We start from the raw sequence: 57,247 nt of genomic DNA on the forward strand, positions 1-57,247 counted from the left end.
GGACCGGGGAGGGGATTAGATTCCCCTCGAGATGACCTCTTTGGTCTGGGTCGTCTCGTCGGCCTTGATCTCGCTGCTGCGGCCGAAGTTCTTCATCAGCATGCCGACGATCGATGTCTTGCCCTGGGTCTTGTTGTAGACGTCGAACGCGACGGCGATCAGGAGCACGAGGCCCTTGATGATCTGGGTGAGGTCGGCGCCGACGCCGAGCAGCTGCAGGCCGTTGTTCAGGACGGCCATGACCAGGCCGCCGATGATCGAGCCGATCACGGTGCCCACGCCGCCGGTGACCGCGGCGCCGCCGATGAAGACGGCCGCGATGGCGTCCAATTCCCAGCCGACGCCGTCGAACGGTCCCGAGGCGGTGGAGCGGCCGACGAAGATCATGCCGGCGAGGCCGGCCAGGAAGGACATGTTCATCATGACCAGGAAGTTGACCTTCTTGGACTGGACGCCGGAGAGCTCCGCAGCGTGCCGGTTGCCGCCGACCGCGTAGATATGGCGGCCGATGACGGTCTTGGAGGAGATGAAGCCGTAGACGATGATGAGGACGGCGAGGATCAGGCCCGGCACCGGGAAGGACGTGCCCGGACGGCCGGTGGCGAAGAGGTACGTCGCGTAGAGGATGGCGCCGCAGACCAGCACCAGTTTGAGAACCATGACCCAGGCTTCAGGGACCTCGGCGCCGAGCTTCTTGGCGTTGCGGCGGGACCGGATCTCGCTGAAGATTACGAACGCGACGGCGAGCAGGCCGATCAGCATGGTGGGGTTGTTGTAGCCGGTCTTCGGGCCGAGCTCGGCCAGGTAGCCGGAGCCGATGTACTGGAAATCCGCCGGGACCGGGATGGTGTTCGACTTGCCGACGAACTGGTTGGCGCCGCGGAAGATCAGCATGCCGGACAGCGTCACGATGAACGCGGGAATGCCGACGTAGGCCACCCAGAATCCCTGCCAGGCGCCGATCAGCACGCCGAGCCCCAGCCCCATCAGGACGCCGATGTACCAGGGCATGCCCCAGTCGCGGATGAAGAGTGACACGCAGACACCCACGAAGGCCGCAACGGAACCGACCGAGAGGTCGATGTGCCCGGCGATGATGACCAGCACCATGCCGATGGCGAGGATCAGGATGTAGGAGTTGCCGTTGAAGAGGTTGATGACGTTGCCCGATGTGAGCGTGCGGCCCTCCGTGAAAATCTCGAAGAACACGATCAGCGCAACCAGGGCGAAGATCATGCCGAATTGGCGGGTGTTGCCGCCAAAGAGCTTCTTGAGCGCGTTCATTGTTTCAGTCCTTGTGTCCGGGGTGTTCGGATTGTTCTGGTTTGTCCCAAAGGGTCAAGCGGTCTTGCGGGCGGACGTCATGAGTTTCATGAGGCTTTCCTGGCTGGCTTCGTCCTTGTTCAGCACGCCGGTGATGGCGCCTTCGAAAATCGTGTAGATCCGGTCCGAGAGGCCCAGCAGCTCGGGCAGCTCCGAGGAAATGACGATCACGGCCTTGCCCTCGTTGGCCAGCTTCTGGATGATGCCGTAGATCTCGTACTTGGCGCCGACATCGATCCCGCGGGTGGGCTCGTCCAGGATCAGCACGTCCGGGTCGGTGAACATCCATTTCGCCAGCACGACCTTCTGCTGGTTGCCGCCGGAGAGCTTCGCGACGCCTTCCTCCACGGAGGGCGTCTTGGTCCGCAGCGACTTCCGGTATTCCTCCGCGACGGCGTATTCCTTGTTGGCGTCCACCACGAAGTTCTTGCTGATCTTGCGCAGGTTTGCCGAGACTGTGGTGGCCTTGATGTCATCCAGCAGGTTCAGGCCCAGGGACTTGCGGTCCTCGGTGACGTAGCCGAGCCCGGCGTCGATCGCCTGGCGGACACTCTTGAGCTGCAGTTCCTTGCCGTCTTTGTAGACATGGCCCGAGATGAAGCGGCCATAGGAACGCCCGAACACGGACCGCGCCAGCTCGGTGCGTCCGGCGCCCATCAGGCCCGCGAAGCCGACGATCTCGCCCCGGCGGACGAAGAAGCTGGAGTTCTTGCAGACCAGGCGGTCCTGGATCTGCGGGTGCCCGACGTTCCAGTTCTTCACCTCGAAGAGGACCTCGCCGATCTTCGGCTCGTGGTCCGGGAACCGGGATTCCAGCGTCCGGCCCACCATGCCCTTGATGATGCGGTCCTCGTCGACGCCGTCGGCCTTGACGTTCAGGGTCTCGATCGACTTGCCGTCGCGGATGATCGTGATCTCATCCGCGATCTGTTCGATCTCGTTGAGCTTGTGCGAAATGATGATCGACGTGATTCCGCGGCCCTTGAGGCCCAGCATGAGGTCCAGCAGGTGCTGGGAGTCGGACTCGTTCAGCGCCGCCGTGGGCTCGTCGAGGATCAGGAGCTTGACCGACTTGTTCAGGGCCTTGGCGATCTCGACCAGCTGCTGCTTGCCGACGCCGATCTCCTTGATGGGGGTCTCCGGGTCCTCCCGCAGCCCCACCCGGGCCAGCAGTTCGGTGGACCGGGTCCGGGCTTGGGCCCAATCGATCACGCCGCGCTTGGTGGGCTCGTTGCCGAGGAAGATGTTCTCCATGATCGACAGTTCGGGGATGAGCGCGAGTTCCTGGTGGATGATCACGATTCCGGCGTGCTCGCTGGCCCGGATGTCCTTGAACTCCTGGACCTCGTTCTGGTAAACGATGTCGCCGCTGTAAGTGCCGTAGGGGTACACCCCCGAGAGCACCTTCATCAGGGTCGATTTCCCGGCGCCGTTCTCACCGCAGATGGCGTGGATCTCGCCGGCCTTCACCCGCAGGCTCACATCGGCCAAAGCTTTAACGCCGGGGAACTCCTTGGTGATGGAGCGCATCTCGAGGATTAGCGGATCACTGTGCGTGTTGAGGGACGTCATCTGCCCTTACGCCTCCAATGCATGACTTCGTTGTCCGCCCCTGCAAACCGCAGGGCCGTCTGATGGAAAAGTAAACTGGATCACAGCCCTTGTCGTCAAGTCTTTAACGCAACGGGCACATAACGAAATGGTTAGTTTCGCCGGATTCCGGCGTGCTGGAAGACCAAAGCCGTGGCTCCGAGGGCCTCGGCCCGGTCGCCCAGGGACGACATCGTGAGGGTGGTTGTCTCGCCGATGACCGGCACCGCGTGGCGGATCAGGCCGCGCCGGATCGGGTCCAGCAGCAGCTGGCCGAGGCCCGCCAAGGGGCCGCCGACCACAATGACTTCGGGGTTGATCAGGTTCGCCACGTTGCCCAGCGCGCGCCCGACGGCGAGTCCGGCGTCGTCCACGACACGGAGCGTGGCGGAGTCCTTCTCCAGGGCCTTGCGAACGATATCCCCGGGCGAGAGCGGCCGGTCCTCACCGCGGCTCAGGAGCTCGATCATGGTGGTGGTGGAGGCGATGGTTTCCAGGCAGCCGCGGTTCCCGCAGCGGCAGATCAGTCCGTGCTCGTGAATGGTGGCATGGCCGATTTCACCGGTGATGCCGACGTTGCCGTAGTACGGCACGCCGTTGAGGATCAGCCCCGCGCCAATGCCCGAGCCGATCTTGAGGAACATCAGGTTGCTGATGCCGCTGTGCGGCCCCCAGGTGACCTCGGACAGGGCGCCCAGATTGGCGTCGTTGTCCACGAAGACGGGGAGTTCCAGCGCTTCTTCGAGGCGTTTGAGGATGTTGATGCCCACCCATTCGGGCAGGATCGCGCCCTGCGCCACGGTGCCGGTGCGGCGGTCAATGGGGCCGGGAATTCCGACGCCGGCACCCACCAGGGCGCTGCGTTCCACCCCACTGTCCGCGAGCAGCCGGTCCAGCACGCCGACGGCGGCGTGGATGCCTTCCTCGGCGTGGTGGCCCAGGGGCAGCAGGACCGACTCTTCGGCGATCACGTGGTAGCTCAGTGATGCCAGCACGACGCGCAGGTGGCGCCGGCCGAAGTCGATCCCGACGGCGACGGCCCCGTTGCTGTTGAGCCGGACGTTCAGGGCGCGCCGCCCGGAACTGGTGATGGGTTCAGTCGAGGCCAGCCCGGCGTCCTGCATGATCTTGACGATGTTGGAGACCGTGGCTGTCGAAAGGCCGGTCTGGCGGGCCAGTTCCGCCTGCGTGGAAGGGCCCGCGAGGAGGCATTCGATGATCCGCTGCTGGTTCAGATGCCGGAGGGCGGACTGCGATCCGGGGTTCTTGGTTCGGCTCCTCGTTGAGCGCGTTGGTGAGGGCATGCTATGAAGCGTGACGCATTCGCGGCTTGCAGTCAAGAAGTTAACGCAATGGTAACGGCCGTGTCGATCGACTGCCGGGGAATGGACTGTCAGCACCCCTCGCCTCCGCGGCAAGGACGTTCTGCCCCGCTTGCCTGCTGCCCGGGTGGAAATGCACCACGCGCGGCGTTCCGGGACGCGGCTACTCTGGGTCGGGAGAGCCCGCCGCGACCCCGCGGAGGCGCCCGGGAAACGTGAGGTGGTAATGGTGCTGCTGGCCCTAATGCAGGCGAACTCCGCCGTGCTGGACATCGAGGCGAACTGCGCCGCGGTGGAGGATGCGGCGCGCAAAGCGTCCGCCGCGGGCGCGCAGTTGCTGGTGACCCCGGAGCTCTTCGCCGTGGGCTACGCTCCGCGGCGGCTGCGGGAGGCGTTCGATCCCGGCAGGTTGCCGGCGCTCCGGGAAGCCCTGGCGGGCATCGCCCGGCGCAACGCCATCGCCCTGGTCTACAGCCTGCCCGCGGTGACCCTGGCGGGCGAGTGGCATATTTCCGCCACGTTGATCGACGCGTCGGGCAACGAGCTGCTCAGTTACGACAAGGTGCATCTGTTCGGCCCGGACGAGCGGGCGGCGTTTGCGCCCGCCGCGGCTCCCCCCGGCGTCGTGGATTTCCACGGGCACAAAACGGCCCTGGCCATCTGCTACGACATCGAGTTTCCTGAGACGGCGCGGGCCGCCGCCCTGCGCGGCGCGGACCTGCTGCTGGTGCCGACGGCACTCGCCGGCGGCTTCGACGTCGTGCCGCAAGTGCTGATCCGGGCCCGGGCACTGGAGAACCAGCTGACGGTCGCCTACGCCAATCACACCGGCACGGAAGAAGACTGCGACTTCCGCGGCGGCAGCATCGTCGCGAGCCCAGACGGCACGGTCCTGGCCGCCGCCGGAGACGGGCCGGAACTGTTGTTTGCCGAACTGGGTGAGGCCCGGCGCGCCGCGGCGGACGGCGTCGAGGACGCCGTGGACTACCTGCGCGACCGCCGCCCGGAGATCTACCGCTCCTGGGGAGTCTGACCGGCGGTGCCCGGGGTGCCGGGCGGCTCAGGGCCGTCCTGGTACTGCAGGGCGATCCAGAGTTCCGCGCGCGCCTGGGCCTGGTTGAGGTCAAGGCCCAGCAGCTCAGCGATGATGCCGATCTGCCGGCGGACGCTGTTTCGATGCAGTCCCGTGGCCTTTGCCGTGGCGTCCCAGCTTCCGTTTTCGCCCAGCCAGGCCCGCAGGATGCCGAGCAGGCTGTCGCGGCGCTCCGGCTCGAGGGCGAGCAGGGGCGCCAGCAGGCGGCCCGCCAGCAGGGTGCCGGCAACCGGTCCCAGCAGGCCGGCCACCGACCACGTCACATCGTCCGCCCGGACGCTCCGGCGGCTCGTGAGAACGCGGTTGCGCAGCGAGGCGGCGCGCCGGTATGCGTCCGGCAGGCCCGCGAAGTCGGTGCCGCCGCCGATCACCAGGCGCCAGCCGAGCCGCTCCACTTCGGCGAGCAAGGCGTCGTCGACCCTTAACCGGGTGATCGCGGCAAAGCCGTACTCGGTGAGCTCCACCAGTTTGGTGTCGAACAGCCGCCGCCACTCCAGCAGCGACCGCACCGGAGACTCGCCCGGGCGGCCCGGTCCGCCCGTAGCGCCTGCAGTTTTGGGGTTGTCCGGGTCGGCGTCAATCCGGACACCCTGCACGACCCGCAGCTGGCCGGACCGGGTGGAGGAGATGCTTTGGGCCAGCAGGTCCTTGAACCCGTTGACATGCCGTGCGGATCCCGAGGCCACGCTCTCCGGGTGCAGCAGCAGCGCCGTGGCCAGCTGGCTCGGGGCCAGGGAGCCGCTGATGCGCTGGCGGAGCAGCAGTTCCAACAGCCCGACCGCGGTGGAGACAACACTGTTCTGGGCCGGAGTGAGCGGCGCGTCCGTGCCGAGGATGAGCGCGCCGAGGTTAGCGTCCCGGGTGCTGCGCAGCGGATACCCGAAGACGAGGGACGAGCCCGCGGCGTCGAACGAATCCATCTCCACCCGCGGACCGCTGCCGGCCAGCAGCCTGGCCAGCAGCGGCTGCAGGTCGGCGGAGTCAACTCCCGGCACAGTGCCGGCTCCGGCAGCGGCTCCGGCGGCCTGAGGGCCGGGGGAGGGGCCCGAACCGCGGGCGCGCACCCGCCCGTCGGCGCCGACCAGCACGGCCCAAACCGGGACGCGCTGGACCAGGGCCGCGAGGAGTTCGTGCTCGGGGCGCGCGGACAAGACCGCGCGCATGAGCTGCCGGCTGGTGTCGGCCAGCTGGCGGAAGGTTTTGGCGTTGTCCGACTCGAGGAGCCGGGAGAATTCCAGTCCCAACGCGGCGAACGGGAGGCTCTCCGGGATGGCGACCAGGGTCAGGTTGTGTTGCCGGCAGGCCCGCACCACGGCATCGGGCACGGCGTCGAAGTACGGTTCCAGGCCAAAGCCCAGGGCTCCTACGCGAGCCTGGACGAGGCGCTGAACGTAGGCGTCCACCGCCTCCTCGCTCCCTCCCTCGCCCACGAACGGCAGGCCGGCCGTGAGCAGGAACTCGCCGTCGAGCAGGTAGGGGGTGGGATCTTCCAGCTCACTCGGCTCCACCCAACGCAGGCGGTCCTGCCCGTTGCCGCCGTCGTGCACGACGCCCAGGTCCGGCAGCTGGCCCAGGAACTGCGCCAGCGTGACGAAGCCGAGCCTCTCGGGACCCTCAGCAGCCACGGCCGCGGCCCCAGTTCCGGCCGCCCGAACAACGGCGTCCAGGTGCATTAAGTCTCATGAGTGAAGACTATAGGTCATTTTGCACAACCTTGAGAGGTGGCTCACACGCCTAGGGTTGGTTCGGGAAACCGACCACTACTGAAGATAAGGACGTCAACGATGACTGTGCCAACTCTGATCGGCGAACGCCCGCCGGCGGAAGCCGGCCGTCCCGGGCTCGCCGCCCAGCTCCTGCGCCGCAAGCCGATCGGGCAACTGGTCCGCGAGGCCGAGACCGGACACGGCGGCACGCGGCTGGTCCGCAGCTTCGGCGTCCTGCAGCTGACCATGATCAGCGTCGGCGCCACCCTGGGTACCGGCATCCTGGTCATCCTGGGCCAATCGGTGCCGCTCGCCGGCCCGGCCATCTGGATCTCCTTCGCCATCGCCGGCTTCGCCGCCCTGCTCTCCGCCGTCTCCTACGCGGAGATGGCCGGACTGGTCCCAGCCGCCGGTTCCAGCTACTCCTACACCTACGCCACCATGGGCGAGGGCATGGCCTGGATCTGCGGCTGGTGCCTCGTGCTCGAATACGCCGTCTCCGTGGCCGCCGTCGCGGTCGGTGCGGGCCAGTACGTCAACGAGGCACTGGCGGTCTTCGGCCTGGAACTCCCGGACGCCATCTCGCAACCGCCGGGAGCCGGCGGCGTGCTGAACGTGCCCGCAATCGTGATTGTGGCCCTGGCCACGGTGCTGTTGGTCCGCGGCGCCAAGGAGAGCGCCTGGATCAACACGGCGATCGTCCTGGTCAAGGTCGGCATCCTGCTGTTCTTCTGCGCCGTGGCCTTCACCGCCTTCAACGGCGGACACTTCGAACCCCTCATGCCGATGGGCGCCGCCGGCGTCTCCGCCGCAGCCTCCCGGGTCTTCTTCTCCTACATCGGCTTCGATGCAGCCTCCACGGCCGGCGAGGAGGCCCGGAATCCCAAGCGTGACCTCCCGCGGGCCATCCTGCTCTCCATGCTGATCGTCACCAGCATCTATGTGCTTGTGGCCGTCGCCGCCATCGGCGCGCGCCCCTGGGGCTGGTTCGACGGCACCGAGGCGGCCCTCGTGAAGATCCTGGAGGAAATCACCGGCCAGCCGTGGGTTGGCGTGGTGTTCGCCGTCGGCGCCGTGCTCGCCATCGCCAGCATCGTGCTGACCGTCCTGTACGGGCAAACCCGGATCCTGCTTTCGATGTCGCGCGACGGCCTGGTTCCCAAGGTCTTCGGCCGGATCTCGGCCCGGACCGGCACGCCGGCTGCCGGAACCCTGATCGTGGGCACCGCCGTCGCACTGACCGCCGGCCTGGTGCCGCTTGGTGCCCTCGCGGACGCGACCAGCATCGGTACCCTGTTCGCCTTCGCCCTGGTCAACGTGGCAGTCATCTACCTGCGGCGGACCCGGCCCGAACTCACGCGCAGCTTCCGCGTCCCGCTCTTTCCGCTGACCCCGATTCTCGGCGCCCTCATGTGCGCTTACCTCATGGCCAACCTCGGCGCCGAGACCTGGGCGGTGTTCGGTGCCTGGATGCTCGTTGGCTGTGCCGCCTACTTCGGCTACGGCCGGAAGAACTCCAGGGTGGCTGCGCTGAGCCACGAGGAATACCTTGACCTATCAAGCCGCCACCCTGACAGCACCACCACACACCAGAAACTGAAGGCAGAGATCTCATGACCATCGCCACCGAACTTCCGGCTCCTCGGTCCGCTGCTGAAGCGGACGCGGCGCCCATCACCATGCTGAATCCGGACTTCCCGTTCAGCTACGACCACTACCTCGCCCACCCGGCGGGCCTGGGATCGGTGCCGCCCGAGCTTTACGGGACCGAGGTCGCCGTCGTCGGTGCCGGACTGTCCGGATTGGTGACCGCGTATGAACTCATGAAGTTGGGCCTGCGGCCGGTTGTCTACGAGGCCGACAGGATCGGCGGCCGGCTGCGGACCGCCAGCTTCCCGTCCGCGCCGGGGATCGTGGCGGACCTCGGCGGAATGCGTTTCCCGGAATCCGGCAAAGCCTTCTACCACTACGTGGACCTGCTCGGGCTGCCGACCCGGGCGTTCCCCAATCCACTGGCGCCGGCGACCTCCAGCACGGTGATCGAGCTCGCGGGCCAGAAATACTATGCCGAGACCGCAGCGGACCTCCCGCCGTTCTTCCGTGAGGTGGCGGACGCGTGGAAGGCTGCCGTGAACGACGGCGCCGGGTTCGCCGAGATGCAGGATGCCATCCGTGCCCGGGACACAGCCCGGATCAAAGAACTCTGGAACGCGCTGCTCCCGCAGCTGGACGAGCAGACTTTCTATGGGTTCATCGCCGGCAGCGACTCCTTCAAAGAAGCCGGATTCGCCCACCGCGAGGCCTTCGGGCAGGTGGGGTTCGGCACCGGCGGCTGGGACACCGACTTCCCCAACTCGATCCTCGAAATCCTTCGCGTGGTCTACACCGACGCCGATGACCGGCACCGGCTTATCGACGGCGGCGCGCAGCGGCTCCCCGAGGCACTGTGGGAGCACACGCCGTCGGGCATGGCCCACTGGCCGGACGGCACCTCGCTGGCCTCGCTGCACACAGGCGCACCGCGCGGCGCCGTCGACCGCATCGCCCGCGACGGCAGCGGCGACTTCCGGATCCGGGAACGCTGGGGACGCGAATCCGCCTACCCGGCAGTGGTGACCACCTGCCAGTCATGGCTGCTCTCGACCCGGATCCACACGGACGAGGACCTGTTCCCCGCCGAACTCTGGACAGCGATCGAGCGCTCCCACTACATGCAGTCCTCTAAGACCTTCGTCATGGTGGACCGGCCGTTCTGGAAGGACATCGACCCGGCAACCGGCCGCGAGGTCCTGTCCATGACGCTGACCGACCGGCTGAACCGGGCCACCTACCTACTGGACAACGGCCCGGACCAGCCCGCCGTGATCCTGCTGTCCTACACCTGGAACGATGACGCGCTGAAGTGGCTCTCACTCACCGCGGAGGAACGGGCGGAGCTTATGTTGCACTCGCTGCAGCAGATCTACCCCGGGGTGGACATCGCCGGCCACATCGTGGGCCAGCCGATCACCGTCTCGTGGGAGGCCGACCCCAACTTCATGGGCGCCTTCAAGGCCAACCTGCCGGGGCACTACCGCTACCAGCAGCGGCTCTTCACGCACTTCAAGCAGGACGGGCTGCCGGACGAGCAGCGCGGGATCTTCCTCGCCGGCGATGACGTCTCCTTCACCGCAGGCTGGGCCGAGGGAGCCGTCACCACCGGACTCAACGCGGTCTGGGGCGTGGTCAACCACCTCGGCGGCTCCACACCCGCCGGGAACCCCGGACCGGGCGAGCTGCTCGCCAAGCTCGGCCCGATCGACCTGGACTGAGCGGCGCCCGGCTCCGGCGCTGTGCAAGTCAGGCGCCCGTGCAAGTCAGGCTGTCCGGCTCAGGCACTGTGTTCCTCAGGCGCTGTGAAGTTCGCGGTGCGCGCGTGCCAGTTCCTGATAGTGGGCGGCGTTGTGCTGGACGCCGGCGAACTCCTCGTCGCTGAGCCCGCGCCGGACCTTGGCCGGAACTCCGGCCACCAGGGACCGGGGCGGGATGACCGTGCCCTCCAGCACCACGGCACCGGCGGCGATGAGGGACCCGGCGCCGATCACGGCCCCGTTGAGGATGGTGGCGCTCATGCCGATCAGGCAGTCGTCCTCGACGGTGCAGCCGTGGACCACGGCGCTGTGGCCGACGCTGACCCGCGCGCCCACGGTGCAGGGGAAGCCGGGGTCGGCGTGCAGCACCACATTGTCCTGCAGGTTGCTGCCGGCGCCGACGCTGATGGCGGCGGTATCGGCGCGAACGCTGACACCGTAGAAGGCGCTCGAGTTCTCGGCAAGGGTGGCGTTGCCAATCACCGAGGCGGTGGGCGCGACGAAGGCGGAGTCATGGACGGCCGGGGCGGTGCCGGCGAATGCGTAGAGGGGAGCCATGCCTCCAGCCTAGGACACGCCCCCGCCCCGTTGAGCTATCAGTTGTGGTCCCTCTGCCCACGGGTTGACCGCGGGTTAACCGCCGCAGCTGACAGCTCAACGGGAGGGAGAGGTCAGGCGGGGGAGCGGAGCACCGTAAAGCCCTCGCCGCGCCAGCCGCCCTCGCCCCGCCAGTCGCCCGCGCTGCGCGCGTCGGGGGCGGGGAGTACGACGGCGATCGGCGCGCCCGGTTCCGCCACCCGCCCGAGTTCGCGGACGACGTCGTCCCACTGCTCCGGGGCCCGGCCCGCCAGGGCGTCCACGGCCCACACCGAGGCAAACGCGGCATCGGCGAACGGCAGCGAGACCGGTCCGGCCACGGTGGCCTCGAGCCCGTGCGCCCGGGCGATGTGGATGTTCTCCTCTGACTGGTCGACGCCGGTGAAATGGATGCCGGACTGCACAAAGTGCAGCCCGTCGGCGCCCGGGCCACAATCGAGGCCAAGGACGCCGTGCCGGCCCTCGTTCTTCAACAGCGCGACAAATGATTCGAGCCGGTCCCTGCGGGAGGATTCCATAGCTCCAGTTAATGACCGCTTTTAGTTAAAGACAACCGTCCGGTTGCCGTCGAGCAGGACGCGGTGCTCGGCATGCCACTGCACGGCCTGGGCGAGGGTGCGGCCCTCCACGTCGCGGCCCATCTGGACGAACTGCTCCGCGGTGCGCCGGTGGTCCACGCGGATGACTTCCTGCTCGATGATGGGCCCCTCATCCAGAGCCGCAGTGACGTAGTGCGCCGTGGCGCCGATGAGCTTCACGCCGCGGGCATGCGCCTGGTGGTAGGGCTTTGCCCCCTTGAAGGAGGGCAGGAACGAGTGGTGGATGTTGATGGCCTTGCCCGTCAGCTCGGTGCAAAGCTCGTCCGAGATGATCTGCATGTACCGGGCCAGGACGGTGAGCTCGATGTCGTGTTCCTTCATCAGGACCCGGAGGGCGTCCTCGGCCTGGACCTTGGTGTCCGGGGTGACCGGGATGTGGTGGAACGGGATGCCGTAGAACTCCGCCAAACCCTCAAGGTCGCGGTGGTTGGACACGATGGCCGGAATGTCGATCGGCAGGGTCCCGGAGCGCTGCAGGAAGAGCAGGTCGTTCAGGCAGTGGGCGGAGGTGCTGGCCATCAGCAGGGTACGGACCTTCCGGCCCGCCGGGTTGAGGCTCCACTGCATCCCGAAGGCCTGCGCCACAGGTTCCAGCGCCGCCTGCAGCTCCACCTGGGCCGCCGCCGTCGTCGCCTCCACCCGCATGAAGAAGGTGCCCGTGCCCTGGCTGCCGTACTGCTGGGAGTCTGTAATATTGCAGCCCGCCACCAGGAGGGCTCCGGCGACGGCGTGCACGATGCCCGGCCGGTCAGGACAGGACAAGGTCAGGATGTAGGAGGCAGTCAGGTTCTCATCAGTCACGAGGAACAGCCTACCTGCGCTTCAAGGGCAGTTTTGAAAGGGTTTTGGTAGTGTTAACCCGTCGCAACTGGCGTTGGATGGCTAACCATCAGGGAGCGGCACTCACGAAGACCACGGATCGTACGCCTGGGCCGAGGGTCATGTCTTACCGGTCGGCAGCATCACCGCTGCCGCACCGTTGCTGGTGCCCGCACGGGGTGCCTGCCGCCGCTGTCGCGGCCCGCTGTCAAGGGGCCCGTAATCAAAGGGCGGTGCAACGGGCCAGCCGGTAGCCTGACCAATAGCCGTACCCGTTGCCAACCAGGAGTTCCTCGTGACTACTACCACCGCCACCTCAGCCGCCGTGAGCAACCAGCCGCTGGCCGAACTCGATCCTGAAATCGCCGCCGTCCTCGCCCAGGAACTTGGCCGCCAGCGCGGCACCCTGGAAATGATCGCTTCCGAGAACTTCGCCCCGCGCGCCGTGATGGAAGCCCAGGGCTCCGTCCTGACCAACAAGTACGCCGAGGGTTACCCGGGACGCCGCTACTACGGCGGGTGTGAATACGTCGACGTCGCCGAGCAGCTCGCGATCGACCGCGTCAAGGAACTGTTCGGCGCCGAATACGCCAACGTGCAGCCGCACTCCGGCGCGCAGGCCAACGCCGCCGCGCTCGCCGCCATGATCACCCCGGGCGACAAGATCCTGGGCCTGTCCCTTGCCCACGGCGGGCACCTCACCCACGGCATGAAGCTGAACTTCTCCGGGAAGCTCTACAACGTCGCCGCCTATCAGGTCGAGGAACATGACTTCCGGATCGACATGGACAAGCTGCGCGAGCAGGCCATCGCCGAGAAGCCGCAGGTGATCATCGCCGGCTGGTCCGCCTACCCGCGGCACCTCGATTTCGAGGCCTTCCGTTCGATCGCCGACGAGGTCGGTGCCCTGCTCTGGACCGACATGGCGCACTTCGCCGGCCTCGTCGCCGCCGGACTGCACCCGAGCCCGGTGCCGTACTCCGACGTCGTGACCTCCACCGTGCACAAGACGCTCTCCGGTCCGCGCTCCGGCGTCATCCTGGCCAAGCAGGAGTGGGCCAAGAAGCTTAACTCCGCCGTGTTCCCCGGCCAGCAGGGCGGCCCGCTCATGCACGTGATCGCCGCGAAGGCCGTGGCCTTCAAGATCGCCGGCACCGAGGAATTCAAGGAGCGCCAGGAACGTGTGCTCGAAGGCGCCAAGATCATCGCCGAGCGCCTCGGCCAGGCCGACGTCGCCGGTGCCGGCGTCTCGGTCCTGACCGGCGGCACCGACGTGCACCTGGTCCTGGTGGACCTGCGCAACTCCGCGCTGGACGGCCAGCAGGCCGAGGACCTCCTGCACTCGATCGGCATCACCGTCAACCGCAACGCCGTGCCGTTCGACCCCCGCCCGCCGATGGTCACCTCCGGCCTGCGCATCGGCACCCCGGCCCTGGCCACCCGCGGCTTCGGCGCCGAGGAATTCACCGAGGTGGCGGACATCATCGCCACGGCGCTGAAGTCCGGAGCTGCCACGGAGATCGAGTCCCTGCAGGCGCGCGTGGACAAGCTCGCCGCCGACTTCCCGCTATACCCGCAGCACGAGCAGTGGTAGGCCATGACTTCTACTGACACCGCAAAAGCAGCCGCAAAAACGGCTGACACTGCACAAATCCTTGACGGCAAGGCTACCGCCGCCGCGATCAAGGCCGAGCTGACCGAGCGGGTGGCCGTGCTCAAGGCCCAGGGCATCACCCCCGGGCTGGGCACCATCCTGGTGGGCTCCGATCCCGGCAGCACCTGGTACGTCGGCGGCAAACACAAGGACTGCGCCGAGGTGGGCATCACCTCCATCCGCCGCGACCTGCCGGAAGAGACCAGCCAGGACGAACTCCTCGCCGTGGTCCGCGAGCTCAACGAGAACCCGGAATGCACCGGCTACATCGTCCAGCTGCCCCTGCCCAAACACATCGACCAGGACGTCATCCTGGAGGCCATGGATCCCGAGAAGGACGCCGACGGCCTGCACCCGATGAACCTGGGCCGGCTCGTGGCCAACGTCAGCGGACCCATGAAGTCCCCGCTGCCGTGCACGCCCAAGGGCTGCGTGGAGCTGCTGACCCGGCACGGGATCGACCTCAACGGCAAGCGCGTCCTCGTGGTGGGCCGCGGCGTCACCATCGGCCGCCCCGTGGGTCTGCTGCTGACCCGCAAGGACGTCAATGCCACGGTCATCCTGGCGCACACCGGAACGGTGGACCTGCCGGCAGAGCTGCGGCAGGCCGACGTCGTGATCGCCGCCGCCGGGCAGCCGCACATGATCAAGGCCGGGGACCTCAAGCCCGGGGCGATCGTGCTCGACGTCGGTGTCAGCCGGGTCGATGACGGCAGCGGCAAGGCCGTGGTCACCGGAGACGTGGATCCCGCTGCGGCCGACGTCGCCGCCTGGCTCTCGCCGAACCCCGGGGGAGTGGGCCCGATGACCCGCGCCATGCTGCTCGCCAACGTAGTGGAAACCGCGGAACGCCAATGGGCAGAGAAAAACCGCTGAGCAGCGGAACGCCACGCGGGACTCGCCTAAGGCTCCCGCGGTGGCTCTAAAGAATCACGTGTGAGCAGCGCCTCCGACGCTGCTCCCCAGTACGTCATCACCGCCGAGAACCTCACCAAACGTTACGGCGACGTCACCGCCGTCGACGGCATCTCCTTCCGCGTCCCCGCCGGGGAAGCCTTCGGCCTGCTGGGCCCCAACGGCGCCGGCAAGTCCACCACGATGAAGATGATCGGCGGCGTCTCGCAGCGCACCTCCGGCAGCCTGGACATCATGGGCCTGGACCCCGAACAGCACGGGCCGGAGGTCCGCGCCCATCTGGGCGTCGTGCCGCAGCAGGACAACCTGGACGAGGAACTGAAAGTCCGGGACAACCTGCTGGTCTACGGCCGCTATTTCGGCCTGCCGATGAGCTACCTCAAGCCCAAGGCCGACGAGCTGCTGGAATTCGCCCAGCTCACCGACAAGGCCAACTCCAAAGTCGATGCCCTCTCCGGCGGCATGAAGCGGCGCCTGACGATCGCCCGCTCGCTCATCAACGAGCCCCGGATCCTGCTCCTGGACGAGCCCACGACGGGCCTTGACCCGCAGGCGCGGCACATCCTCTGGGACCGGCTGTTCCGGCTCAAGGAACAGGGCGTCACCCTGATCCTCACCACGCACTACATGGACGAGGCCGAACAGCTCTGCGACCGCCTGATCGTGGTGGACAAGGGCAAGATCATGGCCGAGGGATCGCCGGCCAGCCTGATCCGCGAATACTCCACCCGGGAGGTCCTGGAACTGCGCTTCGGCTCGGAGCGCAACGCGAGCGTCGGCGCGGAGCTCGGCGGCATCGGCGAACGGGTGGAAACCCTGCCGGACCGGGTGCTCATCTACGCCCACGACGGCGAGGCCGCCCTGGAGCAGGTCACCGCCCGGGGCCTGCGTCCGGTCACCTCACTGGTCCGCCGCTCCTCACTCGAAGACGTCTTCCTGCGCCTGACCGGCAGGAGCCTCGTTGACTAAGAAGGAACAGTTGACTCAGCCAATTCAGGCGGCGGGTCCGACGACGGCGGCGCCGGCCCTGCGCGCGCACTCGCCGGAAGTCTCGGCCGCCCGCGCCCGCCGCTGGGGCGCCTTCTTCTACGCCGAGCAGGTCCTCCGGGTCATGAAGGGCTACGGCTGGACCATCGTCATGTATGGCGTGGGCCAGCCAGTGGCCTACCTGTTCGCGATGGGCGTTGGCCTCGCCACGCTGGTCGAGGCCAACGGCGCCGGCGAGTTCGGCGGGGTCAGCTACCTGACGTTCATCGCGCCGGCCCTGCTGATCTCGTCGGCCGTTATGACGGCCGCCAACGAGTTCACGTTTCCCGTGATGGACGGCTTCAAGTGGCGGCGCGTCTACTACGGCCCGCACGCCTCGCCGCTGACTCCGGAACAGATCGCCGGCGGCCAGATCATCGCCGTCACCGTCCGCTTCCTGCTGCAGTCGGCCATCTACTTTGCCGTGGTTGCGCTGTTCGGCGCCGCGCCCGGCGCCTGGGGCTGGGTTTCGATCCTCATCGCCACGCTCGCCGGACTGTCCTTCGGCCTGCCGCTCATGGCCTACGCGGCCACCATCAAGGAAGACCGGGGCCAGTTCGCCATGGTCATGCGGTTCATCGTCATGCCGCTGTTCCTGTTCTCGGGCACGTTTTTCCCGCTGGACACGCTCCCGCTCGGGGTCCGCTGGATCGGCTGGATCTCACCGATCTGGCACGGAACGGAACTTGGCCGTGTGGTCACCTACGGGTACGAGGAAGAGCCGTGGCTCACCATCGTCCACGTCCTCTTCCTGCTGACCCTGGCGGCTGTCGGCTGGGTCCTGACCAAACGCCAGTTCGCCAAAAGGATGGCCTCATGAGCGTGCTGACCGGAAGTTTCAACGCAGGGGACCACAGTGTCACGGATGCCGCACGCCGCAGGCGCTTCGGGCCCATCTACTCCCGCAATGTCCGCGCCGTCGTCGCCCGCGGGCTCATGGCCACCAAGAGCAGCAACTGGATGGTCATGGTCTCCGGGTTCTTCGAACCCGTGCTGTACCTGATCTCCATGGGCGTGGGCCTGGGCGCAATTGTCGGTTCCGTCCAGGGCCCGGGCGGACAGGAGATCAGCTACGCCGCGTACATCGCGCCGGCGCTGCTGGCCGTGTCCGCCATGAACGGCGCCGTCTACGACTCGACGTGGAACGTCTTCTTCAAGATGAACTTCGCCAAGCTGTACCAGGGCATGCTCTACACCTCGCTGGGGCCGCTGGATGTCGCCATGGGCGAAATCTTCCTCGCCCTGCTGCGCGGGGCCATGTACGCCACCGGCTTCACGGCAGTGATGGGTCTGATGGGCCTCATCACCACACCGTGGGCCATCCTGATGATCCCGGCCTCGGTGCTGATCGCCTTCGGCTTCGCGAGCTTTGGCATGGGGATCACGAGCTTCATGAAGACATTCCAGCAAATGGACTGGATCAACTTCGTCATGCTGCCGATGTTCCTCTTCAGCGCCACGTTCTACCCGCTCAGCGTCTACCCGCAGGCCATCCAGTGGTTCATCCAGGCCATGCCGCTGTGGCACGGCGTGGAACTGCTGCGCCAGATCAGCGTGGGTGTGTTCACCCCGGCCACTGCCGTGCACATCGGCTACTACCTGGTCATGATTGCCCTCGGCGTCCTGCTCACCACGAGCCGCCTGCGCAAACTGTTCCTCAAGTAGCCGTCCCGCAATTAGTCGTCCCTGGAAAAGGAGAACCCATGATCGGACAATGGCAGGCCCTCGTCATCGACTGCGAGGACCCGGACACCCTGGCCAGCTTCTACCAGGAGCTGCTGGGTATGATCCGGGTGCAGGAGGAAGAGGAGTGGATTTCGATTGGCGACGCTGCCGATCGTCCCGCCGTCGCCTTCCAGCGCGTAGACCGGCTGGTCCGGCCGCAGTGGCCGGATCCCGAGCATCCCCAGCAAATGCACGTGGACGTGAAAGTCGGGGACCTCGACGCCGGAGAGGCGGAAGTCCTCCGGCTGGGCGCCACGCGCCAGACGGGCGGCGGCAAGACCTTCCGGGTCTACACGGACCCCAGCGGCCACCCGTTCTGCCTTGTCCTGACCTAAATGCCCGTCCTGAGCCAAATGCTGGTCCTGGGCCAAATGCCCGTCCTGACCTAGGCTCAACGCCGGGGCGGCGTTCGCCCGGGGTGGAAGCGCAGCGGGCGGCCGGCCCCGTTTGCGATAATGGGCTCATGCAATCTCTGGGTAGCTCCTCGTCCACGTCCAACGACACCACGGCCCGCGGCCGGTACTCCATGTTCCGCATCAGCGGGCCGGGGCTGCTGGTCTTCATCATCGCGTTCGTGGTGGCCGTGATCTTCGCAGCCAACCAGAACGACGTCGTGGGCTGGATCGTGGCGATCATCGCCGGCTTCTGGCTGGCGCTGGCCTCCTTCGTGGTGTTCAGCATCCAGAAGGCCGCCAAAAAGGCCGGGGCACGGCTGAACGAGGCCCAGAACGCGTTCAACGCCGCCGCCGGGCGGCCGCCGGCGACGGCCAGCGCGGACCACGGCGGCACCCGTGTGGTGAGCGAAAGCCGCGCAGCGGACAGCGTCCGGGACATGAAGCTGGACCACTCCTTCAAGATCGTCCAGGTCCAGGTCCGTGTGGTCGAGCAGGAGCGGGCGAAGGGCGAGGCGGCGGACCGCGACACGATCAGCCGTGCCCTGGAGACCATCGAGATCACCGCCACCAACGCGCGGGACATGATCAAATCCTCGGGCGGCGATGACGCTCCCGTCAGCGGAACCATCATCGACTAGAGTGGATCGGGTGAGCTCGGCATTGAAGAAGGACCACCTTCGCATCGCGTCAGTCAACGTCAACGGCCTTCGTGCCGCCTATAAGAAGGGCATGGCGGAGTGGCTTGAGCCGCGCGAGGTGGACATCTTGTGCCTCCAGGAGGTCCGCGCGCCGGACGCGATCGTCGAGGAACTGCTCGGCGAGGGCTGGTACATTCTCCACGCCGAGGCCGAGGCCAAGGGCCGGGCCGGCGTTGCCATTGCATCCAGGGAAGAGCCGCTGGCCACCCGGGTGGGGATCGGTGATGACTTCTTCGCCACGGCCGGACGCTGGGTTGAGGCGGACTACATCGTGCGGGACGCGGACGGGCAGGCCTCACAGCTGACCGTCGTGAGCGCCTACGTGCACTCGGGCGAGGCCGGCACCCCCAAGCAGGACGACAAATTCAGATTCCTCGACGTCATGGTCCAGCGGCTGCCCGAACTCGCCAAACACAGTGACCACGCTCTGGTGGTGGGCGACCTCAACGTCGGCCACACGGAGCTGGATATCAGGAACTGGAAGGGCAACGTCAAACGTGCCGGCTTCCTGCCGGAGGAGAGGGCGTATTTTGACCGCTTCTTCGGCGAGGAAATCGGCTGGAAGGATGTTCACAGGGGCCTGGCGGGTAACGTCGACGGCCCCTACACTTGGTGGTCGCAACGGGGCCAGGCCTTCGACAACGACACCGGCTGGCGCATCGATTACCACATGGCCACGCCCGCTCTCGCTGCTGCCGCAGTGTCAGCCGTTGTTGACCGGGCAGCGTCCTGGGACACACGCTTCTCCGACCACGCTCCGCTGGTAGTGGACTACCGGCTCTAGTCTTAAGGCTTCCACGAATGACCACCACTTCAACTGCGACCACTGTGACCCAGGCCGGCGTCGCCCCCGACGTTGCGACTGCCACCGCGAAGGACGCCTCTGCGTCCACCGCGGCCCGGCACCGCATCCTCTCCGGCATGCAACCCTCGGCCGACTCCCTGCACCTGGGCAACTACCTCGGCGCCCTCGTGAACTGGGTCCAGATGCAGGACGAGTACGACGCCATCTTCTTCATCCCGGACCTGCACGCGATCACCGTTCCGCAGGATCCGGCCGAGCTGGCGCACCGCACCCGGGTCACGGCCGCGCAGTACATTGCCGGCGGCGTCGACGTCGACAAGTGCACGCTCTTCGTCCAGTCCCAGGTGCCCGAGCACGCCCAGCTGGCGTGGGTCCTGAACTGCATCACGGGCTTTGGCGAGGCGTCCCGGATGACCCAGTTCAAGGACAAGGCGCACAAACAGGGTTCGGACCACGCCAGCGTCGGGCTCTTCACGTACCCCATCCTGCAGGCAGCGGACATCCTCCTGTACCAGCCGCACGGTGTCCCCGTGGGCGAGGACCAGCGCCAGCACGTGGAGCTCAGCCGCGACCTGGCCCAGCGGTTCAACTCCCGCTTTGGCGACACGTTCACGGTGCCGCAGCCCTTCATCCAGAAGGAATCCGCGAAGATCTACGATCTGCAGCACCCCACCGCCAAGATGTCCAAGTCTGCGGAGTCACCGGCAGGGCTGATCAACCTGCTGGACGAGCCCAAGGTCACGGCCAAGCGGATCAAGTCCGCCGTGACGGACACGGAGACCGAAATCCGGTTCGACCGGGAGGCGAAACCGGGCGTGTCCAACCTGCTGACCATCTACTCCTCGATCACCGGGCAGAGCGTCGACGCGCTCGTCACCGCCTATGAGGGCAAGATGTACGGCCACCTCAAGGCGGACCTCGCCGAGGTGGTCACGGAGCACCTGACCCCGATCCGGAACCGGGCCAAGGAGCTGCTGGACGATCCCGCGGAGCTGGACCGGCTGCTTGGCCTCGGCGCGGACAAGGCCCGGGAGATTGCCTCGCTCACCCTGCGCGACGTCTACGCCAAGGTGGGGTTCCTGCCCTACGCCGGCGCCCAGGGAGTCCGCTAGGTCAATGTCCTCCGTCAGCAAAGTCACCGCGAAAGCCGCCACGTCGAACGGACAGCGCAGCGAAGGCATCAGCATCGGTGTGATCCTGAGGTTCCCGGCGGACATCGCTGAGGAGCTCCAGCGCTGGCGGGCATCCTTCGGGGATCCCATGGCCGCCGTCGTCCCGGCACACATCACCCTGGTCACCACCACCATGACGCAGGACTGGGCCGCGACCCAGCGCCATGTCCGGGACGTGGCCCGGCGGCAGGAGCCCTTCACCGTGACCATCGCGGGGACCGGATCTTTCCGGCCGGTGTCCCCGGTGGTCTTCCTGAACGTCGAGGACGGCTTCGGGGATTGCGTGAACCTGCACCGCCAGCTGCAGTCCGGCCCGCTGGAGCGGGAATTGCCGTTCGGCTACCACCCGCACGTTACCGTGGCCCATGACGTCGCCCCGGAAAGCCTCGACGAGGCCGAAACGGTCCTGAAGGATTACAGGGCCACGTTTCCGGTCGCTAGCATGGGTCTTTACGAGCACGATGACAACGGCATCTGGCAGCTACGGGAAGAGCTTGATTTTGGGACCAAACCTGACCACGACAGAGGCCCGGACGGCACCCCAGGCGCCCGATAAGCCGCCGCTCCCCACCGATCTGGCCGGGCTGAAACTGGAAGTCATCCGCAAAAGGGTCGAGTGGGGCAGGGTTCGGCGCTCCGGCGGCGGGACGATCGCGTCCCTGATGGCGATGATGAACTGGCTCCTGGCCCGGCTGAACATGCTGCTGCCCCTGCGCGTATACTCGCACTACCTCCGCCAGCGTGGCCCGCTGTTGAGTGCCGGCATCGGCTTCCGGATGTTCTTCTCCATCACGGGCCTGTTGGCCACCGGCTTGTCCTTGGCCGGGCTCGTGCTCAGCGACCATCCGGCCCTGCTGGACCAGGTCATCAAGAGTGTGGCCGCCGCCGCGCCCGGCCTGTTGCAGGTCGACGGCAGCGAGGGGCTGGTTGACCCCTATGACCTGCTCAACCCCACCAGCCTGGGTTGGGCCGCCGGAATCGCCGCCGTGGTGACGGTGTTCACGGCCTTGGGCTGGATCAGCGGCATCCGCGACGGTACTCGGAGCATGATGCAGCTTGGCCCCCTGGTGATGAATCCGATCCTGCAGATACTCAAGGACGTCGGCACGCTGCTGCTGATGGGGGTTGCCCTGGTAGTCAGCTCCGCAGCCTCGCTGATCTTCGGCACGGCCGCCGGATGGGTTACCGAGCAACTGGGCCTCGAGCCGGTAGTCGCCGGGCCGCTGACGACCTCCGTCACGATCCTCGTCCCGCTGCTGCTCGGCTGGGGAACCGCCCTGATCATGTACCGGGTGGCCGCGGGGCTGAAGCCGGCCCGGCGCTCCCTGCTGGAAGGGACCACCCTCGCGGCGGTGGGCACCACCATCCTGCAGATCTTCAGCACCCAGCTGCTGGCCAGCGCGGGCAAGAACCCCATCCTGGCGCCCTTCGCCATCATCATCGGCCTGCTGATCTGGTTCAACCTGGTCAGCCAGGTTTACGTGATCTGTGCCGCCTGGGTGGCGATCCGGGAGGAAGACCTCAAGACCGGGCCCGCCGCGACCACCGGCTGGGGTGCCCGGCGCGTCCAGCCTGGCAAAACGCCCGTCGAACAGCGGGGCCGCCGCAGGCCGCTGGCCGCCGCGTTCAGGCGTCGAGGTACTGGTCGGCCCACGCCGAAATAATCTTCGCCGCACGCGCCGCCTGGCCCTTGCCGGTCAGCAGATGGTCGCTGCCCTCCAGCGAGACGAAGCTGCGCGGGTGGCGTGCCGTCTGGAAGATGGTGCTGGCGTTTTCTATCCCCACCGTGTTGTCGGTGGGGGAGTGCAGCACCATGAGCGGCTTGTGAAGCTGCCGGATGCAGTCCGTCAGGTCCGCGTTCTCGAGGTCCTCCACGAAATGCCGGCGGATCTCCACCCGCTTGCCGCCGAGGTCCACTTCCGCGCTTCCCTCGCTCAGGATCCGGTCCAGGGCCGCGTCAAAGACGTGCGCCACGTGCTTGGGGGAGAAGGGCGCCCCCACGGTGGCCACGGCCCTCAGCTCCGGGATCTGCCGTGCGGCGGACAGGACGGCCGCGCCGCCGAACGAGTGGCCCACCAGCAAGGACACCCGACGGTCCGAGTCCCGCATGAATTCGGCGGCCTTGACGGTGTCGGCCACCTTGTGGCTGAAGGACCCCTCCGACCACATTCCCGCGGACTCGCCGAGCCCCAGGTTGTCGAACCGGAGCATCCCCACGCCGTTGTCCGCCAGGGCCTTGCACATCCGCGACGCCGAGGGGCTGTCCTTGCCCAGGGTGAAGCCGTGCGAGAACACGCCCCAGCCCTTGACCGGGCCCTCCGGCAGGTCCAGCACGCCGGAGAGCCGCTCGCCGGTGGAACCCTGGAACGAGACTTTTTCTGAGCGGGACACGGCGTCCCCTTTCATGTGAGGGCGAATCATTGCGGGCGGAAACGACGACGGCGCCCCCACCCGGAAGGTGAGAGGCGCCGTCGTCGGTAATTACTGAAAGTGAAGCCGGTAATGCGGGCCGGTGGAACCGGTCCTTAGATCTTGCGGGACAGGATGGCCTGCTTGACCTCAGCGATTGCCTGCGTGACCTGGATGCCGCGGGGGCATGCCTCGGTGCAGTTGAAGGTGGTGCGGCAGCGCCACACGCCTTCCTTGTCGTTGAGGATCTCCAGGCGCATGTCGCCGGCGTCATCGCGGGAATCGAAGATGAAGCGGTGCGCGTTGACGATCGCCGCCGGGCCGAAGTACTGCCCGTCGGTCCAGAACACCGGGCAGGACGAGGTGCACGCGGCGCACAGGATGCACTTGGTGGTGTCGTCGAACCGCTCGCGGTCCTCGGCGGACTGCAGGCGTTCCTTGGTGGGCTCGTGGCCGCGGTTGATCAGGAAGGGCATGACTTCGCGGAAGGACTGGAAGAACGGCTCCATATCCACGATCAGGTCCTTCTCCACCGGCAGGCCCTTGATCGGCTCGACCGTGATGGGCTTGGACGTGTCCAGGTCCTTCAGCAGCGTCTTGCAGGCGAGGCGGTTTCGTCCGTTGATGCGCATGGCATCGGAGCCGCAGACGCCGTGGGCACAGGAACGGCGGAAGGAGACGCTGCCGTCCATCTCCCACTTGATCTTGTGCAGGGCGTCCAGGACACGGTCGGTACCGTACATGGTGACCTTGAAGTCATCCCACGTGGCGTCCTCGGAGACCTCGGGGTTGTAGCGGCGCACGCGCAGGGTGACGTCGAAGGACGGGATTTCCCCGCCGCCGCCGACGCCGGCGGGCAGTTCGATCTTGGATGCTGGCTCAGCGAGTTCAGCGCTCATCTTAGTACTTCCTCACCATCGGCTCGTAGCGCGTAAAGACCACCGGTTTGGTGGCAAGCCGGATGCCCGCTGTTGTTTCTGCGGTCCCCGCAGCCCCGTCCGCCGGGGCGTGGTCATCCTTGTACGCCATGGAGTGCTTCATGAATTTTTCGTCGTCGCGCTCGGGGAAGTCCTCGCGGAAGTGGCCGCCGCGGGATTCCTCGCGGTGCAGGGCCGCCACGGTCATGACCTTGGCGAGCTCGAGCAGGAAGCCCAACTCCACGGCCTCGAGCAGGTCGAGGTTGAAGCGCTTGCCCTTGTCCTGGACGCTGATGCGCTGGTACCGCTCCTCGAAGGAGGCAATGTCCTTCAGGACCTGGTTCAGCGTGTCGGCGGTGCGGAACACCTGCATGTTGGCGTCCATGGTGTCCTGCAGTTCCTTGCGGATCGCAGCGACCTTCTCGGTGCCGTCAGAGGTGCGGACGTGGTCCAGCAGGTTCAGCGTGTAGGCCTCCGGGTCAACGGGCAGCTCCACGAAGTCGGCGGTCTTGGCGTACTCGGCGGCGGCGATGCCGGCGCGCTTGCCGAACACGTTGATGTCCAGCAGCGAGTTGGTGCCCAGGCGGTTGGAGCCGTGGACGGAGACGCAGGCGACCTCGCCGGCGGCGTAGAGGCCCGGGACCACCGTGTCGTTGTCCTGGAGGACCTCGGCGCTGATGTTTGTGGGGATGCCGCCCATGGCGTAGTGCGCCGTCGGGAACACCGGAACCGGCTCCGTGTACGGCTCCACACCCAAGTAGGTGCGGGCGAACTCGGTGATGTCCGGCAGCTTGGCATCGATGTGCGCAGGCTCAAGGTGCGTCAGGTCCAGGAGGACGTAGTCCTTGTTCGGGCCGCAGCCGCGTCCCTCACGGACTTCGTTGGCCATGGAGCGGGCCACGATGTCGCGCGGGGCGAGGTCCTTGATGGTGGGCGCGTAACGCTCCATGAAGCGTTCACCCTCGGAGTTGCGCAGGATCGCGCCTTCGCCGCGGGCGGCCTCGGAGAGCAGGATGCCCAGCCCGGCCAGGCCGGTCGGGTGGAACTGGAAGAATTCCATGTCCTCCAGGGGGATGCCCCGGCGGAACGCGATGCCCATGCCGTCACCGGTCAGGGTGTGGGCGTTGGAGGTGGTCTTGAAGACCTTGCCGGCGCCGCCGGAGGCGAACACCACGGACTTGGCCTGGAAGACGTGCAGTTCGCCGGAGGCGAGGTCGTAGGACACGACGCCGGCAACGCGCTTCTGCTTGTACGGTGTGCCGTCCTCGCGGACAGCGTCCTCTTCGACAGTCAGCAGGTCCAGGACGTAGTACTCGTTGTAGAACTCGACGTTGTGCTTGACGCAGTTCTGGTACAGGGTCTGCAGGATCATGTGGCCGGTGCGGTCGGCGGCGTAGCAGGCACGGCGGACCGGTGCCTTGCCGTGGTCGCGGGTGTGGCCACCGAAACGGCGCTGGTCAATGCGGCCCTCGGGCGTTCGGTTGAACGGCAGGCCCATCTTTTCCAGGTCCAGGACGGCGTCGATCGCTTCCTTCGCCATGACCTCGGCGGCGTCCTGGTCAACCAGGTAGTCGCCGCCCTTGATGGTGTCGAAGGTGTGCCACTCCCAGTTGTCTTCCTCGACGTTGGCCAGGGCTGCACACATGCCGCCCTGCGCCGCGCCGGTGTGGGACCGGGTGGGGTAGAGCTTGGTCAGTACTGCTGTTCGGGCGCGCTGACCTGATTCGATCGCCGCGCGCATCCCGGCGCCACCGGCACCGACGATCACGACGTCGTACTTATGGACCTGCATACCAGACGCTCTTTCTCTCAAAATTCGCTATAAACCACCGGCAGGCCGCGCCTGCCCGGTGAAGTCTCGTGCAATCTGCGCCTGCGCTCGGCAGGCAAGATCAGTTGCCGTGACGGACCGCCGGTTCCTGCCCGGACGGGCTGCGGTCCGCGGCGGTTCCGCCGTTACGGCTGAGCCCCTATGGCGCGGGGCAGAAGCCGCCGGGAAGCTGGACGCCGTTGGCCACGGGGCACGGATCGAACGTGAAGATGACCAGGGTGCCCAGGATGATGATGACCGTGGTGGCCGCATAGAGCACAATCTTCAGCCAAAGGCGCGTTGCGTCCTTCTCGGCGTAGTCATTGATGATCGTGCGGACGCCGTTGGTGCCGTGCAGCATGGCGAGCCACAGCATGGCCAGGTCCCAGAACTGCCAGAACGGATCGGCCCACTTGCCGGCCACAAAGCCGAAGTCGATCGCGTGGATGCCCTCGCCGACCAGGAGGTTCACGGTCAGGTGGCCGAAGATCAGCACCACCAGCACGACGCCGGAGAGGCGCATGAAGAGCCAGGCGAGCATCTCGAAGTTGCCCTTGGAGCCGCCGCTGCGGCGGTACTTCGGCTGGATTCTGCCGCTGCCGGGTTTTCCACTACTGGGATTTCCACTGCGTGGGGGTTGAATGGTTGCAGTCATGGCTTAGTGACCTCCAAGGGCGAGGGACAGGTGGCGGATGGAGAAGCCGACCATGACGACGACCCAGAGGCCCAGGACCGTCCAGAGCATCTGACGCTGGTACTTGGCACCCTTCTTCCAGAAGTCGACGGCGATGATCCGCAGGCCGTTGAAGGCGTGGAACACGATCGCCGCGACAAGGCCCGTTTCACCCAGGGCCATGAGGGGGTTCTTGTAGGCACCAATCACTGCGGTGTAGGCCTCGGGGGACACACGCACCAATGAGGTGTCCAGCACGTGGACCAACAAGAAGAAGAAAATCACTACACCGGTAATGCGGTGTCCAACCCAGGACCACATGCCTTCACGGCCGCGGTACAAGGTGCCAGCTGGTTTTGTCGGCACTGAATAAACCTCCCTGCAACACAGCGGCGCTGGCATGGGATCCACGCGGGGGGAACGCCTGCTGCGAGAGCACTCGTAAGCTCAAGCCTAAATCTAGGCTTCGCTCACAGCTTATTCAATTTAGGAACCCCTTGTTGACAGGCCCCGGCGCGGTTTTGCGTCCGATTTGAGACGAACGCCACATTTAGCCATGGTTGCGGGCGCCGGCAGGGCCTGATCCGGGCCCAATTCGGGCCGAATTGGCCGCCGTCGGCTAAAGTAGCCGTGATGACTACAGACAAAGTGACAAGCCAGGATTCACCGCTGGACCGTTTTATTGCGGTCATTCCGGCGGGCGGGGTGGGGACCCGCCTCTGGCCCCTGTCACGGGCAGCAGCCCCGAAATTCCTTCACGACCTCACCGGTTCGGGCAGCACCCTGCTGCGCGCGACCTACGACCGCCTCCAGCCCGTCGCCGGCAAGCACGTGCTGGTGGTGACCGGCTCCGCCCACAGGGCAGCCGTCTGCCGCCAACTGCCTGAGGTCCTGGAAGCCGACCTCGTCCTGGAAAGCGAACCCAAGGACTCCGGGGCTGCGATTGGCCTCGCCGCGGCGATCCTCCACGAGCGGGACCCGGACATCATCATGGGCTCGTTCGCCGCGGATCAGGTCATCAGCCCGGACGACCTCTTCCAGGACGCCGTCCGTGAGGCCGTCTTCACCGCGGCCGCGGGGAAGATCGTCACCATCGGCATCAAGCCGACCCACCCCTCCACCGGATTCGGCTACATCCGTTCCGGCGCGAACCTGCACATCCCCGACGCGCCCAGCGCGCAGTCCGTCGTGGAGTTCGTGGAGAAGCCCAGCGAGGAAGTGGCCCAGGAGTACGTCGACAGCGGCGAATATGTCTGGAACGCGGGCATGTTCGTGGCCCCGGTCTCGCTGATGCTCAAGCACCTCGAAGCCAACCAGCCCGAACTCTTCGCCGGACTCCAGGAAATCGCCAAGGCCTGGGACACCCCGGAGCGCGACGCCGTCACCGCCCGGGTCTGGCCCACGCTGCCCAAGATCGCCATTGACTACGCCGTGGCCGAGCCCGCAGCCGCCGCCGGCGACGTCGCCGTGGTGCCCGGAACGTTCCTCTGGGACGACGTCGGGGACTTTGCCTCCGTGGGCCGGCTCAACAGCGCCAAGGAAGTCGACGAGGTCACGGTCCTGGGCGAGGGCGCACGCGTCTTCACCGAGAACGCCAGCGGTGTGGTGGTCTCCGATACCAAGCGGGTGATCGCCCTGATCGGCATCAAGGACGTCGTGATCGTTGACACCCCGGACGCCCTGCTGGTCACCACCAAGGAACACTCGCAGCGGGTCAAGCAGGCCGTGGACGCCATCAAGGCCAAGGGCGACACCGACGTCCTGTAGCCGGATGGGAGCGGATGACGGCCTGCGTAATGTTCAGCAATCCGTAACGCGCCGTACCCGATGCCGCTATTCTTTGGCCGCTCGATAGAGTTATTCCGTGCGCAACTATTCGACTGAAGCTGAGCCCACGACTCTCGTGGGGCCGTGGCTGGAGCCCATCCTGCCGGAGCTGATTGCTTTCCGCCGCGACCTCCATGCGCATCCGGAACTTTCGTTCAAGGAGTTCCGCACCACCGACAAGCTGGCGAAACGGCTCGAGGAAGCCGGGCTCAAACCGCGCCGCCTCGAGGCCACGGGCCTGACGGTCGACGTCGGGCAGGGTCCCATCGCCACCGCCCTGCGCGGGGACATCGACGCCCTGCCGATCATCGAGGAAACGGGCCTTGAGTTCGCCTCGAAGAACCACGGCGTGACCCACGCCTGCGGCCATGACGTCCACACCACCACCATGCTCGGGATCGCGCTGGTCCTGCAGCGCATGCACGAGGTGTCCCCGCTGCGCGGGACGGTCCGGATCATCTTCCAGCCGGCCGAGGAAACCATGCCCGGCGGCGCTACCTCTTGCATAGAGCAGGGCGTCCTGGACGGCGTGCCGCGCATACTGGCGCTGCACTGCGACCCCCGGATCGAGATCGGCAAGATCGGCACCCGGATCGGGGCCATCACCTCCGCCTCGGACACCATCAAGATTGAACTCTCCGGCCGCGGCGGCCACACCTCGCGCCCCCACCTGACCGAGGAACTGGTCTTCGCCCTGGCGCAGATCGCGGTCAATGTTCCCGCCGTGCTCTCGCGCCGCGTCGATGTCCGCAGCGGCGTGTCCGTGGTCTGGGGTCAGATCTCCGCAGGCTCGGCCCCGAACGCCATCCCCGGCAGCGGCTACATGGCCGGGACCATGCGCTGCCTGGACCGCGACGCCTGGCACGACGCCGGCGAGCTGCTCGACGACATCATCCGGCAGGTCGCCGAGCCCTACGGCGTCGACGTCCACCTGGAACACACCCGCGGCGTGCCGCCGGTGGTCAACTCCGAGCACGAGACCGCGCTGATCGAGGCCGCGGCCCGCGCCGAAATCGGCGAGGGCGCCGTGGTCCTGACCCCGCAGTCCATGGGCGGGGAAGACTTCGCCTGGTTCCTGGCCGACACCCCCGGCGCCATGATGCGCCTCGGCACCAAGACGCCCGGCGGGGAAGAGTACGACCTCCACCGCGGCGACTACATCGTCGATGAGCGGGCGCTGGGCCTGGGCATCCAGGTCCTCACGGCGGCGGCCCTGCGCACCATCCGCGACCTGTAAACCGTTCCGCCCGGCTGAGAATGCTGTCGTGGCGGCGTTTACGTTGTGCGCAATTGAATTGCACACAACTGAATTGTGCCGTACGGTGGAGCTATGACTACGCCAAAGGAAGCCCGCACGGCAGGGCCGGAAGCGCTCCGCCTGAACCGGCAGGTGTGCTTTGCGATGTACTCGGCCTCGCGCGCCGCCACGGCCGCCTACCGGCCCATGCTCGAGGAGCTCGGCCTGACCTACCCGCAGTACCTCGCCATGCTGGTGCTCTGGGAAGCGGAGCCGCGCAGCGTCCGTGAACTGGGGGAGGAGCTGGGCCTGGACTCCGGCACGCTCTCGCCCCTGCTTAAGCGGCTCGAAGCGCTCGGCCTCGTCGAGCGCCGCCGCTCCGCCGAGGACGAGCGCCGTGTGGAGATCTTCCTGACCGACGCCGGCGCCGCCCTGAGCGCCAAGGCCAGCGGCATCCCGCAGCGCCTGGCGGACGCCGCCGGGCTCACCGCCGCGGAACTGGACCAGCTCCGCGACACCCTGGGCCGGCTGACAAACGCGCTCCACGCCTCCCACTAAACCCTTCCCCTCCGCCACCCTTCCCAGGCCCACACGGCCGACGTCGAAATCGCGGGAGGCGTGCCAGCTCGCCGGAAATTTACGGCGACTCCGCAGGCTTCCGGCGAGTTCCCACTGAACCCCTTCTTCCTGCCGACAGAACGGAAACCCCATGAAGACCCTTTACACAGCAGAGGCCCTGGCCTCCGGCGAAGGCCGCGACGGCACCGCCGTCAGCAAGGACGGCAAGCTGAGCGTCACCCTGGCCAGCCCGGTCGAACTCGGCGGTGACGGCGCGGGCACCAACCCCGAGCAGCTCTTTGCCGCCGGCTACGCCGCGTGCTTCCACTCCGCCCTGCGCCTGGTGGGACGCAAGGAGCGCGCCGACCTGACGGACTCCGCCGTCGCCGCCAAGATCCACTTCGGCGCACTCGAGGACGGTGCAGGCTACGGTCTGGCCGCCGAGCTTGAGATCGCCCTGCCCGCCGTGGACCGGGACACCGCCGAGGCCCTCGTGGCCAAGGCCCACCAGATCTGCCCGTACTCCAACGCCACCCGCGGCAACATCACTGTCGACATCAACATCCTGGAGGTAGCCGCATGAGCAACACCACCGAAACTCGCACCCTTCCCGCCGCCACCCGCGAGATCCAACTGGCGTCCCGCCCGCACGGCCGCCCCGTGCCGGCGAACTTCCGCCTCGCCGAGTCGGCGCTGCCCGAACTGCGGGACGGCCAGGTCCTGGTCCGTAACCTCTACATCTCGGTAGACCCGTACATGCGCGGGCGGATGAACGACGTCAAGTCCTACTCCGCGCCGTTTGCGCTGGATGCCGCACTCGACGGCGGCGCCGTCGGCGAAGTCATCGCGTCCCGGGCCGAAGGCCGCGCTGTGGGCGACACGGTGGTGCACGGTCTCGGCTGGCGCGAATACGCCGTCGTCGATGCCGCGGCCACCACGGTGGCGCGCACTGATCTGGCCCCCGCGTCAGCATTCCTCGGCGCCCTCGGCATGACCGGGCTGACCGCCTATGCGGGACTGCTGAAGGTCGCGGAATTCAAGCCCGGCGACGCCGTGTTTGTCTCGGGCGCCGCCGGTGCGGTCGGCTCGCTCGTGGGGCAGATCGCCAAGGCCATGGGCGCGTCCCGGGTGATCGGCAGCGCCGGCTCGCCGGAAAAGGTGGCGCGGCTGCTCGAACTTGGCTTCGATGCCGCGTTCAACTATCACGACGGCCCGGTGGCGGAACAGCTTGCCGCGGCCGCGGGTGAGCGCGGGATCGACGTCTATTTCGACAACGTCGGCGGCGAGCACCTCGAGGCAGCGTTGTCCTCCCTCACGGTCGGTGGCCGGGTGGCGATGTGCGGGGCCATCGCCCAGTACAACGCGACCGAACCGACGCCGGCGCCGCGGAACCTCATGCTGGCGATCGGCAAACAGCTGACACTCAAGGGCTTCCTGGTGGGCGGCTACTGGCAGCACATGGCCGAATTTGTCGAGACCATGTCCGCCTGGCTGGCCGACGGAACGGTCCGCTATGACGAGACGGTGGTGGACGGGCTGGACAACGCCCCGCAGGCCTTCATGGATCTGCTCGACGGCGCCAACACCGGCAAGATGCTCGTAAGGCTGTAGCTGGACACCAGCAAACGCCGTGCCGGCCACGACGCCTCCGGCGCCGGTTTCCTTCGGGGMCCGGCGCCGGAGCCGTATGTGCACCTCCGCTGGCAGGGTGCCCGGCTACCACTAGGTAACAAGTTCTCAACAATCTGGGCATTCGCCGGGACCTGTGTTATCGGGACGTGGCGCAGGCCACTACAGTAGCTTGCATCAGTGCGCCTCGGCGCAGTGCTGCGAAATCCATCAGTGACAACAGAGATCAGCGGAACACCGCCGACAGACACTCATTGAACTTCCGTCGTAGCGCCTACTCTTTCTTCCTGGAGGAAAATTGAAGAACTCTCTGCGTGCCACCTTTAAGCGCGGATCAATGGCCGGCGTCGCCACCGCGGGCGCGGCTGCACTCCTGCTGACCGGCTGCGGGGCTGCCCCGGAGGCCAGCACCGCCACCAACACTGCAAGCAACTACACCGGCTGCATCGTGTCCGACTCGGGTGGATTCGACGACCAGTCGTTCAACCAGTCTTCCTACGAGGGCTTGAAGAAGGCCGAGAAGGATCTCGGCATCAAGACGAACGAAGCCGAGTCCAAGACCAACAACGACTTCGAACCGAACCTGCGCGCCATGGTTTCCGCCGGCTGCAACCTGACCATCACGGTCGGCTTCCTGCTCGGCGACGCAACGAAGGCCCAGGCCACCGCGAACCCGGACAAGCATTTCGCCATCATCGACTTCGGCTACGAAACCCCGATCACCAACGTCAAGCCGATCATCTACGACACGGCCCAGGCCGCGTTCCTGGCCGGCTACCTCGCAGCAGGCACCACCAAGACCGGGACGGTCGCCACGTTCGGCGGCATCAAGATCCCCACGGTTACCATCTTCATGGACGGCTACGCCGACGGCGTGAAGTACTACAACGAGAAGAAGGGCAAGGACGTCAAGGTTCTTGGCTGGGACAAGGCCAAGCAGGACGGCTCCTTCACCGGTGACTTCGAAAAGCAGGACAAGGGCAAGCAGTTCACCCAGAACTTCCTGGACCAAGGCGCCGACATCGTCATGCCCGTCGCCGGTCCGGTCGGCAAGGGTGCCGGCGCGGCCCTGCAGGAAGCCAAGGCAGCAGGCAAGGACGTCAAGCTCATCTGGGTTGACTCCGACGGCTTCCTCACGGCACCGGATTACAAGGACATCATGCTCTCCTCCGTCATGAAGCAGATGGGTGAGGCCGTTGAGACGGTCGTCAAGCAGGACAAGGACGGCCAGTTCACCAACAAGCCGTACATCGGCACCCTCGCGAACGACGGCGTCCAGCTGGCCCCGTTCCACGACATGGATGCCCAGGTTCCGGCCGAACTGAAGTCCGAGCTGGACCAGATCAAGAAGGACATCGCCGACGGCAAGCTCAAGGTTGAATCTGCAGCCAGCCCGAAAGCCTAACGTCCTCCGCTAAGCGCCACGGCCCGTCCGGTCACCACCGCACGGGCTGTGGCGCTTTTCGTTGCGGCCCTTAGTGCCCCAGACCCCAGGCACTAAGCTGGTGCTGCAGCGCCCCTACGCGTCCGGACCAAGCCTTCCGGACACCTCGAGATTGGTCAGAGTTTTGAAACTTGAACTCAAGGGCATTACCAAACGCTTCGGCTCCCTGGTAGCGAACGATCACATCGATGTGGTTGTTGAACCCGGGCAGATTCACTGTCTGCTCGGTGAGAACGGCGCTGGCAAGTCCACGCTGATGAACGTCCTCTACGGACTGTACGAGCCCACAGAGGGCGAAATCCTTATTGACGACAAACCGGTCACGTTCCGCGGCCCCGGCGATGCCATGGCGGCGGGTATCGGGATGGTGCACCAGCACTTCATGCTGGTCCCCGTCTTCACCGTCGCGGAGAACGTCGCCCTGGGAGCGGAGACCACCACGACCGGCGGATTCCTGGACCTCGATGACACCCGCCGGAAAATCCGGGAGATCTCCGACCGGTACGGCTTCGACGTCGACCCCGACGCGCTGATCGAAGACCTCCCCGTGGGCGTGCAGCAGCGCGTGGAGATCATCAAGGCATTGGTCCGCGACGCCAAGGTGCTCATCCTCGATGAACCCACGGCCGTGCTGACCCCGCAGGACACCGATGAGCTGCTGGACATCATGCGCCAGCTCAAGAGCCACGGCACCTCGATCGTCTTCATTTCCCACAAGCTGCGTGAGGTGAAGGCCGTTTCGGACACCATCACCGTCATCCGCCGCGGCAAGGTAGTGGGCTCGGCCGATCCCGGCGCCTCGACCACCGAGCTGGCGTCCATGATGGTGGGCCGGGCCGTCAGCCTGACCCTGGACAAGGCTCCCGCCAATCCGCAGGAGACCACCTTCGAGGTCAAGGACCTGACCGTCATCGCCCCCAACGGCCAGCACGTGGTGGACGGCATCAGCTTCGGAATCGCCCGCGGCGAGATCCTTGCGGTCGCCGGCGTCCAGGGCAACGGCCAGACGGAACTGACCGAGGCCATTTTGGGCCTGCACGAGAGGGTTCACGGCTCGATCGCCCTCGACGGCGAAGAACTCGTGGGCCGCAGCGTCAAGGAGGTCCTCAACGCCGGGGTCGGGTTCGTCCCGGAAGACCGTTCCCTCGACGGGCTGATCGGTACGTTCTCCATTGCCGAGAACCTGATCCTGGACCGCTACGACCAGACGCCGTTCGCCAAGGGCATCAGCATGAGCCCGGCCAAGGTCCTGGAGAACGCCAAGACCCGGATCGCAGAATTCGACGTCCGCACCCCGTCCGGCTCACTCGCAGCCGGAACCCTGTCCGGCGGCAACCAGCAGAAGGTCGTCATGGCCCGGGAGCTCTCCCGGCCCCTGCGGCTCTTTATCGCCTCCCAGCCCACCCGCGGCGTGGACGTGGGCTCCATCGAGTTCCTGCACAAGCGGATCGTCGCGGAGCGGGACCACGGCACGCCCGTCATGATCGTCTCCACCGAACTGGACGAGGTGATTGAACTCGCCGACCGGATTGCCGTGCTGTACAAGGGCCGGCTGGTCGGGATCGTCCCGGCCGGCACCGGGCGCGACGTCCTGGGCCTGATGATGGCCGGGGTTTCCCCGGACGAGGCCCAGGCCGACGCCGCAGGCAGGCACCCGGCTCGATCCCTTTCCGAAAACCCGGCCGCGAACGCAGCAGAAACTCCGGCCGGCACCCCGGCCGGCATCCCCGCAACGAAGCCGGCAACGAACCCGGCGCCCGCCGCCCCGTCCGTGCAGGAGCCCGGCTCCGGCGCCGTAGGAGACCCCCATGAGTGAGAACACCGAGCCGCGGCCCGCGGCCGCACCGGACCCGGACCGGCTTCCGGCATCGCAGACCACCGACGTGGAGCCTGAGCCGCTCGAGGACGATGCAGACTTCGTCACCGTGCTGGACACCGCGGGCGGGGCCCACCAGCCATCGGCCGTTCCGGTCTCGACCCAGAGCGGAGCTCTTCCCGGTGCCCCGGAAGAGGAATCGCTGCTGCGCAAGATCTTCACCGGTAACGGCATAGTGACCATCCTGGCGGTGCTGCTCGCATTGATCCTGGGCGGCTTGCTGATCGCCATGACGGACAAGGTTGTCGGGACCACGGCGGGCTATCTCTTTGCCCGGCCCAGTGACTTCCTCATCGCCGTCTGGTCGGCCGCCACCGACTCGTACGTCGCCCTCTTCCAAGGCGCGGTCTTCAACCCCCGTGGGAACGGCGTGGCCGGACAGTTCGCCCCACTCATGGAGACGCTGACCATCGCCACCCCGCTGATCACGGCGGGCCTCGGCGTCGCCCTGGCCTTCCGCGCTGGCCTGTTCAACATCGGTGCGCAGGGCCAGATCATCATGGCCGGCATCCTTGCCTCGTGGGTCGGCTTCGCGCTGCACCTGCCGCTGGGCCTGCACCTGCTGCTGGTCCTGGTGGCCGGTGTCATCGGCGGCGCAGTCTGGGGCGGCATCGTCGGTGTGCTCAAAGCCAGGACGGGCGCCCACGAGGTCATCGTGACCATCATGTTCAACTACATCGCCCTCTATTTCCTGCGCTACCTGCTCGACACGGACTTGTTCCAGCGTCCGGGGGCGGACACACCGATATCGCCTATCGTGGACCCCAGCGCCGCCTACCCGCTGATCTTCGGCAGCCAGTACCGGCTGCACCTGGGATTCCTGCTGGCCATTGCGGCCACCTTCTTTGTTTCGTGGCTGCTGAACCGCTCCACGCTCGGTTTCGAATTCCGTGCCGTCGGGGCCAACCCCAAGGCAGCGCTGACAGCCGGCATCAACGTCTCCCGGGCCACCATCCTGGTGATGACCATTGCCGGTGGCCTGGCCGGCTTGGCCGGCGTGGCACAGGTGGCAGGCACCGAAAAGGTCCTGACCGATGGTGTCGCGGCAACCTACGGCTTTGACGCGATCACGGTCGCGCTGCTGGGACGGTCCTCGCCATGGGGCACCTTTGCCGCCGGCCTGCTGTTCGGAGCTTTCCGCGCAGGCGCCGTCCAGATGCAGATCCAGACCGGAACCCCGATCGACATCGTGCTCGTGGTCCAGTCGCTCATCGTGCTGTTCATCGCGGCGCCGCCCCTGGTCCGGGCGATCTTCGGACTCAACCCGCGCAAGAAGAAGGCCGCGACCGCCGGCAAAACCAAGCAGGCCGCAACCACCGGAGGTGCCGCATGAGCACAACAGCAACCTCGCCCGTTGAAGGAAAACCCCAGCCAGACAAGGACCGCAGGCCCGCGTCCGCCAAGCCCGTGACCTGGAAGCTGCCGGTCACGCTGGCGGTGCTGGCCGCCATCGCCTTCATCTTCTTCGGACTGCTGGGCCCGCAGACGAACGCCAAGTTCGGCGTTTCCTCGGGCGGAGACTTCTTCCAGCTCCCGGCAATCGAAGTCCCCGCATTCCTGTCCGGCATGGTGCTCTCCTTGATCCTGCTCGGCCTCGCGGGCTACGCGTTGGTCCTGAAGGCACGAGCGGACCGGCGGCCCCCGCGCTGGCTGCCGGCCGTGTTCACCGTCGTGTTCGTGGTCGCCTTCCTGATCTGGGTGGTCGGCGGCGCCCGGACCCCCAGCATTTCGCTGGCCGGCCTCATCGCCGGGTCAGTGACACTCGCCGTGCCGATCGTCTTCGGCTCGCTGTCCGGCGTGCTGTGCGAACGGGCCGGCGTGGTCAACATCGCCATCGAAGGCCAGCTCCTGGGGGGTGCCTTCACGGCCGCGCTCGTCGCCAGCCTGACGCACAACCCCTACCTGGGTCTGCTTGCGGCGGCCGTGGCCGGCGCCCTCGTTTCGATTGTGCTGGCGCTCTTCGCCATCAAGTACGTGGTCAACCAGATCATCGTCGGCGTCGTGCTCAACGTCCTGGTCTCCGGGCTCACCGGCTTCCTGTTCAGCACCGTGATGCAGTCGGACCCGGAGAAGTACAACTCGCCCGCCGAGCTGCCCATCATTGATATCCCGGTGCTGTCCAGCATCCCCGTGATCGGGCCCATCCTGTTCAAACAGTCCGTGGTGGGCTACCTGATGTACGTGGCCGTCATCGTGATCTGGGTCGCATTGTTCAAGACGAAGTGGGGCCTGCGCGTCCGTGCCGTGGGCGAGCACCCGCAGGCGGCCGATACCCTGGGCATCAAGGTCAACGCGACCCGCTTCTGGAACGTCACGCTCGGCGGTGCCGTCGCCGGGATCGGCGGATCGTTCTTCACCCTCGTGGCGATCGACAGCTTCACCAAGGAAATCTCCGGCGGGCGCGGCTTCATTGCCCTCGCCGCCATGATCCTGGGCCGCTGGAACCCGATCGGGGCGTTCTTCGCCGCGCTGCTGTTCGGCTTCGCCGACAACCTGCAGAGCATCGTGACGATCATCGGCACCCCGGTGCCCAGCCAGTTCATGGCCATGCTGCCGTACGTGGTGACCGTGTTTGCCGTGGCCGGCCTCGTCGGCCGCTCCCGGCCGCCGGCCGCCGACGGCATACCGTACATCAAGGGCTGAGAATGGACAGCACCGACGTCGACTGGGCAGCACTCGAAGCCGCGGCAGTGTCCGCCATGAAAAACGCCTATGCGCCGTACTCGAAGTTTCCGGTGGGGGCCGCGGCCCTCACCGGAGACGGGCGGATCGTCAGCGGCTGCAACGTCGAAAACGCCAGCTACGGGCTGACCCTGTGCGCCGAGTGCGCCCTGGTCGGCAACCTGCAGATGACCGGCGGGGGACTGCTCCGCGCCTTCTACTGCGTCGACGCCGGCGGGAATGTCCTCATGCCGTGCGGGCGCTGCCGCCAGCTGCTCTACGAATTCCGGGCTCCGGACATGGAGCTCATGACCACGCAGGGAATCAAGACCATGGACCAGGTCCTTCCCGATGCCTTTGGCCCCCAACACCTGGAGGAACCCCGGTGACACAAACGACACAGAACCCCAACAACAGTGAAGCGTTCGACGCCGTCGACATCATCCGCATCAAGCGGGACAAGGGTGTGCTCAGCCCGGCCCAGATCGACTGGACGATCGATGCCTACACCCGCGGCGCCATCGCCGACGAACAGATGGCCGCCCTGAACATGGCCATCCTGCTCAACGGCATGGACCGGGCCGAAATCTCCCGCTGGACGGCGGCCATGATCGCCTCCGGCGAGCGGATGGACTTCTCCAGCCTGCGCCGGCCCGACGGCGGCGTGAAGGCGACCTCGGACAAGCACTCCACCGGCGGCGTCGGGGACAAGATCACCCTGCCGCTGGCGCCCCTGGTGGCGGTGTTCGGCGTGGCCGTGCCGCAGCTCTCGGGCCGCGGCCTCGGCCACACGGGCGGCACCCTGGACAAGCTCGAAGCCATCCCGGGCTGGCGTGCGGCCCTGAGCAATGAGGAAATGATGGCCCAGCTCCAGGACGTCGGCGCGGTCATTTGCGCGGCCGGCGCCGGACTGGCCCCGGCGGACAAGAAGCTCTACGCGCTCCGCGATGTCACCGGGACCGTGGAGGCCATCCCGCTGATTGCCTCCTCGATCATGAGCAAGAAGATCGCCGAGGGCACCGGCTCGCTGGTGCTCGACGTCAAGGTGGGCAGCGGCGCGTTCATGAAGGATGAGGCCCGCGCCCGCGAACTGGCCGAAACCATGGTGGCCCTGGGCAAGGACGCCGGCGTCAACACGGTGGCCCTGCTCACCAACATGAACACGCCCCTGGGCCTCACCGCGGGCAACGCGATCGAGGTCGAGGAATCCGTGGAGGTCCTCGCCGGCGGAGGCCCGGAAGACGTCGTCGAACTCACCGTCCGGCTCGCGGAGGAAATGCTGGCGTGCGCCGGCATCCGCGACGCCGATCCCCGGGCAGCACTCCGGGACGGCCGGGCCATGGACGTCTGGAACCGGATGATCCAGGCCCAGGGCGGAGACCCGCGTGCCAAGCTCCCGGTCGCCAGGGAATCCGAGGTCATCTACGCCCCGGCCGACGGCGTCCTGGTGGAGCTGGACGCGATGGCCGTCGGCGTCGCTGCCTGGCGGCTCGGCGCCGGACGCGCCCGCAAGGAGGACCAGGTCCAGGCCGGTGCCGGGGTGCGGATGCACGCCAAGCCCGGCGCCACGGTCAAGGCGGGCGAACCGCTCATGACCCTCCTGACGGACACCCCGGAGAAGTTCGAGCGTGCCAAGGAAGCGCTCGAACACGCCGCCGTGATCGCCCCCGAGGGTTCCCGGCCCGCCCAGAAGCTCATCATCGACCGCATCGCCTAAGCCCGTTGCCCTATCACTTATGGTCCCCAAACCCGTGGGATAACAGCCGTACGTGATAGGGCAACGACGGCGGAGGCCGACGGTACACTGACTCCACAGCAGTACCCGTCAAGCGCAGGCCCGGCTCCGGCCGAGCCTGCGCTTGGATCGATCTGGCCCCGCCGCGCGTTAGGAAGCTGTGCAGGCAATCAACGACTTCATCCTCGCCGCCGCAGGGCAACCCTGGGTCCTGGTCCTGGTTTTTGCCTGCTGTGTGATCGACGGCTTCTTCCCCCCGATTCCGAGTGAATCGGTGGTGGTGGGCCTGGCTGCTGTCGCCGCCACCGCGGGCGTCCCCAACCCTCTGCTCCTGATCGCTACGGCTGCCGCAGGGGCACTTGTGGGTGACAACATGGCCTACCTGATCGGCCGCGGGACCGGAACCCGGCGCTGGGGATGGCAGCGCGGCCCGCGCATGCAGGCGGCCTTCCGCTGGGCCGGCCGGGAACTGCGGAAACGGCCTGCCTCACTGATCCTTGTGGCGCGCTTCGTCCCGATCGGACGGGTGGCCGTAAACCTGACCGCCGGTGCCACCCACTACCCGTGGCGCAGATTCGTCAGCCTGACGGTGCTCTCGGCGCTGCTGTGGGCCGGCTACTCGGTGGGGATCGGCCTGACTGTTGGTCCGTGGTTTGAGAAAAACCATGTGCTGGGCGCGGCCATTGCGATCGTCTGCGCCGTCGTCCTGGGCATCGTCCTGGACCGCGTGATCAGCAGGGTGCGCGGCCGGGCTCCGGAGGAACCGACGCATTCCGTGCCCCCCGCCGAGTCCTAGGCGGATTGGCCCTGCACATGGGACACTTAGGAGCGATTTGGGTCACGTTTGTTGGCCGCACGTCGTGCAAGGTTCCACCCACTGTCATCGCGAGTATGTTACGGCTTAGTTGTCCGTTCCCAGTCATCAAGGAGCACCACCTGCATGGAGTTCATTAACGAGGCCGTGCTCCATGCCGCCGGCCAGTGGTGGATCTACCCACTCCTGCTGGTTTTCTTCTTCGTGGACGGCTTCGCGATGGTGGTCCCCAGTGAGACCCTGATCGTTGCCCTGGCGGCGTACTCCGTGCACAGCGGCCAGCCCAACCTGTGGATCCTGGGCCTCACGGCGCTCGTGGGAGCCATGGCCGGCGACAACATGGCCTACATGCTCGGCCGCAAGATTGGCCTCGAGCGGTTCCGCTGGATGCGCAAGCCAAAGGTCCAGAAGGTCTTCGGCTGGGCACACTACGAACTTGAGAAGCGCGGCGCCGTCCTGATCTTCACCGCCCGGTACATCCCCTGGGGCCGCGTCGCCGTTAACTACGTGGCAGGTACGACGGCGTTCCCGCACCGGAGATTCTTCTTGCTGGACGCCTTCGCGTGCCTCACCTGGGTGACCTACTCGATCGGCATCGGCGTTCTGGCCAGTTCCTTCCCGTGGCTGCACCACAACCCGCTGCTCAGCGCGGGCATCGCGGTGGTATTCGCCATTGTGCTCGGTGTCCTCATCGACCACCTCCTGCGCTGGTGGCACAAACGCCTGGGCCGCCACGACGCCGAGGTCGTGGACGAATGGCTCGACGGCGGGCCCACCCACCAACCGGGCGCCGCAGTTCCTGCACCGATGATCGCCTCCGGTGATGCCGAGGCCGGCAGAAAGTAGCGTCCCGCGCGCTCCGACCCTATGGTTGGAACGTGACTGAGACTATTCCTGACGCTGCCCCTGACCTCGACTTCGACCTGAAGGGCCTTCCCAAGGTTTCCCTTCACGACCACCTGGACGGCGGACTCCGCCCGGCCACCATCATTGAACTTGCTGAGGCTGTCGGCCATACGCTGCCGTCTACGGACCCCGTCGCGCTGGGGGAGTGGTTCCGCGAGTCCGCTGACTCCGGCTCCCTGGTCCGCTACCTCGAGACCTTCGACCACACCATCGCCGTGATGCAGACCAAGGAGGGCCTGTTCCGCGTCGCGAAGGAATTCGTCGAAGACCTGGCCGACGACGGCGTCGTGTACGGCGAAGTGCGCTGGGCGCCCGAACAGCACCTGCAGAAGGGCCTGAGCCTGGACGACGTGGTCGAAGCCGTGCAGGCGGGCCTCGAAGCCGGCGTGGACGCCGTGGCCGAGACCGGCCGCGATATCCAGGTGGGCCAGCTCATCACCGCCATGCGCCACGCCGACCGCGGCCAGGAGATCGCCGAACTGGCGGTCCGCCACCGCAACAACGGCGCCGTCGGCTTCGACATCGCCGGCGCCGAGGACGGCTTCCTGCCGTCCCGTTTCAAGGACGCCTTCACCTACCTGGCGCAGCACAACTTCCCGGCCACCGTCCACGCCGGCGAAGCCGCCGGCCTGGAAAGCATCCAGTCGGCACTCGTCGACGGCCGGGCCCTGCGGCTGGGCCACGGCGTCCGGATCGCCGAGGACGTCACGATCGAATTCGAAGAAGACGAAGACGCCGCCGACGCCGAAGGCTTCGACGACTCCGCCAACGACACCATCGGCATGGTGACCCTCGGCGAGCTCGCCAGCTGGGTCCGCGACCGTGGCATCGCACTGGAGATCTGCCCCTCCTCCAACCTGCAGACCGGCGCCATTGCCGGGTTCGGTGAGGGCATTGAAAGCCACCCGCTGGACATGCTCTACCAGCTCGGCTTCAACGTCACCATCAACACCGACAACCGGCTCATGAGCGGCGTGACACTGACCGACGAGTTCGAACTCCTGGTCGAGACGTTCGACTACGACCTCGATGACCTGCTGGAGCTGACGCTGAACGCGGCCGAGGCCGCCTTCCTGCCGCTCGAGGAGAAGGAAGCGCTGGTCGAATACATCAACGAGGCCTACGCCGATCTTGGCTAACGAGGACACAACACCCGTCCAGGGGGTGGGGGAGCTGCTGGGGACGATTGCGGCCCTGCGCGAGCATTGCCCCTGGATGGGTGCCCTCACCCACGAGTCCCTCGTGGAGTACCTCCTGGAGGAGGCCTACGAGGTCGCCGAGACCATCGAGACCGGCGCCGGCGACAAGGAACTGCAGTCTGAACTGGGGGACGTCCTCTTACAGGTGGTTCTCCACGCCCGGCTCGCCGAGGAACGCGGCGCCTTTGACTTGGGCGACGTCGCCCGCGGCCTGAGGGCCAAGATGATCCGGCGCAACCCGCACGTTTTCCGGCCCGACGGCTCGCTGCAGGATTCCTTCCCGGCGACGGTGGAGGAGATCGTCCTGAAATGGGATGCCGTCAAGAAAGCCGAGAACCCCGAACGCGGCCACGTCTTCGACGGCGTTCCCGCCTCCCTTGGCGCCCTCGCCCGGGCCCAAAAGCTCCTGGACCGCGCCGAGCGCGCGGGCATGGCGGCGGCCGCTGGCCAAACTGCAGCCGAAACCGCCGTCGACCTCCCGGCCGCCGAGGAGGAACTCGGCGACCTGCTGTTCGGGATCGTGGCCGCTGCCCGGGCCGGCGGGCTCGACGCCGAACGCGCCCTCCGCGGCGCCCTGCGCCGTTTCCAGGACAGTGCCGGCCCCACGCGATCGGCACAATAGCGCCGGCAGACTAGAGTCGGCACGATGGCGGCGGCATCATGACGTCCGGGGATTGGATAGGTTTCCGTAACTTATCCCGCTCTCGACTACGCTAGTAGCGACGACGACGTCGGCTTTTTCCAGCCTGATGTACAGCCAGAGTCCAAGCAGTCAGATTCCCTGCAGATCGCTTCACCCAAAGGAGCATATCCATGGCGCTTATCGATGCCATCCACGCCCGCGAAATCCTCGATTCCCGTGGCAACCCGACCGTAGAAGTTGAAGTCCTGCTCTCGGACGGCCAGATCGGCCGCGCAGCAGTTCCCTCCGGCGCTTCCACCGGCGAGCACGAGGCCGTTGAACTTCGCGACGGCGACAAGGGCCGCTACCTCGGCAAGGGCGTCCAGAAGGCCGTCGACGCGGTCATCGACCAGATCGCCCCGGCCCTGACCGGCTTCGACGCGACCGACCAGCGCAGCATCGACCAGGCCATGATCGACCTGGACGGCACCCCCAACAAGGGCAAGCTCGGCGCCAACGCCATCCTGGGCGTGTCCCTGGCCGTGGCCAACGCCGCCGCCGCCTCCGCTGACCTGCCGCTGTACAAGTACCTGGGCGGGCCCAACGCGCACGTCCTGCCCGTGCCGCTGATGAACATCCTCAACGGCGGCTCGCACGCCGACTCCGACGTGGACATCCAGGAATTCATGATCGTCCCGATCGGCGCCGAGACCTTCTCCGAAGGCCTGCGCTGGGGCGTCGAGGTCTACCACAACCTCAAGTCCGTCCTGCAGGCCAAGGGCCTGTCCACCGGACTGGGTGACGAGGGCGGCTTCGCGCCGAACCTGCCGTCCAACCGTGCCGCCCTGGACCTGATCCAGGAAGCCATCAAGAACGCCGGCTACACCCCGGGCAAGGACATCGCCCTGGCCCTGGACGTCGCCTCCTCCGAGTTCTTCAAGGACGGCGCGTACCAGTTCGAAGGCAAGGCTCTTTCCGCCACCGAGATGAGCGCCTACTACGCCGAGCTCGTGGCCGACTACCCGCTCGTTTCCATCGAGGACCCGCTGGATGAGAACGACTGGGAAGGCTGGAAGACCCTCACCGACACCATCGGCGACAAGGTCCAGCTCGTGGGCGATGACCTCTTCGTCACGAACCCGGCCATCCTGCAGCGCGGCATCGACACCAAGACCGCGAACTCGCTGCTCGTCAAGGTCAACCAGATCGGTTCCCTGACCGAGACCCTGGACGCCGTGTCGCTGGCCCAGCGTGCCGGCTACACCACCATCACCTCGCACCGCTCCGGCGAAACCGAGGACACCACCATTGCTGACATCTCCGTTGCCACCAACGCGGGACAGATCAAGACCGGTGCCCCGGCACGCTCCGAGCGCGTGGCCAAGTACAACCAGCTGCTGCGCATCGAAGAGGAACTCGACGACGCCGCACGCTACGCCGGCCGCAGCGCCTTCCCGCGTTTCAAAGGCTAGTTAGCCGCGAAACCCGGTAACCGGTGGCTATGGTTGAAAGACCATGGCCACCGGTTCTTTTTTTGGTCCGCTTTTGAAGGAGTGACATGGCGACCCGACGCCCCAATGTTCCCCGGGCTACGCCTGCCGCCAAGCCTGCGGCCGCAGGTCCGGAGGCAGCAGCCGACGGCGGCGAGGTCATCCAGGCGGACTTTGGCGGCTCCCGCAGCGGCGCGGCAGCGACGCCGGCCGGCGCTGCGCCTGCCTCGCCCCGGGCGTCGGCCCCCACAGGCAAGCCGGCCCCGAGCGGTTCCGGCGCCGCATCTCCGGCCAAACCCCGTCCCGCGGCAGCCCCGGCAGGAGCACCGGCAAAGCCCGCGGCCCTCCCCGCCGCCGGGAAGGCCGACGGGAAGGCCGGCGGCAAGATCCCGAACCGGACCGCCGCAGGGGGTCCGGACGAGTCCCTCGACCCCGTGCCCGCCAAAGCGTTCTCGGGCCGGCTGCTTGCCCTGGGCGTGGTCATGATTGCCATCACCATCCTGCTGGCCCCCACGGTCAAGATCTTCCTGGACAAACGCGCCGAAATCGCCGCCCTGCAGGCCGACATCGCGGCCAAGCAGACCAAGCAGGAGGACCTCAAACGCCAGGTGTCGCGGTGGCAGGATCCCAACTATGTGAAACAGCAGGCCCGCGACCGCATTAACATGGTTATGCCCGGAGAGACGGGCTACTGGGTATTCGGCAGCGATCTTCCTGCCGCGCAGTCCGGTGGCGCCGCGGGTGCAGCATCAGCACAAGACCCGGCCAACCTGCCCTGGGTGGACGCCCTCTGGGAGTCCATCAGGCGATCGGCAACAGACTAGAAGCGGCGCCCGCCGCAGGGATTGTCCCGCGGACAATCCGGAACAGGGCAGGAAGGTGCCACTCCCGTGGACGAGAACCGAGTGGACCAGAACCGAGCAGCAGAGAACAACGACGGGGCCAAGACGTCGGCGCCACGGCACAGGGCGGACGAGCCGGAGGGCTCCCGCCAGCCGTCGCCACACGACCTCGAGGTCCTCAGCCGCCAGCTGGGCAGGCCCGTGCGCGACGTCGTCGAAATCCCGGCCCGCTGCGTCTGCGGAAACCCGCTCGTCGCCGCCACCTCGCCGCGGCTCAGCAACGGGACGCCGTTCCCCACTACGTTTTACCTCACCCACCCGGTGATCACGTCGGCGGTATCGCGGCTGGAGGCCGCCGGGCTGATGAACGAAATGAACGACCGGCTCGCTGCCGACGCCGGCCTCGCGGCCCGGTACCGGTCCGCCCACGAGGCATATCTGGCCTCCCGAGCCGAGATCGGCGCGCGCTCCGGCATCGGGGCCGTTCCCGAAATCGACGGCGTCTCCGCCGGCGGAATGCCGACCCGCGTCAAATGCCTGCACGTCCTCGTGGGGCATTCGCTGGCCGCCGGCCCGGGCGTGAACCCGCTCGGGGATGAGACGATCGCGGCCATCGCCGAATGGTGGACCGTGGAGCGCTGTTACTGCGACGGCGCCTGGGACACCGGCGGGGAGGCCCCGTCCCGGGACCTCAGCCGCCACGGACCCCAGGGCCTGCCGGAGATCATGGGCCGGCCCGCACCGGTCCGCAAGTCCCGCGGCGACGCCGCCGGCGCCGCTGACACGGCCGCCGGCGCCGCTGACACGGCCGCCACCGCCGGCACGGGGGAGTCCCAGTGACCCGGGTCGCGGCCGTAGACTGCGGCACCAACTCGATCCGCCTACTCATCGCAGATGTGAACACAGCAGATGTGGACACAGCTGTGAGCGCAGATGCGGGCGCACGCGGCGCAACAGGGCAGGCCACGCCGCGGCTGACCGACATCGTGCGGGAAATGCGCGTGGTCCGGCTGGGCCAGGGCGTGGACTCCACCGGCGAACTGGCCCGGGAAGCGCTTGAGCGCACCTTCGCCGCGACCCGGGACTATGCTGCCCTGATCCGCGAGCACGGCGCCGAAAAGGTGCGCTTCGTGGCCACCTCCGCCACCCGCGATGCCCGCAACCGCCAGGTCTTCGTCGACGGCATCCGCGACATCCTCGGCGTCGAACCCGAGGTGATCACCGGCGACGAGGAAGCCGCACTGTCCTTCGCCGGCGCCAGCAGTGTCCTGCCCTCCCGCGGGGAGGAGCCCGTGCTGGTGGTGGACCTCGGCGGCGGAAGCACGGAGTTCGTGCTGGGCAACGCCGACGGCGTCATCGCCGCCCGCTCGGTCGACGTCGGCTGCGTCCGGATGACCGAACGGCACCTGCGCAGCGATCCGCCCACTGCGGAACAGATTGCCGCAGCAGAGGCCGACGTCGACGCCGCCATCAGCGAGGCGGCACAGACCGTTCCGCTGGAACGCACCACCGCCGTCGTCGGCGTGGCCGGCTCCGTCACCACCATCACGGCGCATGCGCTGCGCCTGCCGGAGTACTCGCCGGCCGCGATCCATGGCACCGAACTGGACCTGGACGCGGTCCGGAAAGCTTGCACCGAGCTGCTCGAAATGACCCGGGAGGAACGGGCCGCGCTGCCGTACATGCACCCCGGGCGGGTGGACGTGATCGGCGCCGGTGGCCTCGTTTGGCGGCGGGTCCTGCAGCGCGTGGCCGAGGCCACCGGCGGGCGCATCACCACGGCCGTGAGCAGTGAACACGATATTCTTGACGGAATTGCCCTCAGCATCCGATGATCCCGCCCCAGCAGTTGTGCCCAGCGCGCGACCGTGCCGCTGGTGCATCCGCCGATAGGACCTGAATGACCAGAGCAACAGCCCGGCGCCGCCGGACCGCCTCCGCGTTGATGGCCTTGGCCCTCGCCGGCGGGGCCTCCACGGCGGCGCTGACCCTGGCCGCGCCCGCCTACGCCGACTCCTGGCGGGACAAGGAATACTGGCTCGCCGAATCCGGCATCACCAAAGCCTGGGACGTTTCCAAGGGGGCGGGCGTCAAGGTCGCCGTAATTGACAGCGGCGTGGACGGCCGGCATCCGGATTTGGGCGGCGTGCTCGCCGGCGGCGCGGACATTTCCGGCGCCGGAAAGGCCAACGGCCAGGGGAGTATCGGCGCCAAACCCGAACACGGCACCCTCGTGGCCACCATGCTCGCCGGGCGGGGGCATCAGCCGCCCGAAGCGACGGCCAAACCGAGTGCCAGCGCAACTGGCTCTCCCGTCGGCCCGGCCGTAGGCCCTGACGGGGTCGTCGGCGTCGCCCCGGAAGCCCAGCTGCTGTCCGTCTCCACCTGGCTCGGTTCCGCCAACCCGGGCGGCAAAAGCGACCAGGACCAGATCCCGGAGGCAGTGCGGTGGGCCGTCGACAACGGCGCCCGCGTCATCAACATCTCCCTCGGCAGCACGTCGCCGGAATGGCCGCAGACCTGGGACGCGGCATTCCTCTACGCCGAACAGAAGGACGTCGTGATCGTCGCCGCCGCGGGCAACCGGGTGGGCGGCAACGTCCAGGTCGGCGCCCCGGCCACGATCCCCGGTGTCCTGACCGTTGCAGGCCTGGACCGCACGGGCGCGGCCAGCATCGACTCCTCCTCGCAGGGCATCAGCATCGGCGTCGCAGCTCCCGCCGAGGACCTGGTCGGGGGCGTGCCCGGCGGCGGCTACGCCGACTGGGCAGGCACCTCCGGAGCTACGCCGATCGTTTCCGGCGTCGCGGCCCTGATTCGCTCCAAATGGCCCGAGATGTCCGCGAGCCAGGTCATCAACCGGATCGTCACCACGGCCAAGGACGCCGGTGCGCCAGGGAAGGATCCGCTCTATGGCTTCGGCGTGCTGAATGCCGAGGCCGCACTCAAGGCCGACGTCCCGGAGACCAAAGTCAACCCGCTGGGATCCATTTCGGACTGGATCCGGGTCCACCGGCGCGGAAACCTCGCCACGACCGCACCTGCTACGGAGCCCGCGCCCTCCAGCGCAGCGCCCACCCTGCCCGAAGCGACCGTGCCCGTCGCGGAAAAGCCGTCCCAGCTCGACAGCGCCGTGCCGGCCGCGGTGGTCCTGGGCTTTGGTTCCCTGCTCGTGGGAATCATTGTGGCCGCCGCCTTCCAGCTGCGGGCCGCCATGCGCACGCCGCCAAAGGACGGGCCGGACGGGCCGGACGGACCGGAGGGGCCAGGCAGGGCCGAGCCCGAAGCCGTCAATCCGGTGGACTCCAGCAGGCCGTCATAGTTAGTGAAGGTTTTCACAAACTACTGTATTCTTGAGGTATGGCATCCTCCCTTCAGCTCCAGGACCGTCCCCGGGTACTCGTCGTCGGCGGCGGGTACGTCGGCCTGTACGTAGCCCTCAAACTTCAGAAAAAGATCGCGAATGCAGGTGGCATCGTCACCCTCGTGGATCCGCTGCCCTACATGACCTACCAGCCCTTCCTGCCGGAAGTTGCCGGCGGCAACATTGAGGCGCGCCACGCAGTCGTCTCGCACCGCCAGCACCTGAAGCAGACGGAACTCATCCAGGGCCGCGTCACCTCGATCGACCACGCCAACCGCACGGCAGTGGTCGCACCCTCCGATGGTGGCGACACCTTCGAGATTCCCTACTTCGACGTCGTGATGGCCGCTGGCGCCATCACCCGCACGTTCCCGATCAAGGGCCTCGCGGACAAGGGCATCGGCCTGAAGACCATCGAAGAGGCCGTCGCCCTGCGCAACAAGGTTCTCGAGCGGATCGAGACCGGTTCCCTCATGACGGACCCCGTTGAGCGCGCCCGCGCCCTGACGTTCGTCGTCGTCGGCGGCGGCTTCGCCGGCATCGAGTGCATCACCGAAATGGAAGACCTCGCCCGCGCCGCAGTCAAGAACAACCCGCGCGTCAAGCAGGAGGAAGTCCGCTTCGTCCTGGTCGAGGCGATGGGCCGCATCATGCCCGAGGTCACGGCACCGCAGGCCGAATGGGTCGTCGAACACCTCCGCAGCCGCGGCATCGAGGTCCTGCTGAACACCTCCCTGGACAACGCCGAGGGTTCTCTGAAGCTCATCAACCTCCCGGACAAGAGCCCGGCCCAGGAATTCGAGACCGACACCCTGGTCTGGACTGCCGGTGTGCAGGCCAACCCGATGGTCCGCTCCACCGACTTCCCGCTCGAGCCGCGCGGCCGCGTCCGCGTCCTGGCCGACCTGCGCATCGCAGGCGACGAGGGCATCATCGAGAACGCCTGGGCCGCCGGCGACGTCGCTGCCGTCCCCGACCTCACGGGCAGCGGCCTGCCGGACGGCACCTGCGTGCCGAACGCACAGCACGCGCTGCGCCAGGCCAAGCGCCTGGCCAAGAACCTGTGGGCCTCCCGCTGGGACAAGCCGCTCAAGGACTACAAGCACAAGAACCTGGGCGCCGTCGCCGGCTTCGGCGAATGGAAGGGCGTGGCGAACATCAACCTGGTTGGCCGCATCGGCCTCAAGGGCCCGCTGGCCTGGCTGGCACACCGTGGCTACCACGGCATGGCCATCCCCACCGTGGAGCGCAAGATCCGCGTCATCTCCGGCTGGATCTGGGCATTCTTCCTGGGCCGCGACACCACGCAGCTGATGGACCTGGACAACCCGCGCGGCGCCTTCGTGGCCGCGGCGACGCCGGCCCCGAAGCCTGCCGCTGCTCCTGTTGCAGGCACACCTGCGGAAACTGCGAAGAACGACGCTGCGAAGAACGACACTGCCAAGAACAACACCAAGGAAGCTGTTCCGGCCGACTCCAAGTAGCCTGATCCGAGCCTTCGACGGCGGCCGTTCCCCTCAGGGGGAGCGGCCGCCTGAAAAGGACTTGCACGCCCTCCTGGCCACCATGCACCCTGAACTGCGCGAGGGCGAATACGTCTACGCCCTGTGGCCGCACGGCAAGCCCCTGGCCGGGGCAATCTCGGCGGCCGTCCGTGAGGCGGAAGGGCTGACCGTCGTGCTGCCGCGGAAGGAAGCGGACAGCCTGGGGCTCTCCTACGATTTCGTCGCGGCCTGGATCACGCTTCAGGTGCACTCTTCGCTGGAGGCGATCGGCCTGACGGCAGCCGTCAGTGGCGCCCTGACCGAGGCGAAGATCAGCTGCAACGTCCTGGCCGGCTTCCACCATGACCACCTGCTGGTGCCGGTGGCGGATGCCGAACGGGCCCTGGAGGTACTGCACGAACTCGTCGCGGCCAACGGGGAGCACAAGCCGGCACCGGAGCTCGTGCTGCGCGGCGAGGAACCAGCGGACCGTCCCGCCATCCTCGCCCTCACCGCCGCCGCGTTTGCCATCTCGCCCGCCACCGGGGAGCACGTCGACGGCGAACCCGAGGAGGTGAAGCTGCTGGCCCGGTTGTTCGAGTGCCAGGAATACCTGCCGGCGTTCAGCATCGTTGCGGAACTCGACGGCGAAATCGTGGGGCATGTGATCAGCACCCGCGGATGGGTGGGCGAGCTGGAGTTGCTCGGGCTCGGCCCGATCGGGGTGGTGCCGCGGCTGCAGCGCCACGGCATCGGCACCGCGCTCATGAACGAGACCGTGGCGCGGGCCAACACCGCGGGGGAGCGGGGGATTGCGCTGCTGGGCAGCCCCGAGTATTACTCCCGCTTCGGCTTTGTGCCGTCCACGTCGCTCGGAGTGGCGCCCCCGGAGGCGGGCTGGGCCGCGCACTTCCAGCTGCTGCCGCTCGCCGTCTGGCCCGGCGGCGTGAGCGGCACCTTCCGCTACGCAGACCCTTTCGCGGGCTGATCCGCCCGGCGACGGGATACCATTGACCGGGCGCCCCAGTAGCCCAATTGGCAGAGGCAGCGGACTTAAAATCCGCGTGTTGTGGGTTCGAGTCCCACCTGGGGCACTGTGTTACGCGCCGCCCTCGGCGACCCCTGGCCCGGCCCACGGACTGGCCGAGCGGACTGGCCCCCGGCGACCCCTGGCCCTCCGGCCGTTCCGGGCCGTCGCTCCCGCCAAAAACATCCACAGCAACCGTCCAGATTTCCTCTATGCAACGAGTGTTATAAGGATGTGACCGTAGTCACTTATTTTCACGTCGAAATTGCACTAGCTTGAAGTGGAATCAGGAACACCTGATCTTTCGCGTCAAAGGCCGTTCGCACCTTTAGATCGAGGAGCTTGTACATGACTTCACTCCCCCGGGTTGCGCCCCGCGTCGCTAAGCTCACAGTGCTTAGCGTCGGCGTCGCCCTTCTGGCTACGGCTTGTGGCGGTTCACCCGCCCCGAGTTCGTCGGGATCCAGCTCAGCCGCGGCCGCGGGAATCGCGTGCCCGGCACCCAGCGCCACCGGTGGCGGTACCAGCGCCGCCGGCGAAGCGGGCACTGTCCCCGCCTCGGCCACCACTACCCCCACACCCCTGAAGATCGGCTCGCTCCTGCCGACGACGGGTTCGCTGGCCTTCCTCGGCCCGCCCGAAATTGCAGGTGTCAACCTCGGCATCAAGGAGGTCAACGATGCAGGCGGCGTCCTGGGCAAGCCGGTAGAGGTCATCCACCGCGACTCCGGCGACACCAAGACCGACATCGCCACCCAGTCCACCACGGCACTGCTCGGACAGGGCGTCAGCGCAATCGTCGGCGCAGCCTCCTCGGGTGTCTCCAAGACCGTCATCAACCAGATCACCGGTGCCGGCGTCGTCCAGTTCTCCCCGGCCAACACCTCCCCGGACTTCACGGCGTGGGATGACAAGGGCCTCTACTGGCGCACCGCCCCCTCGGACGTGCTCCAGGGCAAGGTCCTCGGCAACTACATGGCCACCTGTGGCGCCCAGACGGTCGGCATGATCGTCCTGAACGACGCATATGGAACCGGCCTTGCAAAGAACGTCCAGTCCGCTTTCGAGGCGGCCGGCGGCAAGGTTGTTGCCCAGGAGCTCTTCAATGAAGGCGATTCCCAGTTCAGCAGCCAGGTGGACAAGGTTCTCGCCGCCAAGCCGGATGCGATTGCCCTGATCACCTTCGACCAGGCCAAGAGCATCGTCCCGCTGATGACGGGCAAGGGCGTCAAGCCCACCCAGATCTTCATGGTGGACGGCAACATGTCCGACTACAGCAAGGACTTCCAGGCGGGCACCCTGAAGGGCGCACAGGGCACCATCCCGGGTACCTTCGCCAAGGAGGACTTCAAGAAGAAGCTCCTGGCGATCGACCCGGCGCTGAAGGACTACAGCTACTCCGGTGAGTCCTACGACGCCGTGAACCTGATCGCACTCGCTGCCGAGGCCGCCAAGAGCACCAAGGGCACCGACATCGCAGCCCAGCTCAAGGCAGTCTCTGAAGGCGGGGATAAGTGCAACACGTTCCCGACCTGCGTCACCCTGCTCCGCAACGGTAAGGACATCGACTACGACGGCCAGTCCGGCCCCGTGACGTTCTCCGACGCCGGCGACCCGACGGAAGCCTACATCGGCATCTACGAGTTCCAGGATGACAACACCTACAAGCCGGTCAAGGAAGAATTCGGCAAGCTGTAAGCCGCTTCCCACCGACACACAAGAGACCCCCGTCCAGTCCGGACGGGGGTCTCTTGCGTCCGGGGGAGTGGGCGGAGGTCAGGGGTAGGGCGGAGCGTAATGGCGGGCTAAGCGTCACGCAGAGCAGACTTTTGGCCGGCATCGGACAGTTCGACGCCTGAATTCCGGCTACATCTGAAAGATATCCGCCCATAACTCTGCGCTGTGTGACGGCGTCGTCGAGCGGCCGGTGAGACAATCGCCGAGGGCGACGGAGGCAGGCGCTTGTGAAAGCGCCGTTGTTGCGTGAGGAACGAGCGCAGGCGCCGAGCAAGTGGCTGCGGAGGCGCCCGGACGGTACCAAATGCACTGGAACTACGCCGGGCACGCAGAAGGGCCGCCACCGGCTGGTGACGGCCCCTGCGGGGATACTGACCGAAGTGCTTATTCGACAGTGTCGGCGAGCGTCCCCAGGTAGAGCTGGATGACCTTGGGATCCTTCATGAGTTCCCGGCCAGTACCGGTGTACGCGTCCTTGCCCTGGTCCAGCACGTAGGCGCGGTCGCAGATCTGCAGGCAGCGGCGCGCGTTTTGCTCCACCATGATGACGGAGACGCCGGCCCGGTTGATCTCGTGGACCCGGAGGAAGGTCTCATCCTGCTTGACAGGGGAGAGTCCCGCGGAGGGCTCATCGAGCAGCAGTACGGCCGGGTCCATCATGAGGGCCCGTCCCATGGCGACCATCTGGCGTTCGCCGCCGGAGAGCGAGCCGGCCCGCTGGGCGCGCCGTTTGGCGAGTTCCGGGAACAGTTCGGACACGAAGTCGAACCGCTGGGCGAAGTCCTTGGGTCGCTGGAACATGCCCATCTGCAGGTTTTCCTCGATGGTCAGGGCGGCGAACACGTTGTTGTTCTGCGGCACGAAGCCGACGCCCTTGCTGACCAGCTTGTTGGCCTTGAGTCCGGTGATGTCCTGCCCGCGGACCACCACCGAGCCGGAGTGGACCTTGACCAGGCCAAACATGGCCTTCAGCAGCGTGGACTTGCCGGCGCCGTTGGGGCCGATGATGCCGATCAGCTCACCCTTGCGGGCCTCAATGCTGCAGCCGTTGAGGATATTGACGCCGGGGATGTAACCAGCCACCAGGTCGGTGACCTTCACGACCGAGTCGCCATCGAAGGCGGGCTGGGCGGCCGGTGCCGCGCTGGTGGCGCTCATTCTGTGTCCTTCTCTGTGCGGTTCGGCTCTTCGGCGCGGTTCGGCTCTCCTGCGCTGCGGCGGCCGCGCGTCGTCCCGTTCGCCGCCGCTTCCTCCGCCTCGGTGGTGAGGACGTCGGCGGAGATGATTCCGGCGTTTTCAGTGCCGACAATCGATTCCTCGTCAGCGACCAGCTCCGCGGCCAGTTCCTTGATGCCCTCGGCGTCGCCGAGATCCACGTCGTGGTGGGCGCCGAGGTAGGCGTCGATCACGGCGGGGTTCTTCATGACCTCGGCGGGAGGTCCTTCCGCCACGATCTTGCCCTCTGCCATCACGACCACCCAGTCGGCGATGTGGCGGACCATGTTCATGTCGTGCTCGACGAACAAGACCGTCATGCCCTCGGCCTTGAGGTTCTTGATGTGGTCCAGCAGCGACTGTGTCAGCGCCGGGTTGACGCCGGCCATGGGCTCGTCGAGCATGACCAGCTTGGGCCGGACCATAAGGGAGCGAGCCATCTCCAGCAGCTTGCGCTGCCCGCCGGACAGTGACGCCGCGTAGTCGTCCCTCTTGGCGTCCAGTTTGAACTTCTCCAGCAGCCCGTTGGCTTGCTGGGTGATCGTCTTTTCCTGGCCGCCCCAGATGCCCTTGAACAAAGCCTTGGACAGCCGTTCGCCGGACTGGTTAGAGGCGCCGAGGCGCATGTTCTCCATGACGGTGAGCTTGCCCATGACCTTGGTGAGCTGGAACGTGCGCACCATTCCCATCCGGGCGACCTTGTAGGAGGAGACACCGGCGATGTTGTTGCCCTCGAACTGCCATGTACCCGAGTTCGGGGTGTCGAATCCCGTCAGCAGGTTGAACAAGGTGGTCTTGCCGGCGCCGTTGGGGCCGATCAGCGCGGTGATCTTGTGCCGCGGGATCTCGAGATACTGGACGTCGACGGCGTTGATGCCGCCGAAGCTGCGGGTGACGTTCTCCGCCACCACGATCGGATCACGCTTCTTGCAACCGGGCGCGATCTCGCCGGCGGCGATCGGACGGGTGTCCGTCATGTAGTCGATTTCTTCCGACCTGCGGGTTTCGTCCCGTGACTCTTCGCTTGGAATGCTCATGCGAATGCCAGCTCCTTCTTATTGCCGAGAACGCCCTGGGGCCTGAAGATCATCAGCAGCATGAGCGCCACGCCGACCAGGATGTAACGCAGCTGCCCGGCCTGGACCGTGTTCAGCCACGTGATGGTGCCGGACTCGATCAGGCCATAGAGGATGCCCTGGGTGAGCGAGAGCACCACCCAGAAGATCATGGCGCCGACCACAGGACCGAGCACAGTGCCGAGCCCGCCGAGCAGCAGGCAGGTGTAGAGGAAGAACGTCAGTTCCGTGCCGTAGTTGGCCGGCTGCACCGCACCGCGGGGAATCGTGAAGATCATGCCTGCCAGGGCACCGAGCGCGCCGCCGATGATGAGGGACTGCATCTTGTAGGCGTACACGTTCTTGCCGAGCGAGCGGACGGCGTTCTCGTCCTCGCGGATGCCCTTGAGCACACGGCCCCAGGGGCTTCGCATCAGCAGCCAGACCAAGGTGCAGAAAATGGCCACGACTGCCCAGGCGACCACTCGGATGAAGAAGTCGCGGTTGTTCATGCCGATGTAGGTCCCCGGCGGGAAGGGGTTCATCGCGTAGAAATCGCCCTCAAAGGCGGCAAGGCCGTTAGCCGAACCGGTGATGGCGGTCAGCTGGTTGGTCGTGACGATGTACCGCACGATTTCGGCCGCCGCGATGGTCACGATGGCCAGATAGTCCGCCCGCAGCCGCAGCGTCGGGATGCCCAGCAGCAGGGCGAAGATGGCGGAGGCCACGACGGCGACGAGCAGTCCGACGAAGAACGGCACATGGAACGTCAAGGTGGAGATGGCGAAGCCGTAGGCCCCCACCGCCATGAAGCCTGCCTGGCCGAAGTTGAGCAGGCCGGTGTAGCCGAAGTGAACCGCGAGGCCGAGGGTGGCCAGGGCATAGGCAGCTGTCGTCGGGCTGAAGAGCTCGCCGGCGGCGCTGGAAAATATGAATCCGAAATCCATGGCTGTCTCCTAACCCACGCGCTCTTTGCGGCCCAGAATGCCCTGAGGGCGGAACAAGAGGACAACAATCATGATGAACAACGCTCCCACGTATTTGAGGTCGGCTGCGAGGCCGAACACGGTGGTCAGCTCAACGAAGATGCCGACGATGATGGAACCGACCAGGGCGCCCCAGACTGTGCCGAGGCCGCCGAGGGTGACGGCGGCGAAGATGAGCAGCAGGATCTGCGAGCCCATGTCGAAGGTGACGCCGGGCCGGTAGTAGGCCCAGAGGATGCCGCCGAGGGCGGCGAGCATGCCGCCGACCACCCAGACGATGCGGATGACGGAGTCGACGTCGATGCCGGAGGCTGCGGCCAGCGCCGGGTTGTCGGCCACGGCGCGGGTGGCCTTGCCCAGGCGGGTCTTGAGCAGGACGACGCCGAGTGCGGCGATCACGACGGCGCTGACGATCAGGGACAAGAGGTTGTTGGGGGAGATCGAGATCGGGCCGATCAGGATTTCCACGCTCTGGGCGAACGGCAGTTGCTGGGTGGCGCCGCCGAAGTAGAACTGGATGATGTAGCGCACGGACAGGGCGAGGCCGATACTGACGATCATCATCGGAACAAGCCCGGTTCCGCGGCGCCGCAGCGGCTTCCACAGGCCCGCGTCCTGGACGTAGCCGAACAATCCGCCGCCGATGACGGCCAGAATGATGGCCAGCCAGAACGGCAGGTGCATCTGGTTGAAGGCGAACACCAGTACCGCGCCCAGGGTGACCATCTCACCGTGGGCGAAGTTGGTCAGGCCGGTGGTGCCGAAGATCAGGGACAGGCCCACCGCCGCGAGGGCGAGCAGCAGGCCGAAGCTCAGGCCTGCCACCAGCCGGTTGAGCAGGTTTTGCATGAAGTTCTGCTGCTCGACGACGATGCCCTTGCCGAAGGTGAAGATCACCGAGAGGTTGGAGGTCTGGCTGAAGGTGACGTTGCGGGGGTTCT

The 57,247-nt window shown here is 66.9% G+C and carries 53 protein-coding genes and 1 tRNA gene (1 of these 54 only partly in view); 38 read left to right on the forward strand and 16 right to left on the reverse strand.

The window, feature by feature from the left end; translation table 11 throughout:
- Nucleotides 1-15 precede the first annotated feature (15 nt).
- The 3 genes from mmsB to AC1DXI_RS01010 form a co-directional block, all read right to left on the reverse strand.
- Entirely contained in the window at nucleotides 16-1,284 is a 1,269-nt protein-coding gene (gene mmsB / locus AC1DXI_RS01000) for a multiple monosaccharide ABC transporter permease (protein ID WP_476937075.1), read from the reverse strand.
- 54 nt (nucleotides 1,285-1,338) lie between these two features.
- A complete protein-coding gene (gene mmsA, locus AC1DXI_RS01005) occupies nucleotides 1,339-2,895 on the reverse strand; it encodes a multiple monosaccharide ABC transporter ATP-binding protein (RefSeq protein WP_476937076.1) in 1,557 nt (518 codons plus the stop codon).
- A gap of 131 nt (nucleotides 2,896-3,026) precedes the next feature.
- Complete coding sequence (locus tag AC1DXI_RS01010; protein ID WP_476937077.1) at nucleotides 3,027-4,217, reverse strand: ROK family transcriptional regulator; 1,191 nt, start codon at nucleotides 4,215-4,217, stop codon at nucleotides 3,027-3,029.
- A gap of 244 nt (nucleotides 4,218-4,461) precedes the next feature.
- Between AC1DXI_RS01010 and AC1DXI_RS01015 the strand changes: the two genes are divergently transcribed.
- On the forward strand, nucleotides 4,462-5,268 hold the full coding sequence (locus AC1DXI_RS01015) for a nitrilase-related carbon-nitrogen hydrolase (protein ID WP_476937078.1): 807 nt from the start codon (nucleotides 4,462-4,464) through the stop codon (nucleotides 5,266-5,268).
- Here AC1DXI_RS01015 and AC1DXI_RS01020 read toward each other — a convergent pair.
- Nucleotides 5,247-7,001 carry a PucR family transcriptional regulator gene (locus tag AC1DXI_RS01020; protein WP_476937079.1) on the reverse strand — a complete coding sequence of 585 codons (1,755 nt, stop codon included), beginning with the start codon at nucleotides 6,999-7,001 and terminating at the stop codon, nucleotides 5,247-5,249. The genes AC1DXI_RS01015 and AC1DXI_RS01020 overlap by 22 nt on opposite strands.
- A 111-nt stretch (nucleotides 7,002-7,112) precedes the next feature.
- Here AC1DXI_RS01020 and AC1DXI_RS01025 point away from each other — a divergent pair, with 111 nt between their 5' ends.
- A complete protein-coding gene (locus tag AC1DXI_RS01025; protein WP_476937080.1) occupies nucleotides 7,113-8,651 on the forward strand; it encodes an amino acid permease in 1,539 nt (512 codons plus the stop codon).
- On the forward strand, nucleotides 8,648-10,345 hold the full coding sequence (locus AC1DXI_RS01030; RefSeq protein ID WP_476937081.1) for a flavin monoamine oxidase family protein: 1,698 nt from the start codon (nucleotides 8,648-8,650) through the stop codon (nucleotides 10,343-10,345). The genes AC1DXI_RS01025 and AC1DXI_RS01030 overlap by 4 nt, the downstream gene beginning before the upstream one ends.
- A gap of 75 nt (nucleotides 10,346-10,420) precedes the next feature.
- Here AC1DXI_RS01030 and AC1DXI_RS01035 read toward each other — a convergent pair whose 3' ends face one another.
- The 3 genes from AC1DXI_RS01035 to purU form a co-directional block, all read right to left on the reverse strand.
- Nucleotides 10,421-10,942, reverse strand: a complete 522-nt coding sequence (locus AC1DXI_RS01035; protein ID WP_476937082.1) for a gamma carbonic anhydrase family protein — start codon at nucleotides 10,940-10,942, stop codon at nucleotides 10,421-10,423.
- Nucleotides 10,943-11,055: 113 nt separating this feature from the next.
- Nucleotides 11,056-11,499, reverse strand: a complete 444-nt coding sequence (locus AC1DXI_RS01040) for a class I SAM-dependent methyltransferase (protein WP_476937083.1) — start codon at nucleotides 11,497-11,499, stop codon at nucleotides 11,056-11,058.
- 21 nt (nucleotides 11,500-11,520) lie between these two features.
- On the reverse strand, nucleotides 11,521-12,381 hold the full coding sequence (purU, locus tag AC1DXI_RS01045; RefSeq protein ID WP_476937084.1) for a formyltetrahydrofolate deformylase: 861 nt from the start codon (nucleotides 12,379-12,381) through the stop codon (nucleotides 11,521-11,523).
- 313 nt (nucleotides 12,382-12,694) lie between these two features.
- On the opposite strand from purU, the gene glyA reads away from it, so the two are divergent.
- From glyA to AC1DXI_RS01100, 11 genes are all read left to right on the forward strand, one after another.
- Nucleotides 12,695-13,993, forward strand: a complete 1,299-nt coding sequence (gene glyA / locus AC1DXI_RS01050) for a serine hydroxymethyltransferase (protein ID WP_476937085.1) — start codon at nucleotides 12,695-12,697, stop codon at nucleotides 13,991-13,993.
- Nucleotides 13,994-13,996: 3 nt separating this feature from the next.
- Nucleotides 13,997-14,929: a bifunctional methylenetetrahydrofolate dehydrogenase/methenyltetrahydrofolate cyclohydrolase gene (locus AC1DXI_RS01055; RefSeq protein ID WP_476937086.1), complete on the forward strand. Its 933-nt coding sequence runs from the start codon at nucleotides 13,997-13,999 to the stop codon at nucleotides 14,927-14,929.
- A gap of 60 nt (nucleotides 14,930-14,989) precedes the next feature.
- Nucleotides 14,990-15,937: an ABC transporter ATP-binding protein gene (locus AC1DXI_RS01060; RefSeq protein WP_476937087.1), complete on the forward strand. Its 948-nt coding sequence runs from the start codon at nucleotides 14,990-14,992 to the stop codon at nucleotides 15,935-15,937.
- Nucleotides 15,938-15,947: 10 nt separating this feature from the next.
- Entirely contained in the window at nucleotides 15,948-16,814 is an 867-nt protein-coding gene (locus AC1DXI_RS01065; RefSeq protein ID WP_476937088.1) for an ABC transporter permease, read from the forward strand.
- On the forward strand, nucleotides 16,811-17,659 hold the full coding sequence (locus AC1DXI_RS01070; RefSeq protein WP_476937089.1) for an ABC transporter permease: 849 nt from the start codon (nucleotides 16,811-16,813) through the stop codon (nucleotides 17,657-17,659). The genes AC1DXI_RS01065 and AC1DXI_RS01070 overlap by 4 nt, the downstream gene beginning before the upstream one ends.
- A gap of 38 nt (nucleotides 17,660-17,697) precedes the next feature.
- Nucleotides 17,698-18,054 (forward strand): VOC family protein, encoded by a 357-nt coding sequence (locus tag AC1DXI_RS01075; RefSeq protein ID WP_370119112.1) that lies wholly within the window; start codon nucleotides 17,698-17,700, stop codon nucleotides 18,052-18,054.
- A 128-nt stretch (nucleotides 18,055-18,182) separates the two neighbouring features.
- Nucleotides 18,183-18,752, forward strand: a complete 570-nt coding sequence (locus AC1DXI_RS01080; RefSeq protein ID WP_026537826.1) for a hypothetical protein — start codon at nucleotides 18,183-18,185, stop codon at nucleotides 18,750-18,752.
- Between the two features lie 10 nt (nucleotides 18,753-18,762).
- Nucleotides 18,763-19,596 carry an exodeoxyribonuclease III gene (locus AC1DXI_RS01085; protein ID WP_476849121.1) on the forward strand — a complete coding sequence of 278 codons (834 nt, stop codon included), beginning with the start codon at nucleotides 18,763-18,765 and terminating at the stop codon, nucleotides 19,594-19,596.
- A 17-nt stretch (nucleotides 19,597-19,613) separates the two neighbouring features.
- The gene (gene trpS, locus AC1DXI_RS01090; RefSeq protein WP_476937090.1) at nucleotides 19,614-20,729 is read left to right on the forward strand and encodes a tryptophan--tRNA ligase; all 1,116 of its coding nucleotides are present in this window, start codon (nucleotides 19,614-19,616) and stop codon (nucleotides 20,727-20,729) included.
- Nucleotides 20,730-20,733: 4 nt separating this feature from the next.
- Nucleotides 20,734-21,345 (forward strand): 2'-5' RNA ligase family protein, encoded by a 612-nt coding sequence (locus tag AC1DXI_RS01095; protein WP_476937091.1) that lies wholly within the window; start codon nucleotides 20,734-20,736, stop codon nucleotides 21,343-21,345.
- On the forward strand, nucleotides 21,290-22,453 hold the full coding sequence (locus tag AC1DXI_RS01100) for a YihY/virulence factor BrkB family protein (protein ID WP_476937092.1): 1,164 nt from the start codon (nucleotides 21,290-21,292) through the stop codon (nucleotides 22,451-22,453). The genes AC1DXI_RS01095 and AC1DXI_RS01100 overlap by 56 nt, the downstream gene beginning before the upstream one ends.
- Here AC1DXI_RS01100 and AC1DXI_RS01105 read toward each other — a convergent pair.
- The 5 genes from AC1DXI_RS01105 to sdhC form a co-directional block, all read right to left on the reverse strand.
- Complete coding sequence (locus AC1DXI_RS01105) at nucleotides 22,416-23,180, reverse strand: alpha/beta hydrolase family protein (protein ID WP_476937093.1); 765 nt, start codon at nucleotides 23,178-23,180, stop codon at nucleotides 22,416-22,418. The genes AC1DXI_RS01100 and AC1DXI_RS01105 overlap by 38 nt on opposite strands.
- 134 nt (nucleotides 23,181-23,314) lie before the next feature.
- Nucleotides 23,315-24,097 (reverse strand): succinate dehydrogenase iron-sulfur subunit, encoded by a 783-nt coding sequence (locus tag AC1DXI_RS01110; RefSeq protein ID WP_018774751.1) that lies wholly within the window; start codon nucleotides 24,095-24,097, stop codon nucleotides 23,315-23,317.
- Between the two features lies 1 nt (nucleotide 24,098).
- Entirely contained in the window at nucleotides 24,099-25,907 is a 1,809-nt protein-coding gene (gene sdhA / locus AC1DXI_RS01115) for a succinate dehydrogenase flavoprotein subunit (protein WP_476937094.1), read from the reverse strand.
- Between the two features lie 178 nt (nucleotides 25,908-26,085).
- Complete coding sequence (locus tag AC1DXI_RS01120; RefSeq protein WP_476937095.1) at nucleotides 26,086-26,580, reverse strand: succinate dehydrogenase hydrophobic membrane anchor subunit; 495 nt, start codon at nucleotides 26,578-26,580, stop codon at nucleotides 26,086-26,088.
- Nucleotides 26,581-26,583: 3 nt separating this feature from the next.
- A complete protein-coding gene (gene sdhC / locus AC1DXI_RS01125) occupies nucleotides 26,584-26,964 on the reverse strand; it encodes a succinate dehydrogenase, cytochrome b556 subunit (protein WP_079553238.1) in 381 nt (126 codons plus the stop codon).
- 267 nt (nucleotides 26,965-27,231) lie between these two features.
- On the opposite strand from sdhC, the gene AC1DXI_RS01130 reads away from it, so the two are divergent.
- The 24 genes from AC1DXI_RS01130 (at nucleotide 27,232) to AC1DXI_RS01245 (ending at nucleotide 53,011) form a co-directional block, all read left to right on the forward strand.
- On the forward strand, nucleotides 27,232-28,365 hold the full coding sequence (locus tag AC1DXI_RS01130) for a mannose-1-phosphate guanylyltransferase (RefSeq protein WP_476937096.1): 1,134 nt from the start codon (nucleotides 27,232-27,234) through the stop codon (nucleotides 28,363-28,365).
- 97 nt (nucleotides 28,366-28,462) lie between these two features.
- Nucleotides 28,463-29,662, forward strand: coding sequence for an amidohydrolase (locus AC1DXI_RS01135; RefSeq protein WP_476937097.1), 1,200 nt, complete (start codon nucleotides 28,463-28,465; stop codon nucleotides 29,660-29,662).
- Nucleotides 29,663-29,755: 93 nt separating this feature from the next.
- A complete protein-coding gene (locus AC1DXI_RS01140; RefSeq protein ID WP_476937098.1) occupies nucleotides 29,756-30,220 on the forward strand; it encodes a MarR family winged helix-turn-helix transcriptional regulator in 465 nt (154 codons plus the stop codon).
- A gap of 151 nt (nucleotides 30,221-30,371) precedes the next feature.
- Nucleotides 30,372-30,803 carry an organic hydroperoxide resistance protein gene (locus AC1DXI_RS01145; protein ID WP_476937099.1) on the forward strand — a complete coding sequence of 144 codons (432 nt, stop codon included), beginning with the start codon at nucleotides 30,372-30,374 and terminating at the stop codon, nucleotides 30,801-30,803.
- The gene (locus AC1DXI_RS01150) at nucleotides 30,800-31,831 is read left to right on the forward strand and encodes an NADP-dependent oxidoreductase (RefSeq protein WP_476937100.1); all 1,032 of its coding nucleotides are present in this window, start codon (nucleotides 30,800-30,802) and stop codon (nucleotides 31,829-31,831) included. Before AC1DXI_RS01145 ends, AC1DXI_RS01150 begins: the two co-directional genes overlap by 4 nt.
- 316 nt (nucleotides 31,832-32,147) lie before the next feature.
- On the forward strand, nucleotides 32,148-33,254 hold the full coding sequence (locus AC1DXI_RS01155) for a BMP family lipoprotein (protein ID WP_026266652.1): 1,107 nt from the start codon (nucleotides 32,148-32,150) through the stop codon (nucleotides 33,252-33,254).
- A gap of 163 nt (nucleotides 33,255-33,417) precedes the next feature.
- A complete protein-coding gene (locus tag AC1DXI_RS01160; RefSeq protein WP_476937101.1) occupies nucleotides 33,418-35,109 on the forward strand; it encodes an ABC transporter ATP-binding protein in 1,692 nt (563 codons plus the stop codon).
- Nucleotides 35,102-36,502 (forward strand): ABC transporter permease, encoded by a 1,401-nt coding sequence (locus AC1DXI_RS01165; protein ID WP_476937102.1) that lies wholly within the window; start codon nucleotides 35,102-35,104, stop codon nucleotides 36,500-36,502. The genes AC1DXI_RS01160 and AC1DXI_RS01165 overlap by 8 nt, the downstream gene beginning before the upstream one ends.
- On the forward strand, nucleotides 36,499-37,812 hold the full coding sequence (locus AC1DXI_RS01170; protein ID WP_476937103.1) for an ABC transporter permease: 1,314 nt from the start codon (nucleotides 36,499-36,501) through the stop codon (nucleotides 37,810-37,812). The genes AC1DXI_RS01165 and AC1DXI_RS01170 overlap by 4 nt, the downstream gene beginning before the upstream one ends.
- Nucleotides 37,813-37,814: 2 nt before the next feature.
- Nucleotides 37,815-38,219 (forward strand): cytidine deaminase, encoded by a 405-nt coding sequence (locus tag AC1DXI_RS01175; RefSeq protein ID WP_018774738.1) that lies wholly within the window; start codon nucleotides 37,815-37,817, stop codon nucleotides 38,217-38,219.
- The gene (locus AC1DXI_RS01180) at nucleotides 38,216-39,547 is read left to right on the forward strand and encodes a thymidine phosphorylase (protein ID WP_476937104.1); all 1,332 of its coding nucleotides are present in this window, start codon (nucleotides 38,216-38,218) and stop codon (nucleotides 39,545-39,547) included. Before AC1DXI_RS01175 ends, AC1DXI_RS01180 begins: the two co-directional genes overlap by 4 nt.
- Nucleotides 39,548-39,725: 178 nt before the next feature.
- Complete coding sequence (locus tag AC1DXI_RS01185) at nucleotides 39,726-40,361, forward strand: DedA family protein (RefSeq protein WP_476937105.1); 636 nt, start codon at nucleotides 39,726-39,728, stop codon at nucleotides 40,359-40,361.
- A gap of 144 nt (nucleotides 40,362-40,505) precedes the next feature.
- Entirely contained in the window at nucleotides 40,506-41,225 is a 720-nt protein-coding gene (locus AC1DXI_RS01190; RefSeq protein ID WP_476937106.1) for a DedA family protein, read from the forward strand.
- 32 nt (nucleotides 41,226-41,257) lie between these two features.
- Nucleotides 41,258-42,424, forward strand: coding sequence for an adenosine deaminase (locus AC1DXI_RS01195; protein ID WP_476937107.1), 1,167 nt, complete (start codon nucleotides 41,258-41,260; stop codon nucleotides 42,422-42,424).
- Nucleotides 42,425-42,500: 76 nt separating this feature from the next.
- Nucleotides 42,501-43,106 carry a MazG nucleotide pyrophosphohydrolase domain-containing protein gene (locus AC1DXI_RS01200; protein ID WP_476937359.1) on the forward strand — a complete coding sequence of 202 codons (606 nt, stop codon included), beginning with the start codon at nucleotides 42,501-42,503 and terminating at the stop codon, nucleotides 43,104-43,106.
- A 191-nt stretch (nucleotides 43,107-43,297) separates the two neighbouring features.
- On the forward strand, nucleotides 43,298-44,578 hold the full coding sequence (gene eno, locus AC1DXI_RS01205) for a phosphopyruvate hydratase (protein ID WP_018774732.1): 1,281 nt from the start codon (nucleotides 43,298-43,300) through the stop codon (nucleotides 44,576-44,578).
- Nucleotides 44,579-44,664: 86 nt separating this feature from the next.
- Complete coding sequence (locus tag AC1DXI_RS01210; RefSeq protein WP_476937108.1) at nucleotides 44,665-45,420, forward strand: FtsB family cell division protein; 756 nt, start codon at nucleotides 44,665-44,667, stop codon at nucleotides 45,418-45,420.
- 207 nt (nucleotides 45,421-45,627) lie between these two features.
- The gene (locus AC1DXI_RS01215; protein ID WP_476937360.1) at nucleotides 45,628-46,278 is read left to right on the forward strand and encodes a DUF501 domain-containing protein; all 651 of its coding nucleotides are present in this window, start codon (nucleotides 45,628-45,630) and stop codon (nucleotides 46,276-46,278) included.
- An 83-nt stretch (nucleotides 46,279-46,361) separates the two neighbouring features.
- Nucleotides 46,362-47,273: a Ppx/GppA phosphatase family protein gene (locus AC1DXI_RS01220; RefSeq protein ID WP_476937109.1), complete on the forward strand. Its 912-nt coding sequence runs from the start codon at nucleotides 46,362-46,364 to the stop codon at nucleotides 47,271-47,273.
- Nucleotides 47,274-47,338: 65 nt separating this feature from the next.
- Nucleotides 47,339-48,760, forward strand: coding sequence for a S8 family serine peptidase (locus AC1DXI_RS01225; RefSeq protein ID WP_476937110.1), 1,422 nt, complete (start codon nucleotides 47,339-47,341; stop codon nucleotides 48,758-48,760).
- Between the two features lie 38 nt (nucleotides 48,761-48,798).
- Complete coding sequence (locus AC1DXI_RS01230; RefSeq protein WP_476937111.1) at nucleotides 48,799-50,286, forward strand: NAD(P)/FAD-dependent oxidoreductase; 1,488 nt, start codon at nucleotides 48,799-48,801, stop codon at nucleotides 50,284-50,286.
- A 61-nt stretch (nucleotides 50,287-50,347) separates the two neighbouring features.
- Complete coding sequence (locus AC1DXI_RS01235) at nucleotides 50,348-51,274, forward strand: N-acetyltransferase (protein ID WP_476937112.1); 927 nt, start codon at nucleotides 50,348-50,350, stop codon at nucleotides 51,272-51,274.
- A gap of 32 nt (nucleotides 51,275-51,306) precedes the next feature.
- Nucleotides 51,307-51,380 (forward strand) — tRNA-Leu (locus tag AC1DXI_RS01240).
- A 281-nt stretch (nucleotides 51,381-51,661) separates the two neighbouring features.
- Complete coding sequence (locus AC1DXI_RS01245) at nucleotides 51,662-53,011, forward strand: ABC transporter substrate-binding protein (protein WP_476937113.1); 1,350 nt, start codon at nucleotides 51,662-51,664, stop codon at nucleotides 53,009-53,011.
- 423 nt (nucleotides 53,012-53,434) lie between these two features.
- On the opposite strand, the gene AC1DXI_RS01250 is transcribed toward AC1DXI_RS01245, so the two are convergent.
- The 4 genes in view from AC1DXI_RS01250 to AC1DXI_RS01265 are tightly spaced (at most 9 nt apart) and all read right to left on the reverse strand, a layout consistent with a single transcriptional unit that may run on beyond the window.
- Nucleotides 53,435-54,208, reverse strand: coding sequence for an ABC transporter ATP-binding protein (locus tag AC1DXI_RS01250; protein ID WP_476937114.1), 774 nt, complete (start codon nucleotides 54,206-54,208; stop codon nucleotides 53,435-53,437).
- On the reverse strand, nucleotides 54,205-55,302 hold the full coding sequence (locus AC1DXI_RS01255) for an ABC transporter ATP-binding protein (RefSeq protein WP_476937115.1): 1,098 nt from the start codon (nucleotides 55,300-55,302) through the stop codon (nucleotides 54,205-54,207). The genes AC1DXI_RS01250 and AC1DXI_RS01255 overlap by 4 nt, the downstream gene beginning before the upstream one ends.
- Nucleotides 55,299-56,267: a branched-chain amino acid ABC transporter permease gene (locus AC1DXI_RS01260; protein ID WP_476937116.1), complete on the reverse strand. Its 969-nt coding sequence runs from the start codon at nucleotides 56,265-56,267 to the stop codon at nucleotides 55,299-55,301. The genes AC1DXI_RS01255 and AC1DXI_RS01260 overlap by 4 nt, the downstream gene beginning before the upstream one ends.
- A 9-nt stretch (nucleotides 56,268-56,276) precedes the next feature.
- On the reverse strand, nucleotides 56,277-57,247 hold the 3' portion of the coding sequence (locus AC1DXI_RS01265; RefSeq protein WP_476937117.1) for a branched-chain amino acid ABC transporter permease. It continues 292 nt past the right edge of the window; only the last 971 of its 1,263 coding nucleotides appear in the window; the start codon falls outside the window, past its right edge; it ends in the stop codon at nucleotides 56,277-56,279.

Source organism: Arthrobacter sp. P1_H7 (assembly GCF_056405215.1).

Coding starts and splice junctions, on each gene's coding strand:
- AC1DXI_RS01120 (WP_476937095.1), bottom strand. CDS start 26,580: ATGACTGCAACCATTCAACCCCCACGCAGTGGAAATCCCAGTAGTGGA.
- AC1DXI_RS01080 (WP_026537826.1), top strand. CDS start 18,183: ATGCAATCTCTGGGTAGCTCCTCGTCCACGTCCAACGACACCACGGCC.
- AC1DXI_RS01260 (WP_476937116.1), bottom strand. CDS start 56,267: ATGGATTTCGGATTCATATTTTCCAGCGCCGCCGGCGAGCTCTTCAGC.
- AC1DXI_RS01070 (WP_476937089.1), top strand. CDS start 16,811: ATGAGCGTGCTGACCGGAAGTTTCAACGCAGGGGACCACAGTGTCACG.
- AC1DXI_RS01095 (WP_476937091.1), top strand. CDS start 20,734: ATGTCCTCCGTCAGCAAAGTCACCGCGAAAGCCGCCACGTCGAACGGA.
- AC1DXI_RS01040 (WP_476937083.1), bottom strand. CDS start 11,499: ATGGAATCCTCCCGCAGGGACCGGCTCGAATCATTTGTCGCGCTGTTG.
- AC1DXI_RS01075 (WP_370119112.1), top strand. CDS start 17,698: ATGATCGGACAATGGCAGGCCCTCGTCATCGACTGCGAGGACCCGGAC.
- AC1DXI_RS01255 (WP_476937115.1), bottom strand. CDS start 55,302: ATGAGCATTCCAAGCGAAGAGTCACGGGACGAAACCCGCAGGTCGGAA.
- eno (WP_018774732.1), top strand. CDS start 43,298: ATGGCGCTTATCGATGCCATCCACGCCCGCGAAATCCTCGATTCCCGT.
- AC1DXI_RS01020 (WP_476937079.1), bottom strand. CDS start 7,001: ATGCACCTGGACGCCGTTGTTCGGGCGGCCGGAACTGGGGCCGCGGCC.
- AC1DXI_RS01110 (WP_018774751.1), bottom strand. CDS start 24,097: ATGAGCGCTGAACTCGCTGAGCCAGCATCCAAGATCGAACTGCCCGCC.
- AC1DXI_RS01230 (WP_476937111.1), top strand. CDS start 48,799: ATGGCATCCTCCCTTCAGCTCCAGGACCGTCCCCGGGTACTCGTCGTC.
- trpS (WP_476937090.1), top strand. CDS start 19,614: ATGACCACCACTTCAACTGCGACCACTGTGACCCAGGCCGGCGTCGCC.
- AC1DXI_RS01030 (WP_476937081.1), top strand. CDS start 8,648: ATGACCATCGCCACCGAACTTCCGGCTCCTCGGTCCGCTGCTGAAGCG.
- AC1DXI_RS01150 (WP_476937100.1), top strand. CDS start 30,800: ATGAGCAACACCACCGAAACTCGCACCCTTCCCGCCGCCACCCGCGAG.
- AC1DXI_RS01010 (WP_476937077.1), bottom strand. CDS start 4,217: ATGCCCTCACCAACGCGCTCAACGAGGAGCCGAACCAAGAACCCCGGA.
- AC1DXI_RS01200 (WP_476937359.1), top strand. CDS start 42,501: ATGGGTGCCCTCACCCACGAGTCCCTCGTGGAGTACCTCCTGGAGGAG.
- AC1DXI_RS01035 (WP_476937082.1), bottom strand. CDS start 10,942: ATGGCTCCCCTCTACGCATTCGCCGGCACCGCCCCGGCCGTCCATGAC.
- AC1DXI_RS01165 (WP_476937102.1), top strand. CDS start 35,102: ATGAGTGAGAACACCGAGCCGCGGCCCGCGGCCGCACCGGACCCGGAC.
- AC1DXI_RS01175 (WP_018774738.1), top strand. CDS start 37,815: ATGGACAGCACCGACGTCGACTGGGCAGCACTCGAAGCCGCGGCAGTG.
- mmsB (WP_476937075.1), bottom strand. CDS start 1,284: ATGAACGCGCTCAAGAAGCTCTTTGGCGGCAACACCCGCCAATTCGGC.
- AC1DXI_RS01170 (WP_476937103.1), top strand. CDS start 36,499: ATGAGCACAACAGCAACCTCGCCCGTTGAAGGAAAACCCCAGCCAGAC.
- AC1DXI_RS01130 (WP_476937096.1), top strand. CDS start 27,232: ATGACTACAGACAAAGTGACAAGCCAGGATTCACCGCTGGACCGTTTT.
- AC1DXI_RS01190 (WP_476937106.1), top strand. CDS start 40,506: ATGGAGTTCATTAACGAGGCCGTGCTCCATGCCGCCGGCCAGTGGTGG.
- AC1DXI_RS01250 (WP_476937114.1), bottom strand. CDS start 54,208: ATGAGCGCCACCAGCGCGGCACCGGCCGCCCAGCCCGCCTTCGATGGC.
- AC1DXI_RS01145 (WP_476937099.1), top strand. CDS start 30,372: ATGAAGACCCTTTACACAGCAGAGGCCCTGGCCTCCGGCGAAGGCCGC.
- AC1DXI_RS01025 (WP_476937080.1), top strand. CDS start 7,113: ATGACTGTGCCAACTCTGATCGGCGAACGCCCGCCGGCGGAAGCCGGC.
- sdhA (WP_476937094.1), bottom strand. CDS start 25,907: ATGCAGGTCCATAAGTACGACGTCGTGATCGTCGGTGCCGGTGGCGCC.
- AC1DXI_RS01210 (WP_476937108.1), top strand. CDS start 44,665: ATGGCGACCCGACGCCCCAATGTTCCCCGGGCTACGCCTGCCGCCAAG.
- AC1DXI_RS01225 (WP_476937110.1), top strand. CDS start 47,339: ATGACCAGAGCAACAGCCCGGCGCCGCCGGACCGCCTCCGCGTTGATG.
- AC1DXI_RS01015 (WP_476937078.1), top strand. CDS start 4,462: ATGGTGCTGCTGGCCCTAATGCAGGCGAACTCCGCCGTGCTGGACATC.
- mmsA (WP_476937076.1), bottom strand. CDS start 2,895: ATGACGTCCCTCAACACGCACAGTGATCCGCTAATCCTCGAGATGCGC.
- AC1DXI_RS01140 (WP_476937098.1), top strand. CDS start 29,756: ATGACTACGCCAAAGGAAGCCCGCACGGCAGGGCCGGAAGCGCTCCGC.
- AC1DXI_RS01245 (WP_476937113.1), top strand. CDS start 51,662: ATGACTTCACTCCCCCGGGTTGCGCCCCGCGTCGCTAAGCTCACAGTG.
- AC1DXI_RS01055 (WP_476937086.1), top strand. CDS start 13,997: ATGACTTCTACTGACACCGCAAAAGCAGCCGCAAAAACGGCTGACACT.